Genomic DNA, 54592 nt, shown 5'->3' on the forward strand with positions numbered 1-54592 from the left:
AAAAAAATGGGTGCGGGCGAGCCGCATCAAGGTCTTCTCCTAAGGGCAGCGCAGGATCGGCAGGGCGGCGTGCATCTAAAACGATGTGTCGCTCCTTCGGATAATTCGGCCCCGCCTCGCGTTTGTTTGCTCGTTCACACTGGCACTCCAGATCCTGCTCATCGCAGGATGCGGCGGGTCCGCCTCCATGGCCCCCAGCACGGCCGCCGACAGCGGGTCGGGTAGCGGCGGAGGGTCCGGCAGCGGCGGCTCGGGTGGCAGCGGCGGGTCCGGCGGCAGTGGTGGCGGCGGGACCGGGCCGACGGATGTTGCGGCGTGCGGCGGGTCGGGACACGGATACAACAACCAGAACGGAACCATCAGCGGCGTCTGGTTGCAAAGCCCCGAGCCGGGTCAGAATGCTGGCCATGTCCAGTTGAATGCGATCGCGTACAGTTCCAGCGCGATCACGCAATGGACGGTCTGCCTCGACGATCAACCTGTGTACCAGGCGGCGAACGCGGCGAGTTCCATCTCCCAGGGGATCGATATGGCACCTGGGCAGCACCTGCTCTACGCACGTGTGCAGGACGCAGCTGGCGATACGAACAGATCGGAAGTCAAGCTGATCCAGGTTGGGCCGCCGCCGCCCAGCAGCACGGTGCTGCCGACGCCGCCTGCGAATGCAGAGGTGTTGACGCAGATGCAGAACGACAAAACGTGGACGATCTGCAGTCTGTGTGCGCAGGGCACGAACACGACCGGCAACTACGCGTTGAGACCCTCGCAGAGCGAGCCCGCGCTGAGTGGCAGCAGCCTTGAGATGAGTGCCAACGGACCGTCGTGGACCAACGTGCTGTTTATGGACACGCTGCTGGGCACTCGTTCCGCGACTCACTTCCTGTGGGACTTCTCGGTCTACCACGACCCTGCGGCGGAAGCGCACTTCTGGGCTTCGGAGTTCGACGTGTGGCAGGTCCTCGGGGGCAAGGAGTTCATGATCGGCAGCCAGTGCGACTTTGGCGACGGCTACTGGTCGACGTGGGATAGCGAGGGCAATCGCTGGGTGCTGAATGGCATCCCGTGCGCACACTGGACGCCGGGCTGGCACCACATTCAGTGGTACGTGGAGCGCATCAGTCCCACGCAGTATCGCTATGACACGCTGGTCGTCGACGGAACAGCTTACGGACTCAACCAGACGTGGAAGGTAAACGATACGACGTGGCCGGACATGGTCGGCATTCAGTACCAGTTGGATCAGGATCCGACGGGCACGCCACTGCGCGAATGGGTGGATAACGTCACCTTGACGATGTGGTAGAGCGAGCGGTTGCTATGCCGCGCTCTGGTGCCTGCTGATAGGGTCGCCCGTCATGCCGCTGCGCATTGAAGGTCACGGCTGATCTGACGGTCGCATGATGCGCAGCACCGGGTGGCCGCCGATATCTTCGAGCGGAAGATAGACCAGGTTGCGAGGCGGGATCAACCGACACTGTGTGCGCGTGCGGCATGTTGAAGGTGCCGAGAACCTTTAGCGCGCGGCCGGACTCTTCGAGTACAGTCACGCTTCGAGATTCCGCGGAGACGTAGAGGTGCTTGAGCCCGGGGTCGGAAGCGAGAGAACGTCCGGGTCCCCACGGGGTAGACGGCGAGCAGCTTTCCCGCTTGCAGATCAAAGAACGCCGCGATTGGCTTTCCTCACCCGGCAATGTAGGGCAGCTTGTGTCCGAGACTTGCGCCATTCATGAGAGCCGTTGTGCGAACGGCATGGAGTGGAGCGGCGGCGGGAAAGAACGTAGGACTTCCTAGCATCCCCTCGACGCAGCCGACCGGAACGACTTCTGCTGCGCTTTTCAGTTGCGGAGTATCTGGCAGATATATATCGTGCAGATATGCCAGCAGCGAAGCTGAGTCCGACGCGCTCTGCGTTCCCCAGCAAAGCTCGAGGACCGTCCAAGGTGCGCCCAGCGGGTGAGAGCAGCAGCCGCACGACCACGGCCGACTCGCTCCTGGGTCTTCTCAGCCTCGGACCCATGAGCGGGTATGAGATCCGGCAGCTCATCGACCGATCGATTGTAAATTTCTGGACGGAAAGCTATGGGCAGATCTATCCGGCCCTGAAGAGTCTAGTGCAACGAGGTTTCGCAGAGCAGGACAGGCCGGAGCAGGGTCGCTCGGGGCGTCCCGCGCGAAAGCTCTATCGGCTGACCGATAAAGGGCGTGACCGCCTTGTGCACTGGCTGGCTGCTCCGGCCCGGGAGCAGGTGCCGCGCAATGAGCTATTGCTGAAGGTGTTCTTCGGTTTCCAGCAAGCGCCGGAACGTACTGCGGACCACATCCGTACTTTCCTGAGCGAGCAACGACGGCTGCACGAGCGGTTTGGCGCAATCGAGAGCACGCTCAGGCGAGAACAGGCGAACGACCCCGGGCTGCCCTACTGGTTGCTGACGCTTCGCTACGGTCTCTACGGAACAGAAGCACTGATTCGATGGGCGGAAGAGAGCCTCAACCAACTGGAAGCACTTCAAGCGAACACAACGAACTAGGACGGAGACCCGGCATGCATCACGATCCGTTGTGGATGAAGTCGCTGTTGGTTCTGCATATCGCCGCGGGATGCGGCTCCTTCCTGCTCGCGCCGATTGCGCTGGTCACGGCCAAGGGCGGCCGCGCCCACAAGCGCTGGGGCATGGTCTATCTGTGGTCGATGGGACTGGTCGCGGCGACGGCGTTGTCGATGGCTCTCTATCGACCTGTGCTCTTTCTCGCACTGGTGGCGGTCTTCAGTTTTTACTGTGCCTTCTCCGGCTATCGCGTGCTGAAGTTGAAGCAGCTGCCGCGGGGTGGGCGGGCGGCATGGATCGATTGGGTGGCCGGTGTCCTGGCCTTTGCCGCGGGAGCGTGCCTGGTGCTCACGGCATGGCTGAGGCCGGCTCTAGTGCAGAACATGGGTGTCGTGGCGGTGGTCTTCGGGATACTCAGCATGCGGGTGGCAGGGGGACAGATGTGGTCCTTCATGCGCAAGCCCAAAGAGAAGGTGTTCTGGTGGTACACGCACCTTGGGAACTTCATTGCGAGCTACATCGCGGCCTGGTCGGCGTTCAGCGTGGTTACGCTGCCGCGATTGTTTGGCCCACATCTCTGGCTGTGGCTCTGGCCTACGGCGATCGGCGTTCCCGCCATACTTGTGACAACCGCGTACTACAAGCGAAAGTTCACGCCAAAGCGCGGCCATTCGGAGCCGGCAATAGCGGTTTAGGATACGTTCTCGCGCAGTGCGGCTGCGCCGATTTCTGCCGGACGTGATTTGCTCTGCTCTTGCTTGAACCTGGTGGGCGCTGCAGGATTCGAACCTGCGACTTCCACCGTGTGAAGGTGGCACTCTACCGCTGAGTTAAGCGCCCTGGCCGGAGAGCTGCCTGGCGGGACTCGATCAATTTACCATCCCGGGCGGGGTTGGCCCAACTGGCGGGGCATGGGTGCGCGCAGCACCATCCCGCGGTGTCGGGCCACGCGCTGCCGCCGGCGATGGCTGGCCTGCTCGGGCGATTGCTGGGCCGCTCTGAGGATGGCTGGGCTTGCTTCGTGATGGCTGGCCTGCTCGGGATGGCTGGCCTGCTGCGGGATGGCCCGTCGGTGCACTGCCCTTCGCGCAAAGCGGGCATCTACAATGCGATAGCTCATGCCCTTCCGCCCTCTATCCTCCCGGTTGAAACGGCCGCCGCCTGCCGATCCTGAGTTGCCGGATCCGGAGTTGCCGGAGCGGTTTGCCGGCGGCCTGGACCCTGAACTGGACCCCGCACTGGACCCCGAACTGGGGCGGGAGCTGGGCGGGGTGCCGCATCCGGAAGAGGAGCTCGAGGTGCTGCCCGAGGCGGACGACCCTGACCGCGATGCTGACGACGATGGTGACGGCGGGGGCAAGTCCCATGCCGGACCGCAACGTTTTGCTGAGGACGGGGTTGAGGAGGACATGGCGACCTCTGGGTTCCATCCTCAGGCACAAACCGGAGCACGGGCCGGCGCGGCTGCTGGCGTGGCGGCTGATGGTCTGGCGCCGCTCGGCGCGGGCGGCTGGAGCGCGCTGACGGATGCCGAGATCATGCTGCGCGTGGCGGCCGGCGATGAGGCGGGCTATGGGCTGCTGGTGGAGAAGTATCGCCGGCAGATGGTGCACTTCATGTACCGCATGGTGCACAACCAGGCCGTGGCCGAGGAGCTGGCGCAGGAGGTGTTCCTGCGGGTGTACCGGGCGCGGGCGACCTACCGGGCGGATGCGAAGTTCAGCACGTGGATCTACCGGATCGCGACCAACCTGGGCGTGAACCATGCGCGCGACACGCGGCACGAGCGGGGCGCGCAGGCCGTCTACCTGGATCAGCCGGATGCGGAGACGGGCACGCGGCCGGATGTGGCCGATTCGCGGATGAACGTGGAGCAGGACATGCTGCGCGAGGCGCGTATGGCGGCGATCCGCAAGCACGTGATGGCGCTGCCCGAGCGGCAGCGGCAGGCCGTGCTGATGCACAAGTATCAGGACCTGGATTACAAACAGATAGGCGCGATTTTGAAGCTCAGCGAGTCGGCGACGAAGTCACTGCTCTTCCGCGCTTACCAGACATTGCGTGAGCGGCTTCAGGAGTTTGTGTGATGCGCACTCCCAGGCGGACACCAGCATCGGAATTGGATAGCAACACCATGAACTGCAAAGCGACACGGATGGAATTGGCGGACCTGCTGCTGGACCCGGCGGCTGCGTCGGCGGGTGCGCGCGAGCACGTGGCCGAATGTGCAGGCTGCCAGGAGGAGCTGGCGGCGCTGCAGACGACCATGCACACGATGGATGCGTGGGAGGCGCCGGAGCCTTCGCCGTACTTCGACACACGGCTGGCCGCGCGGCTGCGCGAGGAGCAGGCGCGGCCACCGGCGGGCGTGTGGGAGCGGCTGAAGGCGCGGTTCACCTATGGCTCGAACCTGCAGATGAAGCCGATTGCGGCGGGCGCGCTGGCGCTGCTACTGATGGCGGGCGGCGGCACGGCGCTGGTGCTGGATCATGCGCGGCCGGCGGTGACGCAGGAGTCGGCGACGGTGCATGACCTGCAGGTGATGGACGGCAATGCGCAGGTGTATCAGCAACTGAACTCGGTGGACAACGACGGCGACGACGGTTCAGCAACGAACTGAACGGACGAACTGAGCGGACGCGCTGAGCGGGTGGTGAGCGCGGCGCTGGCGAGCGGCGCGGGACGGCAACGGGAAGACAGCCGGGCAACACGGCACAGACGATGACCAGCGGGGGCACAACTCGGACGGGCAGGACAGGCCAAGTGCGGAGCTTCGCGTCGATGTTGCGGCGTGCGTGTGGAAGCCGGCTGCTGCTCGCCACGTTGCTGCTGGCTGGACCTGCTGCGTTTGCGCAGCACGCGACTCCGAATCACGAAGCAGCGCGGCCGGCACCGCAGCCGCACCATGCGCCGGCGCGGCCTTCCTACGGTGGCGGAGGTGCCCCGGCGCCCAGGCCTTCCGCGCCACCGAGGCCCGGCTATCCGGCACCGAACTATGCGCGGCCCAATGCCCCCGCACCCAACTACGCGCGGCCCAACTACCCTGCCCCGAACTATGCGGCGCCGAATGGCTTCACCGCGGGACACACGCCCACGACGGGCCGCATGCCTTATGTGCCGTACGGACCGACGGGGCGGACTACGCCGTCGACCGGGCCGCGGCTGACGGGGCCGCACCTGGGCAACTGGCTGCAGAACCACCAGGGACAGTCATTCAACAGCCAGGCGGACTCACTGCGGCAGGAGCGCGGCTTCAGCCAGCTTCCGCAACAGCAGCAGCAGCGGCTGATCGACCGGCTGCACCAGATCGACAGCATGCCGCCGCCGCAACGGCAGCGCACGCTGGGGCGGATCGAGAACATGGAGCGGCTGGCGCCGGAGCGGCGACAGGAAGTACGCGCGTCCGCGCAGGAGCTGGGCGCGATGGAGCCGGGCCGCAAGCAGCAGGTGCGCGGCGCCTTCCGGTCGCTGCGCGAGCTGCCGCCGGAGCAGCGCGAGCAGGTGCTGAACTCACCGGAGTACCGCTCGCAGTATTCGGAACGCGAGCGGCAGGTTCTTGGAAATTTGCTGTCGGTCGAACCGTATCAGCCGCAGTGACGTTCTGCAGCGGCGGTTTCGGACTGTGGAGATGGGGGCGCTGTTGCGCCATCCGGCCAGGGTTGATGGGAAGATTCGCCAAGAGCTTCTGCTTGCGCAGAGCTGCGCGTCGTGCGTAAACGGTTGGGAGTGGCGTCGTGCGAGGCACTCCCAACCGTCGCGAGTCAAACGGCTGACTCCTTACTTGTCCGTTGAGAAGGCGAGAGCCTTCTGGGACTCGAGCGCGGACAGCCGTTCCTGAAAGGCCGCACGGAGCAGAGTGTAGGTGTCGCTTCCCAGGGAGAGCCGCCTTGGCGCAGGCGAGACATCGACGCAATCGATCATCGCCTGCGCGACCTTGTCCGCATCGCCAGGAATCGGAAACTCGTTGTTGGCGAGTGCGCGGCGTATGTCTCCGGACGGTGTCTTGTCATAGGCCGGCATAGCGGGCGGGCTGACGATGCCGGTCTTGAAGTTTGTTCCTGTCGCCCCCGGTTCGACGATGGTGAACTCGATAGAGAAGGGCGCCACTTCCTGAAGGACCGCTTCCACGAACCCTTCGATCCCCCATTTGGTTGCGTGATACAGACTGAAGTTCGGAAACGCATACTGTCCGCCCGTGGACGACACCTGCAGCACGCGACCGCCACCCTGCGATCGCAAGTGCGGGAGTGCGGCACGGATGACCTGAATCGAGCCGACAAGGTTTGTATCAATCTGGTGACGAATTTGATCGTCGGTCACTTCCTCTGCGGCTCCAGAGAGACCGTACCCGGCGTTGCTGACGACCACATCCACGCGACCGAAGTGAGTGAAGGCTCCGTTGACTACCCGGCGAACCGCGGGTGTGTCGGTGACATCCAGCTTCCCGAGCCACAGGGCTTCGCGGTACTGCTCCTGCAGCCCGGCTAGATCGTTCAGCTTGCGAGCGGTGCCGGCGACTCTGTCTCCCCGTTGCAATAACTTCTCGGCCATCGAGCGTCCCAGGCCGCTATTCACTCCAGTGATGAACCATGTTCTCTGTGCCATGACCGTCTCCCCTTCGACTGCTATGGCCAACGTTAGATCGCACGGAGGGAGGGGCGGTAGACGAAAGCTCTCCCGTTCTTGCACGATCCTCTCAGCCCGTGAGGCACGCCCCGGGTCGCGGCGAATCAAGCGACGGGCATGCCACATCCAAAGCGCATGACCGCCCTCGACGAACTCCGGGACCTCATCAAGCGTCACAGCACCAAGGCACTCACGCCGACGGCGGTGCCCGGTCTGGTGGTGATGCGCAGGGATCGAGTCTCCACCTGCGAGGTGCAGGGCGTTTACGTTCCCATGGTGTGTGTTGTGGCGCAGGGCGCGAAACAGGTGATCGTCGGTAGTTCGACGCTGCGGTATGACAGCTCGAATTATCTGATCAGCTCGGTCGATCTGCCAGTGTCCGGACGGATTACGAAGGCGAGCCCGCAAAGCCCGTACCTGGCGTTGGGGCTGGAGCTGGATCTCCATACGGTGGCATCGGTTCTGGCGACATTGCCGCCACGGCAGGCGGAACCATCGACGCCGCGCGCGATCGCTGTCCACCCCCAGACGCGTGAGTTGCTAGAGGTCTTTGCACGATTGCTGCGACTGCTCGATCACCCCGAGGACATCGCTCCGCTTGCGCCACTGATCGTCAGAGAGATCTTCTACCGTCTGCTCACCGCTGAGCACGGCGCCATGCTGCGCCAAATCGTGCTTGAAGAGAGTCGCAGCGCGCAGATTCTGCGTGTGATCCAGTGGATTCGACAGAACTATGCGTTGCCATTGCAGATCGACAAACTGGCGCGACTGGCGAACATGAGTGCCGCCTCGCTCCATCGTCACTTCAAAGCCGTCACCGCGATGAGCCCACTGCAGTACCAGAAGAGGGTGCGGTTGCAGGAAGCGCGCAACCTTCTGATCTCAAGCACGAGAGATGCGGCTTCCGCGGGGTTCGACGTAGGTTACGGATCTCCCTCTCAGTTCAGCCGCGAGTACCACCGCCTGTTTGGTGCTCCACCGCATCAGGACCGGGAGCGGTTGCGCTCGTTGTCGGTGGATGCACCGGGCTCCTATGCCTGAGCTGCCTGGATGCCGCGGATGCGTGCGTCCCCGAGGCTGGGCAGAAAATTTGCCACGTTTGCAGTGACGTTACGTCGCTTGCGGCAGCGGCTGTGGCGATTCCAACAGTACTGCTCAGGTTCGCTTCGGCAGTGTCTTGCGAGGCGTCGGGATCGAGCAGCCTTCCACTTCCTCTGCCTTGAACCCTGCCGGCGCGGATGCTTGGTCCCGGGTGGGCTTCTCCTCGGCGGCGCCCTTCAGCACGGCGGTGAGAAGCCCCGGATAGAGCTGTTCTATCTCGGCGAGCCGGAGATGCATGAGCCGCCACGTGCCCTGCTTTTCTGTGCGAGTGAGGCCGGCGTGGCGCAGCTCGGCGAAGTGGTAGCTCAGCTTCGTCTTCGAGCCAAGATCTCCAAATGAGTTGCACAGGCCGGGCTCCCGCGACAGGCGGTAGACGATTTGCCGGCGCGTCGGGTCACTCAGCGCATTCAGGATGGCGCTGAATGAAGGCGGGTACTCGATGTCGGAATCAGCCTGCTTCGCCATGTGGAAATTATAGTTCAAGAAAACTTGAATCAGACGAGGCCTGCTCACGATCTATGTGTTCAAGATTAGTTGAACTATGCGAAGCCTGGTTGCGACAGGCCCGCATCGCTCAGCCCCATTCGAGGAGAGAACACTTATGAAATTGACAGGCAATACGGTCTTCATTACGGGCGGCGGGTCCGGCATCGGGCGCGGCGTTGCGGAAGCCTTCCACGCACGCGGCAACAAGGTCATCATCGCCGGCCGGCGCAAGGCAGCGCTCGAGGAAGTCACGAAGGCGAACCCCGGCATCGACGCCCTGGTCCTCGACGTGGAGGATGCATCGAGCATCGCCTCTGTATCGCAGACCCTGATCGCTCGCTACCCCGACCTGAATGTGCTGTTCAACAATGCGGGCATCATGCAGTTCGACGATGCGGCCGGAGCGGTCGACGAGACGGTGTTGACGTCCACGATTACCACCAACCTGCTTGGACCGATACGCCTGAGCTCTGCGCTGCTCGAGCACCTGAAGAAGCAGAAGGAAGCAGCGATTCTCTACAACACCTCTGTGCTGGCCTTCACGCCGTTCGCTCTCACCTCCGTGTATTCGTCCACGAAGGCCGCGCTCCACTCGTATGCACTGTCGCAACGCTACAAGCTGCGGGGCACCTCTGTTCGGGTGATCGAGATTGCGCCGCCATGGACGCAGACCGACCTGTTGAACAGCAAGGAAGAGCCGCGTGCCATGCCGCTCGGAGCATTCATCGAAGAGACGATGCAGGTTCTCGGCACAGGCGTGGACGAGGTCCTGGTCGAGCGGGCGAAGAAGCTGCGCAACAACGCGGGACCAGACGAACACCCCTACGTCACCGAGTTCAATAACTGGCTGCTGGGCGTCGCCTAACCGGCTCCTGGCGTGGTTTTACACACAAGCAGACGCTGTCGCCGCCGCTGGCAACGATAACGCACAGCGTCTGATACATGTTCGGTTCACTGAGCATCGAGAAAGGGCCCCGCGAAGAGAAGGAACCCGCGGAGCCCTTTCGGCATGGTGGTCGCGATGCAGCAGGCGGCCGCTAGAAGTACTTCATGTTCCGCAGGTCTTCGATCAGCCCGGGTCCGGTCGGCTCCCAGCCCAGCGCTTGGCGTGTCCACTTGCTGGACGCCGGCATATCCAATCCGGCGAAGTGCGCGAAGGGCCCGAAGTGCTCGGCCGCCTTCTCCGCATCGATCGACACCACGGGCACGTTCAGCCCCTTGCCGATCGTCTCGGCGATCTCGCGCAGCGTGACACCTTCTTCCTGCACTGCGTGGTACACGGTCACGCCCGGTCCTGTCTTCTCGACCGCCAGCCGGTACAGGTGCGCGACGTCCTTCCGCGGCGCCGCCGCCCAGCGATGTGCGCCATCGCCGACATAGACCGAAACACCCTTCTGGCGTGCGGCCTGCGTCAGCATCGGCACGAGTCCCTGCTTGTGCGTGTCATGCACCTGCGGCAGCCGCACGATGGCCACCCGAATGCCACGCTCTGCCGCGGCTTTCGCAGCCGCTTCAGGATTGCGAGGGATTCCTGGTGTACTCAAGGGCGCATCGTGCTCGGTACGGACATGCCCAGGTCCGCCGCTCGCCAGTCCCGTCGCGGACGTCACGAGGAGCAGCGCTCCTGGTGCGAGCACAGAACTCAGAGCCTCGATGGCTTTGCGCTCGTCTTCGCCGTTCTGCGCAAACTTCGAGAAGTCGTGGTCGAACGCGAGGTTCACGACAGCATCGACGCCTGTGGCTCCGCTGCGCAGGCTGTCCAGGTCCTTCAGATCGCCGCGATGCACCTCGGCGCCCGCTGCCTTCAACTGCTCCGCGCCCGCATCGCTGCGTGCCAGCCCGCGCACCTGGTGCCCTGCCGCGATGAGTTCCTTCACCAGTGGCGTCCCGATAAAGCCTGTCGCTCCCGTTACAAAGATCCGCATAGACCCTTCCTCCTGCTGTGAGCTGGACCGCTCCGCCCATTCATAAGCGGAGCCTGTCTCCGCTTTATGAGATAAGCGGAGACAGGCTCCGGTTGCAGAAGTTTCTGAGAAACTGACGTATGCCGAAAAAGCTGGCCACACCGCCTCCGGCTGCTCGCAGGCTGCGCGCCGATGCGCAGCGCAACCGCGAGCGCATTCTCGAGGTCGCCCAGCTCGTCTTCCGCCGCGATGGAGCCGACGCGTCGCTCGACGACATTGCCCGCCAGGCAGGCATTGGCCCCGGCACGCTCTATCGACACTTTCCCACACGCGATGCCTTGATCGAAGCCGTCTACCGCAGCGAGGTTGAAAAGCTCACTGCCGCCGGTCAGCGCTTCGCCGCGACCATGCCACCGCTCGAAGCCCTGCGCACCTGGATGCTTGTCTTCATCGACCACGTCGCGGACAAAACACTCATCATCCCGGCGATGGACACGGTCGCGGGTGGCTCCACGCGCCTCATCGAAGGCGCGCGCGGGGATATCCATGGCGCGTTTCTCGCCCTGGTCAAACGTGCCATTCGCAGTGGCGATCTGCGGTCCGACACGGAACCGAACGACTTCGTGCGCGCACTGGTCGGCGTCTTCTACACGACGGCCAATCCAGGTTGGGAGGCGAGCGCCCGCCGCATCGTGGACATCCTCATCGAGGGTTCGCGTCCGAAGGCTCGTAACTCCCGATCGAAACCTGCTGAATAGGTGGAGCGATACGGCTGGCCGGCTGCACTTCTCAGCGACCCCGTTGTCCTCACCAGCTAGTGCTTTGCAAACGCGGCCGATGGACTCGACCCTGCGTTCTCAGCGCTCTCCTTGAGGTCCATACGCTCGATCCGGCCACCAGCGATGGTGTAGATGTGCCACACCTCAGTGTCGGAAAGAACGTCCCCGTCCAGACTCTTCACGAGTTGACGAACTCTGACGTCGACTCTCCCATCGCCACGGTCGATGATGTCGATCGGCTCGACGTGCGGGTCGAATTGATTCCACTGGCGAGTCCAGTAGGCACGGATCTCGTCTTTCCCCACCACCTGGCCACCCTCGGACGCCTTCGGCCAACTGACGGTTTCACTCATCAACGCAAACACACCGTCGATGTCTCTCGCGTTGAAGGCTGCATACGCTCTTGTGATCAGTTCGTGAGTGTTCACGATCGCTCCCATTGTTCTCTAGCTGTTGACCTGCCTCGAAGAGACCAAACCCGAGCAGTTACGACAGGTACGGCTCCGGGGACGACGCTTCGCCTTCAACCACGTTACGCTCAAGCTCCGCTACAACGTGGCCCTTCTCTCCCGTGATTGGCGCGATGCGGTGGCCAGGCTTCCTCCAGCCACCGCCGATCGCTCTCGCGCGTCGCCACGGCGGTTACTTGAGCAGGTTCTTCGCCAGGAAGAGCAGGTTGGCGGGGCGTTCGGCGAGGCGGCGCATGAAGTAGGGGTACCACTCGGTGCCGAAGGGAACGTAGACGCGCACGTTGTAGCCCTCCGCCACGAGCGAGCGCTGCAGGTCGCGGCGCACGCCGTAGAGCATCTGGAACTCGAAGGCGGACTTGGCGATTCCCTGCTGCTCGACGTAGGCGCGGGTGGCCGCGATCATCTTCTCGTCATGGGTCGCGATGCCGTGATATACGCCGCTGCCGACCAGCATCTGGGCGAGGCGGACGAAGTTCTCATCAACGCGCTCCTTCTCCGGGAAAGCGCGATCAGCGGGCTCCTGGTAGGCGCCTTTGCAGAGACGGATCCGGATGCCCTCTTTCAGCAACTGGCCGATGTCGGCCTGGCTGCGGTAGAGGTAGGCCTGTATGACGACACCGATGCGGCCCTGCTTGCCCGCCTCGGCGTGGATGCGACGCACCAGCTCGAGGGTGGGGGTGGTCAGTTCGCTGCCCTCCATGTCGATGCGGACGAAGCTGTGGGTGGCACAGGCATGCTCGGTCAGCTTGCGGACGATCTGCTCGGCGATGGCGGGATCGAGCTCCATGCCGACCTGGGTGAGCTTGACGCTGACATTGGCATTGAGCTGGCGCTGCTGGATGGAGTCGAGCAGGCCGTGGTAGATGGCGGCGGCGCGCTCGGCCTCTTCGGCGGAGTGGACGTTCTCGCCCAGGCTGTCGAGGGTGACGGCCATGCCCTGCTGATTGAGGGCGGCGGCGGCGTCAAGCACCTCGTCGGCGCGGAGTCCGGCGACGAAGCGGGACGAGAGCCGGCGTCCCAGGGCGGAGGCCTCAGAAAAGCGGCGGAGCGGACGATTGCGAGAGAGAGAAATGAACGTACTGCGGAGCAGGGCCATAGGAGGTAACTCGTGATCCTCGCATACTTTGCAGCCCGGTGCAAAAACCTGCCTCAGGAACACATGCGTACTCTATCGCTGTCGCCTAGGGAATGTTCCAATCCCACGTTGGCATTTGAACAGGTAGTCACAAATTTTGTGACGCAACCCAAAATGGGAAGGTGCATCCTATCTCTGTTCGCAGCTTCCCGTACGTCTGGTCCCTCCAGGCGCGCCTCACCTCAACCGCCTACCCGAAATTACGAAAACAGCAGAGCGGGCGGACTGATCTCCCCTGACTCTGACGAGGGTCCCCATGGTGAATCATTGCGCGAATCCGCAATGCTGCAAGCCACTCCACTATCTGCGTGAAGGCCGGGTGTACGTATTTGACGTAACCACCCCAAGCCCTGGCGAGCGCGGCGCCCGGCGAATGGAACACTTCTGGCTCTGTGGAACCTGCAGTGAGATGTTCCTGCTGGAGCAGGTTGAGGATAAGAGCGTTCGGATTGCACCGCGGACGCAGCGCAATTCTCCTGCCATGGTGCCCTACCGGGCGCCGCTCGCCTCCTGAATCCGGCCAGCCAGCACTGAGCTTCAAACACGAAGCAAGCCCGCTTCCTGATATCGCAAAGGCCACCAACTCTGAGAGTTGGTGGCCTTTGTCTTATGCGTCCTGTTGTTGGGGTTGTGTGTGGCGGGCTAGTCGCGCTGCCCGGCGACGGCCGCTTCGGGGGCGCGCAGCGGCTCCCGGTTGTATTGACCTGTCAGTGAGCTCCAGCGGATAAAGACCAACTCGGCCAGCATCTGCAGGCCATCGCGCAGGTAGCTGATGCGGCTGCGCTCATCGTGGCCCCAGGTGACGGAGACCTCGGCCACGCGCAGGCCGCGATGCAGGGCGATGAAGAGTATCTCCGGATCGAAGCCCCAGCGCTCGATGCGCTGCAGCCCGAAGACAAGCTGGGCGGCTGGGCGGCGGAAGGCCTTGAAGCCGCACTGGGTGTCGGCGAAGGGCAGCCGCATGATGGACCGGGTGAGCGCGTTGAAGCAGCGGCCGAAGAAGCGCCGGTAGAGCGGCTGCTTGTGCACGATGCGCTTGCCTTCGAGCCAGCGCGAACCGATGGCGACGTCGGCCCCGTCGGCGATGGCGGCGAAGAGCCGTTCCGCCTCATCGATGGGTGAGGAGAGGTCGGCGTCGGTGAACATGACGATCTCACCACTGGCGCGCAGCATGCCGTTGCGGACGCTGTAGCCCTTGCCGCGGTTGCGCGGATTGCGGATCAGCCGGATCTCGGGGCGCTCGGTGGCCCAGCGCTCGACGATGGCGGCCGTGGTGTCGGTGGAGCCGTCGTCGACCACCAGCAGCTCCGCATTCCAGCCGCGCGACCGGATGCAATCGGTCACGGCGCGGAGTGCGGACTCAATCCGGGCAGCCTCGTTGTAGGCCGGAATGATGATGCTGTACTGCACGTCCTGATCGGGCTGGTTCACAACGGGCGGCGCTCCATGGCTATTGTGTTCGATGATAAGCCACGCTCCGCCGTGCCGTGCAGGTGGTCACCAATATGGATTGCGCAGCAATGGGTTGGGTAGTTTCCGCGACCCTTACCCCTCTGGAGACGTCTTATGTTTTGTAGTGCGGTGCGGTAAACCGGCATCTATATTGAGTTTGCAGCGTTGTGTGACTTTGCAGAGGGGCAAGCGGACGATGACGAAGGCCGACCTGGTTGAAGAAGTGACCCGTCTTGGAGACCTGACCCGCCGGGATGGCGAGGTGGTGGTCGACACGGTCTTCGACGCTGTGATCCAGGCGCTGCAATCCGGCGACAAGATCGAGATTCGTGGGTTTGGCAGCTTCCGCATCCGGCAGCGCAAGCCGCGGACCGGGCGCAACCCGAAGACCGGGGACAAGGTCGAGGTGCCGGCGAAGCGGGTGCCGTATTTCAAGCCGAGCAAGGAGCTGCGCGACCTGGTGAATCCGCGCGCAGCCGGCGCCAAGGGCGAGCCGCCCACCGCGGAGCCGGCTGAAGGCTAGCGCCGGACCCGCTCACAAATCTCTACTTCGGGCCGATGACGGCCATCATGCGGCCGCAGAAGCCGTGCTCCGCGCGGTAGGAGTAGAAGGTCCGCGACTCGCACTGCGTGCAGCGGTAGCCGACGCGGATGGCCGCCTCGCTCAGGCCGGCATCGAGCAGCTGGCGACGGTTGGCTTCGATCAGGTCCAGGTGCAGGCTGGGGCCGATGTTGCTGTGACCGGGGGCGCGGGCGGTCAAAAACAGCAGCGGGTACTTCTCCTTGACCGGATCCGAGTCGTAGATCTCCGTAAACAGGGCCGGGGCGTAGGCGAACTGCGAGTGGAACTCGGTCGCGACCTCGTCGCCGACGGCATAGCAGCATTGGCCGATCGCCGGACCGATGGCGGCTTCGAGATCCTCGGGTCGGCTGCCGAACTCCAGCCGCATCTTGCCGATGCCACCCTCGACGATGCGCTTCAGCGTGCCGCGCCATCCGGCATGGAAGCCGGCGACGGCGTTCGTGCGCTTGTCGCGCACCAGGATGGGGACGCAGTCGGCGGTCTGGATGCCGATCATCACGGCGGGGTCGTCGGTCATGAGGCCGTCGGCACGGAAGGTAGTCCCGTTCTCCTTTTTGGTGACCCGGCGCGTGAGCCCGGAGTGGATCTGGCGCAGCGTGACCAGGCTGCGGCCTTGGGCATGCGCCGCAGCGAGCAGACGGCGGCGATTCTCTTCGACATGCGGGCGTTCGTCGCTGTCGGTGAAGCCGAGGTTCATCTCACCGGGGGCGCCGGGCTGCTGCGCGTAAACGGTCGAAACGCCACCCAGACGCGTGCTGAAGGCGTGGGGCACGCCGTCGCTGAGCCAGCGCTTCGAGACGAGCACCTCGACGTCGCCGGCACGCTCGGTCTCGAGCTGGGTGGCTGGGGTCTCCTGCAGCTCGGTTGGAGTCTGGCGGCGGTAGCGGGGGCTGTCGCGATGGATGGCGCGGCGGCCATGGGTCAGGCCAACGCCGGCCAGGAGCTGGTCGATCTTGCTGACATCTTCCGGATCAAGGGGTTGAGGGGCGGGCGCGTGAGCGCGGCTGGCCTGCTTCGCTGCCATGGCTTGATTGTACGGGGCGCGGTGGAGTGAGATGCGTCCCCAGAAAGAGCGATGGGCCCGCTTGCTGGCGGGCCCGCTCTAGAGGCTGAAGGAAGATGTCAGGATGACTTCAGGAGGAGGGCGGATGCCCTCGGTATGGGGGTGTACTACGGGGTGGTAGTGACAGCCGGGGTAGCCTCTGTTCGTGCTCTGTAGGAGTGAGGGTGCGGAGAAAAGGTTGCTGGCCGTGTGACGAATTATCCGCCAAGATTTCCACAGCCGATGGAAAGCTCAGGAGGCGGTGAGTACGCCGCCAAGCAGGCCCTTGAGCGAGGCGACGTATTCATCAAGGGCGATGCGGCCGGTGTTGGTCATGCGGTAGAGCGTGACCGGCTTGCGGGCGACGAACTTCTTCTCAACCGCGATGTAGCCGGCCTCCTCGAGCTTGAGCAGATGCGCGCCGAGGTTGCCGTCGGTTGAGCCGGTGCGCTCGCGGAGCCAGGTGAACTCGGCCTGATCGACGCCGTAGAGCAGAGACAGGATGGCCAGACGCATCTTCCCGTGGACGACCGGGTTGAGGTCCGGCAGCTCAGGCATGCTGCACCGCCGTGGCCGGCCGCTGCGTGTTGCCGCGGCTCTCGCGGATCATGAGGTAGACGCCGAAGCCGATCATGCCGACGAGAGTCGCGCCGAGGAACAGGTAGGCGACGCCGTTCGCGGTGGCGAAGGCGCTGGCAGCGGCGGCGGCCCACCAGAGTCCGCCAACACCGATCTGCACTTTCCAGCGCAGCATCAGGCCAGAGGCGATGTTGGCGACGCCGAGCAGTGTCTCGATGCCGCCCATCAGGGTCTGCGCGGTGGCGTGCCCGCTCCACGCCTGCGAGAAGGCAAAGACGAAGATGCCGAAGCCGACGGCGCTCCAGGCGGCCTGGATGTGGCGGGACTTGTCTGTCCGGGGCTGGAGGCGGGTGCGGCGGCGGGCGATGACGGCGGTCAGCGCTGCGGTGAAGACCATGGTGACGGGCCAGGCCAGAGTGCGGCCGCCGGCCTGCGGGAGCAGGCTGGCCCAGGCGGTGGCCACATAGTAGGCCAAGCCCCAGACAACAAAGGTCCAGCCCCAGCGTTCGGTGCTCTTGCGACCGGCCTGCAGCATGGATTCAATGAGGTTGATACGGTCGGTAATCTCTGGGTCAGGTGCGCTGTAATGGGCCATTTGGGGCCTCCTGGGTAGGGCTAAAGGGCTCACTCTGCAATGCAGAGTAATGAATATGACTACTCTGCGCCGCAGAGCGCTCCGCGTCAAGTGAAATCTGCACAGCGAAAAGCCCCCGCGATCTGGCCGGGGGCTTTCCGCTGTGCTCTCGTTCTGTGCTCTTGTTCCCGACACTCCCTGTTCCCCGCTCACTCGCCCAGCCCTCAGGCGGAGGTCAGGGCTTCGCCGATCCAGAGCTCGAAGGCTTCCATGCTTTCATCCCGGCCTAGGAAGTCGCGGACCAAGGTGCGGCCGGGGGCGGAGCCGCCGCGGTCGAGGACCGTGCTGCGGTAGCGCAGGGTGGCCGGGTCTTCGAGCAGGGCGGCGCGGTCGAACTGGTTGAAGAAGTCGATCGCGATGACCTTGTCGTAGAGGTAGGTGTAGTAGTTCGACGAGTAGCCGCAGAGGTGGGTGAAGCTCGAGTACATGCGGTTGCCGTCGATCCAGAGGTAGGGGAGGAAGCGCTCGTAGTCGGCCTTGAGCAGGGCGTCGAGGTCGAGCGGATGGCCCGGCTCGTCCGGGTCCCGGTCGTGCACGTCGAGCGAGTAGTTGGTGTAGAAGAGCTGGGTCCGGACCCAGTCCGCGCGGCCGAAGGCGCCGGCCTGGTTCATCAGCGCGACCAGCTCGGCGGGGATGGCTTCGCCGGTCTGGTAGTGGCGGGCGAAGGTGCCGAGCAGGCGGTGGTCGCGGAAGAACTCTTCGAGCATCTGCGAAGGCACTTCGACGAAGTCGCCTTCGGTGGCGATGCCGCTGATGCCGGCCCAGGGCTGCTGGCCGCCGAGGATGGCGTGCATGAGGTGGCCGAACTCGTGGAAGTAGGTGACGACGTCGGAGTGCTGCATGAGGCCGGGGTCGTCGTTGGCAACGTCGTGGGGGCCGGGGTCACCGCCCGGAAAGTTACAAATGAGGGCGGCTTCGGGGACCTGGCGGCCGGCGATGCCGGGCACCAGCGGCGCGGCGCTGAACCACTTGTCCTTGCCTTCCCGGGGGTGCATATCGAGGTAGAAGCGGCCAGAGTGCTTGCCGCCGTCGTAGACATCCCAGGCCGAGACGGAGGGGTGCCAGACGGGGGCGTCCGAGGGGCGGAACTCGACGTGGAAGAGGCGCGCCGCGGTGGCGAGCACGCCGGCCTCGACCTGCTTGTACGGGAAGTAGGGGCGCACCTGCTGCGAGTCGAAGGCGAAGGCGTGGCGGCGGTACTGCTCGAGCCAGTAGCCACGGCTGGCGGCATCGAGGCGGCGGATGTCCGGCCGCTCTGACTGAGCGAAGCTGAGCAGGATGCTGTACTCCTGCTCGGCGCCGGTGCGCGTCGAGACCTCGAGGCGATCAAGGAACTGCTTCATGTTGGCGGCGGAGCCGATCATCTGGTCGGCGGTGGCGAGGTCGGCCCAGGTGGCGAAGCCGAGCAGGTTGGCGATGGCATGCCGGGTGCGGAAGAGATCGAGCAGCAGCTCGCGGTTCGCGGGAAAGGCGCGCGTGTTGTAGGCGAGGAACATGCGGCGGCGCAGGGCGTCGCTGGCGGCGAAGGTCATGACGGGCAGGTAGTCCGGGAAGTCGGTGGTGAGGATGACCTTGCCGGTTTCGTCGGGCGCGTGGTGCTGGCGGAAGTCCTCGGGCAGGCCGTCGAGTTCGGAGAGGTCGGTGATCTCGACGGTGTTGGCGCCCTCCTGGACGTTGCGGCCGATGGTCAGGCTGAGGACGGTGGCCTTGTCCTGCAGCTCGCGCAGGCGGGTGCGGGTGGCCTCATCCTTATCGACGCCGGCGAGGCGGTACTGGAGCAGCGTGCGGTCAACGTAATGGCGGGTGCCAGGGTCCGCATCGGCGTCGGGTGTGGCAGCGGCGAGCGCGCGGTAGACCTCCTGGTTGAGCGAGAGCGCGGTGGCGGCTTCGGCGACCTTTTGTGCCATCGCCTGTGCCATATCGCGGACGGGCTTGCTGGGGTGGACGCTGTCGAGCAGGCCGCACTCGGAGCCGGCCTGGCTGAGGCGGGCGACGGCGTCGTCGTAGGCACGCCAGGCGGAGCGGAAGTCGGCGGCATGGTGGAGCTGGTCGAGGCTGGCCTGGTGGGCGGCGAGTGCGGCATCGACCCAGGCGGTGAGCGATGCGGGACTGAGTTCCGGACCAAGTCCGGGGGTCAGTTCAGCGTCAGCTTCGGTCTTGGTGGCGGCGGTCCACGCATGCTGCTGCAAATTCGTTGTATCCATCACGATCCTTGAGAATCCCTTAGCTCGATGTTCCCTGGGTTGAGGCTACACGGTGCGAAGTTCTTGCAACGAGGTACCACCTATGGTTACTATTTCGCAGCTCGTGCGTGACCTGGCATGACAGCTTCGACGACTCCGGCAATCGCAGTGCACCAGTTGCGAGCACGTCTGCCACGCGTGTGCGTTGCCGTGAGCGGCGCGAGCGCGAACGAGCTGCTGAGCCGCGCTGAGCGCATTGCGGCCGAGCATAGTTTTCTCGAGCTGCGGCTGGACACGCTGCACAAGCCACAGGCGGCGATGGCGAAGATCAAAGCCTTCCTCACCGAGCACCGGAATGTTACCGCGATTGCGACATGTCGGCGGACGGAGGGCGGCGGCCACTTTGTCGGCGAACTGTTTGAAGAGGCGGAGATCCTGGAGAGCGCGGCGCGCGCCGGCTGCCAGATGATCGATGTGGAGATGGAGTCGGCGGAGGCGATGCGGCCGGCCGACTGGAAGCGCCTGCGCGCGAGCGGAGCGGCGCTGATCCTGAGTTACCACGACTTCAGCCACACGCGGAACCTGCCGAAGGTGTTCGAGCGGATGCAGCAGTTCGAGCCGGAGTTTTACAAGATCGTCTCGACGGCGCGGACGCTGACCGACAACCTGGCGGTGCTGGACCTGGTGGCGAAGTACGGCGACGAGCACAACCTGGTGGCGATGGCGATGGGCGAGGCGGGCATCGTGAGCCGGCTGCTGGCGCCGCGACTGGGGTCGGCGTTCACCTTCGCCTCGGCTGCAGAGGGCGAGGAGACGGCGCCGGGGCAGATGTCGCTCGACCGGCTGAAGAACCTGTACCGGTTCGACGAGATCGACGCGGCGACGCGGATTTACGGCGTGGTGGGTCATCCGATCGCGCATTCGCTGTCGCCCCTGATGCTGAATCTGGCGTTTCGCCGGGAGCGGATCAATGCGGTGTTTGTGCCGCTCGAGACGGCGAAGCTGGATGACCTGCTGACCATGGTGGAGCGGCTGCCGCTGGCCGGGCTCGCGGTGACGATGCCGATGAAGCAGGAGATTCTGCCGGCGCTGTCGCGGATGGATGAGTTGTCGACGCGGATCGGCGCGTGCAACACGGTGGTGCGCGGGCCGGAGGGGCGGCTGTTCGGCTTCAATACCGATGCGGGCGCGGTGATCGGGCCGCTGGAGCGGCGGCTGTCGCTCAAGGGCGCGCGTGTGCTGGTGCTGGGCGCGGGCGGCGCGGCGCGCGCGGCGGTCTTCGGGCTGAAGGAGAAGGGCGCGGACGTCCACATCCTGAACCGGACGCCGGAGACGGCCAAGCAGTTGGCTCAGCAGGCGAAGGTGAAGGTGTTCAAGCGCGAACTGCTGGCGAAGACCGACTTCGATGTGGTGATCAACGCGACGCCGGCGGGCATGCACGGTGCGAAGGCATTCGAGCTGTTGGAGCCGGAGGAGCTGCGGGCTCGGCTGGCGTTCGACATGGTCTACAACCCGGTCGAGACGCCGCTGATCCGGCTGGCGCAGCAGAAGGGCATCCCGGTGATCCCGGGGGTGGAGATGTTCGTCTACCAGGGGGCGCGGCAGTTCGAGATCTGGACGGGCAAGCCGGCGCCGGAGGCGGATATGCGGCGCGTGGTGCTGCATGCGCTGCAGCAACGGCAAGGGACACCCGCCACGGTCTGAAGACAGGGCTGGGGGTGATAGCCTGCGGCTGCCGGTTGCGGTCGCGTCATTTTTTTCCAGAGCGAATGCGGGACCGTAGTTCAGACCGGCGAGGGGAAGCTGCCTGTGCCTGGTCTGTCGGCTCTTTTGCAGTTGCGCGAGCTGTTGCCGCTGGTCGATCGGCTGCTGCCGCTGGTGACCCGGGCGGCGGGCAAGGCTGCGCATGCCGAGGCGGTCGGACTGAGCCAGCAGATCGAGCAGGTACAGGCCGAGAGCCGCGGGCTGCGGACGCAGGCGGGGGAGCAGGGAGCGCGGCTGGAGTCGGTCGAACGCAGCGTGGCGCAGCTGACGGCTGAGCTGCGAGCTGCGGAGGAACGGCGGCAGACCGACCATCGCGAGCTGGTCGCGGCAGTGGGCAGGCAGCGCGGGATGGCAGTCGTGATGCTGGTTACGGTGGTCCTGGTTGCCTTGATCGCGCTTGTTTTGCTGGTACTTATGCTGCGCGGCCATGCCGGATGAGGGTTGAGGGCCGGTGAGCAGATTCGGGAAGACCCGGGTGCCTAGCGCTTCCCCTTTGTAGTTGCCAGCCGTGTAAATAGAGGACTAGGATGTGCCGTGAGTTCGGTGCAGCCCTTCCTGAAGGCGCGCGCCAGAGCGCAGCTGTTCCGCTACAACGCTTTGGTCAATCAACTGGCGGAGTTTCGCCAGCGTCAATGGAGTGAGCCCCTCTATGGCGTGGTACGCCTACTGCATCAGTGAAAAACAATCTTTTCCGGAATTAGCCCGTCACCGCAAACCAGTCCCGATGCAAGCCTTGACCGGCATATCGGGCAACCAGCTCTTCCTCTACCCTGCCAGCGACCTCGCCGTTATCGTCTCCGAACACAACCCTGACGAATCGTTCGATCAGCAGGCTGCCCGCGACCATGCACGCGTGGTGGGTGACTGCTTCAAGATGTCGACCGTGCTTCCCTTCCGCTTTGGCACTGTGTTTGCCGACGATGAAGCGCTGCGCCGGTCGATCCGCTCCAACCAGCGCCAGTATGCGACCAATGTCGAGCGGTTACGCGGCAAGGCCGAGATGCACCTGCGCGTGAGTGTGGACGACTGCTGCATGCCCCTGCCGCTGCGTGCGTTTCCTGTGAAGGAGACGGTGGGCAAGGAGTACCTGTCGAACCTGCGCGAGACGGCATCGCGCCAGCGCGAGCGCCAGACCAAGGGTCGGGCGATCTCGATCCAGATGCAGCGGTTGTTTGCGCCGCTCGATGAAGAGGTGTCCTGCCGGACGATGGAAAACGGCAAGATGCTGCTCGACATCTCGCACCTGATCGATGCGAAGTGCGTGGAGCGTTACCTGAACAAATTTGCCAGCACCCGCGAGCTCCTGAAGGACTGCACGATGCAGCTTTCCGGGCCGTGGCCACCGTACCACTTTGTGCAGCGCCTGACCCGGCCACATGTCGCCGCGCCTGGCATCCCTGCCTGATCCTTCTTGCCAAGTGAGATGCGTTTTGCGAGGCCCGCTTTCGAGCGGGCCTTTCGCTTTGTGGGCATGCGATGCGGCGGACTAGTGGGCGAGCGCGAGCTGGTGGGGACCGCTGGCGAAGCAGGGCATCGAGTCTTCCCAGTGGCTCTCGGTGAGCTGGTGCTTGTTGCTGCCGTCGGCGTTCATCATCCAGTTGGAGCCGTAGGGCTGGAATGAGTTGTCGTAGAGGGCGGCCTCGTCGCGGAAGCCGTACTCACCGCTGTTCCAGAGGATGTATTTGCCGTCACCACTCCAGACGGCGTGCGCGTCGTTGGCGGGGAAGGTGGTCATGCGCTGGAGGCCGGTGCCGTCGGGCCTGATGGTGTAGATGTCGAAGTTGTTGTCGACCGCGCGGGTGAACAGGATGCGCGAACCGTCGGGCGACCAGTAGGGCAGGTTGTCGGTGCCATCGGTGAGCGGATGCGAGGTGTGCGTGCCGAGATCGAAGATGCGCAGGCCCCGCTCGTTTGCCGCGAAGGAGCGATAGACGATCTGCTTGCCGTCGGCCGACCAGCTGGGAAAGCCGGCGTTCGGGATGTCGGCGGTGAGTTCTTCGAGGCCGGTGCCGTCGCGGTTGACGAGCATGAGTTTTGCGCCGGCGGTGCGGCGGCCCTGCAGGAAGCCGCCGTAACCGAAGGCGATCCGCTTGCCGTCGGGAGACCAACTGGGCGCGAAGGCCGCGCCCTGCTCCGTCTGGAAGATGGTCTTGCGGTTGGTGCCGTCGGCGTTCATGGTGACGATCGAGGAGTCGAGGTCCTTGCTCGTGACCAGAAGGGTGCCGTCCTTCGAGAAGCTGGGGAAGACGTCTGTGTAGCGGTATTCGTAGTTGGGGTCCCAGCTATAGAGGAGCTGATTCTGCGGGCGCGGGGTGTAGTCGACCTTCTCGTAGATGACCTTGCTGCCGTCGGGGGACCAGGCGGGCGAGCGCAGACTGCCGGGGAAGGTGCCCTTCGCCCTGGTGTACCCGACGCCCTCGGTCTTGCCCGACTTGGTGGCGTAGGCCACGGTGCCATCGGGGAGGAACTGAGGCTGCAGCTTGAGCCCGGGACCGGAGGTCTGCTCCGTGCGCTTGCCGGTGGCGATGTCGATCGAGACGATCTGCGAGGTGGCGCGTGCCGAGAGGCCGAAGACGCGGGCGTTCCAGGTGCTTTCGACGGGGATCTCGTAGTAGACGATCTGTTTGGAATCAGCGGACCACTTCGGGGAGCCGGAACAGATGCCCGGCTGGGTGATGCGGCGCAGACCCGTGCCGTCGGGGTGGACGATGTAGACGCTCAGCTCCTGCACGTGCTCCCATCCACTGCCGTTGCCGTGCCCTTTCCATTCGGTGTTGCGGTCGGAGGTGAAGGCGATCCACTGGCCGTCCGGCGACCAGGAGGGGCGATAGAAGCCGTCCGGCTTCATGGGATCGCCCTGGATGTCGGCGCTGCCGGTGAGGTTGCGGAGGCGCTGGCTCTTCAGGTCGAGGATCCAGATGTTGGCGCGGTGCGCCGGTCCGCGCGTGGACAGGAAGGCGATCTGCTTTCCGTCGGCAGAGAAGGCGGCCTGGTCGTCGAGCGCGGGATCCGTCGTGAGCTGCTCGAGCGCTGTGCCATCGGCGTGAACGCGATAGATGTCCGCCTGACCATAACCGACACGCTCGGAGGTGAAGACGATCCACTGGCCATCGCTCGAGTAGGAGGCGTGGTAGTCAAAGCCGTTCGAGGAGAGGAGTTTGTGCTCGCCGGTGCCGTCTGCGTTGGCGACGTAGAGCTCCGACACGGAAGGGCCGATGCGATTCATCAGCATGACGTCTTTCCCGAAGGCGGGCAGAGTGGACAGGAGTGCAAGGATGAGCCCCGGGAACGCGCGTGCTGTCATGGCCGTCATGCTCGCACGGACGAGGATTCGCGAAGAGGTGTTTCAGAAAAGATGTTGGTGCGGTGCTAATTCGTGGCGGGTGCGTTTTTCTTATCGCGGGTGAGGACGCGGGTGGCCTTGCGGCGGTCGGCGGAGGCGTGGTCGATCTTGCTCCAGAAGGCCTGGAAGTAGTCGACGGCCGAGATGATGGAGACGAGCACCATGAAGTAGATGGAGACGTAGGCGGTCCAGCGGACGGGCAGGATGTACCAGCCCCACTGCCACTGGTACCAGCGGTGCGCAAGGATTGTAGCAACGACGGCGACGATCTGGACGATGGTCTTGAGCTTGCCGAGGTTGCTGGCCTGGATGGTGAAGCCTTCGACGCTGGCGATGGAGCGCAGGCCGCTGACGAGGAACTCGCGTCCGATGACGACGATGGCGATCCAGGGCTTCATGATCGAGGGAGTGAACTCGACGAGCGAGATGAAGGCTGCGGAGATCATCAGCTTGTCGGCAAGCGGATCGAGCAGCATGCCCATGGTGGTGATCTGACCGCGGCGGCGGGCGAGGTAGCCGTCGACGCCATCGGTGATGGCCAGCAGGATGAAGACGAGGGAGGCGATCAGCTCCTGCTCGCCCCAGCTATCGCGGAACGGGAAGCTGGCAGCCAGCATCCAGATGAGCAGGGGCACACCCACAATGCGGCTCATCGTGATGGAGTTGGGCAGATTCATGGGCCACCGAACGTGCCACGTCCATTATGCCTGAGGCTGCAAGCCGAATCGGGAATGCCAGCCGGGGGGAGGTCCCGAGGCGGGAATCGTGCGGCAGACTGGCGCCATCCAAACGGTAAATTGACCCAGACCAGCCGGCCCCTCCTGCTAAGTTGAAGCCTGACAAGCAGCAACGGGCCACCCGAATGAGTTGAGATCATGAGCGCCCTGCGCAAGATGCCCCATATTCGCGTTCTGGATGGCTGGCGCGGCATCAGCATCCTGCTGGTGATGATGGGGCATCTGCTGCCGCTCGGTCCGAAGCGATGGGACCTGAATGCGACCACCGCAAACGCAGGCATGGCGGTCTTCTTCTGCCTGTCGGGGTTCCTGATCACGAGCACGTTGCTCTACCGGCCGAACCTGCGGGAGTTCCTCATCCGGCGGCTGTGCCGGATCGTGCCGCTGTCGTGGGCGTACATGATCGTCGTTCTCACGGTAACGCATGCGGGCTGGAAGACGCTGCTGGCACAGATGCTGTTCCGCGCGAACTATCCGCCATTCTTCCTGACCCACCTGACGGGCCACCTGTGGAGCCTGTGCGTGGAGGTGCAGTTCTACCTGACGGTGGCGCTCTTGTTTGCGCTGTTGCGACGGCGCGGGCTGCTGCTGCTGCCGGTGCTGTGCCTTATCGTGACGGGGCTGCGCGTGGCGACCCACACGCCGATCTCGATCGTGACGCACCTGCGAGTGGACGAGATCCTGTCCGGCGCGTGCCTGGCGCTGGCGCTCGAGACGGATCGCTTTGCGCGCGTGAAGCGGGCGCTTGAGCGACGCTGGCTGCCGTGGGCCCTGATGCCGCTGGCGTATGCCTCCGCTGCGGCCGCGAGCGGGCCGCTGCAGTACCTGCGGCCGTACCTGGTGATGCTGATGGTGGGGCAGACGATGTTGCTGGCGCCGGGCCGGCTGGGGCAGGTGCTCCGCTCGAAGCCGCTGGCGTACCTGGCGGAGATTTCGTACGCGCTCTACGTGCTGCACGAGCTCGCGATGGCGCACTGGCTGGAGAGCGGACCGAAGCTGCTGAAGTATGCGAAGCGCGTGCCGGTGGTGATCGCGATCTTTGCCGGGGCAACGCTGTCGACCCGGTACTACGAGGCGTGGTGGATCGGGCAGGGCAAGCGCTGGGCCCGGCACTTTGCACCGGCCGCTGGTGCGCCAGCATCGACGATCGAGCACGTGGCCTGACCGCGCCTAGGCGGACGAGTATGAATACGTAACAGAAAGGGGAGCCCGATGGCTCCCCTTTTGCTGTGTTGTCCGCGCAGCGGATCAGGCGTAGATGCCGCGCTGCTTGATGGTGAAGGACACGCGATCGATGGCCAGCATGTAGGCGGCGATGCGGTTGTTGACGCCGTGTGCTTCGGAGTAGCGGACGACGTCGTCGAAGCTCTCGGCGAGGATGCTCTCGAGCTGCTCATTGACGACGGCCTCCTTCCAGAAGTAGCCCTGGCGATCCTGCACCCACTCGAAGTAGGAGGCAGTGACGCCGCCGGCGTTGGCGAGAATGTCGGGGATGACGAAGACCTTCTTATCGGCGAGGATTTCATCGGCGACGGCCGTGGTGGGACCGTTCGCGCCTTCGCAGACGATCTTTGCCTTGAGGCGCTCGACGTTGCGGCTGGTGAGGACGTTTTCGGTCGCGGCGGGGATGAAGATCTCGCAGTCTTCGAGGATGAGCTCCTGCGAGTCGGCGGCCTCGGCGCCCTTGAAGCCGAGCACGGTGCCGTTGCGCTGGCGGTATTCGATGAGCTGGTGGATGTCGATGCCGTGAGGGTTGAAGAGGCCGCCATCGTACTCGGCGATGCCGATGATCTTGTAGCCCTTCTCCATCATGAGCTTGGCGGCGTTGGAGCCGACGTTGCCGAAGCCCTGGATGATGACGCGGCAGCCATCGCGCTGCATGTTGAGGTACTTGAGAGCCTCATCGCAGACGATGCCGATGCCGCGGCCGGTGGCCTCGCGGCGCCCGCGGGAGCCGCCGATGTTGAGCGGCTTGCCGGTGACGACGGCGGTGACGGTCTGGCGCATGTGCATGGAGTAGGTGTCCATGATCCAGGCCATGACCTGCTCGTTGGTGTTGATGTCCGGGGCGGGCACGTCCTTCTCGGGGCCGATGAACTCGACGAGTTCGGCGGTGTAGCGGCGCGTCATGCGCTCGAGCTCACCGATGGACATCTTCTTGGGGTCGCAGATCACGCCGCCCTTGGCGCCGCCGAAGGGGATGTTGACCACGGCGCACTTCCAGGTCATCCAGCTGGCCAGGGCGCGGACCTCGTCGAGCGTGACGTCTGGGGAGTAGCGGATGCCACCCTTGGCCGGGCCGCGCGCGATGGAGTGTTGGACGCGGTAGCCGGTGAAGACTTCGATCGAACCATCATCCATGCTGACCGGGATGTGCACGATGATCTCGCGTGCGGGGTAGCGCAGGACCTTCCAGAGTCCTTCATCGAGGTTGAGCTTCTGCGCCGCGAAATCGAACCGAGCAGCCTGGGCTTCCCAGGGGTTGATCTCCTGCTCGAGGGTGAGTGTCTGCATTGCCATGTCTCCAGTGTTGCTGTGGACGTCGTGCCGCTCTCTGCGAACAAACCAGCTTCCCCCACGCAGAGCAGGGCGGGAAATGCTACGAATGGGTGGCCTCGGTGCCCCGGGCAGTCCACAGAAAGCCCTCCGGACGTCGGCCAAACCCACGAGTATAGGCCCGGCAGAGAACGGGTCACAACCGGCGGCGGCCTGGGGAGGTGACGAGCCGGGCACGTACTCTGCTGGCCGGACTGCAAGTTAGCCGCGGGATGCCCTATCGTGACCGCGATCCGCTGATCCGGGTCGCGATTCGCTGATCCGGGATTTGGTGAGGCCACCGCCACTGAACCTCGCTCGTGGACCCAGTTGATGAGACGCATTCTGGGACAACGGCGTGTATCCGAGCCCTGCAGTCGCGGCGGAGGAGCGGCCGAGGCCGCGTATACCATGAGCACTGCATGGCTCGTCCTTTTACGTCGTCGACTGCTGCGGATCCTGAGGCGCTGTTCCCTTCCCTTCCCGAGTTTCTGAGGCTGGCGCGGGAGCATACGCTGGTGCCGGTGTGCCGGCGGCTGCTGGCGGATCTGGAGACGCCGGTGTCGACCTTTCTGCGGCTGGCGGCCGATGAACCGGAGTGCTTCCTGCTGGAGTCGGTCGAGGGTGGGGACCGGCTGGGGCGCTACACGTTCATGGGGGTGCGGCCGGCGGGCAAGCTGGTGGCGCGCGGCGGTCAGGTCACGACATGGCAGGGTGACAAGCAGCAGCGCACGGAGGCGGGCGACATCTTTGCCGTGCTGAAGGCGGCGCTGGCCAGCCACACGCCGGCGCAGGTGCCGGGACTGCCACCGTTTACGGCGGGGGCGATCGGCTTCTTTGCCTACGATGTGGTGCGCCAGATCGAGCATCTGCCGACGAAGGCCGAGGACGATCTACAACTGCCCGACGCGTGCCTCGCCTTCTTCCATGAAGTGATCGCCTTCGATCACGTGAAGAAGGAGCTGCTGCTGATCGTGAATGCGGATGTGCGGCAGCAGCCGGCGAAGGCAGCGTATGCGGAGGCGACGAAGCGGCTGCGTGCGCTTGAGGCGCTGCTGGCCAAACCGCTGCCATCGCGCAAGCGGCGCCGCGCGAAGACGGCCAAGGTCGAGGTGAAGTACGGCACGCGCAAGGCGGACTTTTTACGCGCCGTGGAGCGCACGCGCGAGTACATTGCGGCCGGCGACATCTTCCAGGCGGTCCTGTCACAGCGCTTCGAGGTCGATCCCGGGGACGATCCGTTTGCGGTCTACCGCGCGCTGCGCGTGGTGAATCCGTCACCGTACATGTACTTTCTGCGGCTGAACGTGGAAGGCAAGCGGAAGAGTGAGCCGCTGCACATTGTGGGCTCGTCGCCGGAGCTGCTGGTGCGCGTGCATGGCCGCGATGTGGAGTACCGGCCGATCGCGGGCACGCGGCCGCGCGGGGCGGATGAGGCGGAGGATCGGCGCCGCGCCGAGGAGTTGCTGGCCGATGCGAAGGAAGTGGCCGAGCACGTGATGCTGGTCGACCTGGGCCGCAACGATGTGGGCCGGGTGAGCGAGTACGGCACCGTGAAGGTGCGCGACCTGATGCTGGTGGAGCGCTACTCGCACGTGATGCACATCGTGAGCTCGATCGAAGGCAAGCTGCGGGGAGAGCTGTCCGCGGTGGACGCGCTGCGGTCGTGCTTCCCTGCGGGCACGCTGTCGGGAGCGCCGAAGGTGCGCGCGATGGAGATCATCGAGGAGCTGGAGCCGACGCGGCGCGGCGTGTACGGCGGCGGCGTCTGCTATGCGGATTACTCGGGCAACCTCGATTCCTGCATCGCGATTCGCTCCATGCTGGTGAAGGACGGCAAGGGCTACATCCAGGCCGGGGCGGGGATTGTCGCCGACTCGGTGGCGGAGCGGGAGTATGAGGAATGCCTGAATAAGGCACAGGCGGTGTTGCGTGCCGTCGAGCGGTCGCGGCATATCTGAGCTTTCGCTGACGCTTGAATTTCGGCGTATCTGACCGGTCGCGCCCCATCCGGGGAATGCAGGCTACAGGCGCCCCTCGAGCTGCTTTTGGTGAGATTTCCGTCGTCTGGCTAGAGCGGGCGAGGCATTGGGCTTGCTGACCGTTGCGCCGGTTTTGTTCATCGTGCAGTGACAAACGGTTGATCAGCCAGCGCGGGTCTGCACGGAAGTAAGTACCCCGGCTTACCAATGTGCTCTGCCCCAGCCAGCCGCCGCCGGATACACTCCAGCCAGAACATCCCCCACAACCTATAAGCCATGCCACTAAGCTTTGTGTCGCCGCGACTGAAGATGAAGGTGAGGTACGGCCTCGAGTTTCCGTTGCGGTCCGGGATCAACGTGGTCCGGGTCCGAATGCGGTTCGGGCCGAAGATGCTGCGCGTGCTGGTTGCGAGCGACCTGCAGGCCAGCACCAGCGAACAACAGTTCGCTCCGCTGTTTCGCGATAGCCGCCGTCTGCGCGATGAGGACGGCATCGTGTTCGAGCGGATGCGGATGGCCGATGCGCTGCGTGTGCGGCAGCCCGAGCGGTACGACGTCGTTCTTGCGAAGCTGGGGTACCAGACGCCCGAGCGGCAGGCGGTCGCGACGATGACCGAACTGCGCGAGCGATTCCCGGCGGCACGGCTGCTGTACTTCGACGGGGATGACGACTCGTGCGTGCAGTGGCCGGCGCTGCTGCCGATTGTCGATCTCTATGTAAAGAAGCACATGTTCGCGGACGCCGATATGTACCAGCGGCAGTTCCGTGGCAAGAACAACCTGACCGAGTACGTGGCGGAGCATCACGGGCGCTCATTCACCAGCGATCCGATCCCGTTGTCGGGCATCGTGCCGCCGCAGTTTGCCGACAAGCTGGTGCTGGGCTGGAATATTGCGCTCGACGACATCCTGCTCGGGCTGTATCGCGACACGCGACCTGCTACGGAGTCCGAGAAGACGGTGGATGTGATGTGTCGCGCGGCGTGCACGCCGGACAAGTGGATTCATCCGCTGCGTGGTCCGGTGCAGGAGGCGCTGACGCCGCTGCGCGCGCTGGGCTACTCGGTGGTGCTGCCGGACACGCGCGTCGACGCAGCGACGTACTACCGCGAGATGCGCTCCAGCCGGATCTGTGTCAGCCCGTTCGGGTATGGCGAGTTGTGCTGGCGCGATTTCGAGACGATCGTGATGGGGTCGCTGCTGGTGAAGCCGGACATGGCGCACATCCGCACGGAGCCCGATCTGTTTGAGGCGGGGGTCACCTATGCGCCGGTTCGCTGGGACTTCAGCGACCTGGCGGAGGTGTGCGCTCACTACCTGGCGGACACGGAGGCGCGGCTGCGGATCACGCGCAACGCGTACGAGCGGCTGGTGAAGTACTACCGGTCCAACGCCGTGCTTGACCGGTTTCGCGCTCTGCTGACGCAGTCGGGCGTGCCGCTGCCTGTGGCCTAGGAGGCCTTTTCGGATGATGTACGACTACCTGGTGGTCGGCGCCGGCTTCTTCGGCACCGTGTTTGCGCAGCAGGCTCGCGAGGCGGGCAAGCGCGTGCTCGTGATCGACCGCCGGCCGCACATTGGCGGCAATTGCTACTCCTACGAGTACGAAGACACCGGCATCCTGGTGCACAAGTACGGCACGCATATTTTTCACTGCTCGGATGAGGCGACGTGGCGGTACATCAACCGCTTTACCAGCTTCAACCGGCACCAGCATCGCGTGCTGACGACGCATCGGGGGCAGGTGTACTCGATGCCGATCAACCTGGGGACGATCAACAGCTTCTTCGGCACGAACTGCCGGCCGCACGAAGTGGCGGGGTTCCTGGACCAGCAGCGCGGCAACGGCAAGGTGCCGGCGAACCTCGAAGAGCAGGCCATTCACCTGATCGGCAGGCCGCTGTACGAAGCGTTCATCCAGGGCTACACGCGCAAGCAGTGGGGCTGCGACCCGGCGCTGCTGCCCGCGAGCATCATCACGCGGCTGCCGGTGCGGAATTCGTATCACGACGCGTACTTTAACGATCCGTACCAGGGTGTGCCGCTGGAGGGCTACACGCCCGTGTTCGAACGCATGCTGGAGGGTGTCGATGTGGAGCTGAATGTCGACTTCTTCGATCAGCGCGAGGCGTTCGAGGCGAAGGCGAAGAAGGTGGTCTACACGGGGCCGATCGATCGCTACTTCGACTACTGCTACGGCCGGCTGAACTGGCGGTCGGTGCGCTTCGAAGTGGAGCGGCTGGAGATGGACGACTACCAGGGCGTGTCGGTGATGAACTACGCCGACGAGGACGTGGCGCACACGCGTATCCACGAGCCGAAGCACCTGCACCTCGAGCGGTCGTGGAACAAGCAGTCGACCGTGATCATGCGGGAGTACTCGCAGATTGACCCGAAGGCCCCGTACTACCCGGTCAACTTCGACGAAGACCGTGCGATGTACGCGAAGTACGCGGCGCTGCAGGGCGAGCAGGGGAATGTGATCTTTGGGGGGAGGCTCGCGCGGTACAAGTACTACGACATGCACCAGGTGATCGCGGGGGCGCTGGCGACGGCGCGACGCGAACTCCGGAACGAACCGGTGCTGCGGGACGAGCCAATCATGCGGGAGGAGCCGGCCCTGCGACTGGATGCAACGATTACCAGAGTTCCCTGCGTTGTCGGCTGATGCATTCATTGCGGGGGAGTAGGGTAGCCGGGCGGGTGCGGAATTGCATCCAGCATAGAAACGCATCGAGGTAAACAGATGGGTCTTCTTGGCAATCTCGGCTCCATGTTCGGCGGCGGCGCCTCGAGCGAGGCACACGCGTCGGTCGCGACAGAGCTCGTCAATGCAGCGCAGCAGCATCCCGGCGGTCTGGGCGGGATGCTTGAAAACTTCAAGCACAACGGGATGGCGGGCCACGTCGATTCGTGGCAGCAGCCGGATCAGCAGAATGCGCCGATCTCGGGCGACCAGGCGGAGCAGGGCCTGGGCTCGGGCATGATCAACCAGATCGCGCAACGGACGGGCCTGTCGCCGACGATGGTGAAGGGGGCCGCCGCGGTGATTCTGCCGATGATGGTCGCCCACTTCTCACAGAACGGCGCTCTGAACCAGTCCGGCAGCGGGCTGGGCGGCATCGCGTCCGGCTTTCTCGGCAAGCTGCTTTAGAAAGCAGGCTGCTCCAGACGCGACAAGAGCATCGTCGGTGGGCTGCGCTCGGGCTGCTTCGAAGCGGGCCCACCTCCATGTCGCGCTGCTCCGCATCAGGATGGGGCACCCTGCATCCGAACCCGTGTGTGCCGGCAACCTACTTGCCACGCACACCCTCGCGGTTTCTTCGCGTCCCGACACAATCACGTAGACAACACAGGAGTGAGCCCACATGGCAGATCTGAATCAGCTTAAGCAGAAGTACGCGCCCGTTATTGAAACCATCGAGAGCTTCAGCGCGCAGGGTGCGCAGGTACAGGATGTCTCGCTCGATGGCGACAAGCTGCTACTGAAGGCGAGCGTGCCTTCGCAGGTGGTGGCGAACCGGGTGTGGGATGCAATCAAGCAGGTGGATCCGAGCTACAGCGACCTGCACCACGAGATCACGACCACGGGCAGCGACCAGACGTATACGATCCAGTCGGGCGACAACCTGTCGAAGATCAGCAAGCACTTCTACGGCTCGGCCAATCACTATCAGAAGATCGCGGAGGCGAACGGGCTGGACAATCCGGACCTGATCCGCGCGGGTCAGACGCTGAAGATCCCGACGCTCTAAGCGCCACGCCGGTACACTCAAAGGGAGGGCGGGCGCTGTCGCTCGCTCCCCTGAGAGCTTCCAGAGACCGGCATGATTTTTGTCCTCGATAACTACGACTCGTTCACCTACAACCTGGTGCAGTACATGGGCGAGCTCGGCGCCGAGATGGTGGTGCGCCGGAACGACGAGTTGACGCCGGAGGCGGTTGAGGCGCTTCAGCCGGAGCGCATCCTGCTATCGCCCGGCCCATGCACACCGCAGGAGGCGGGCATCAGCATCCCGCTGATTCGCCACTTTGCCAAGTCCACCCGACGCGTGCCGATCCTGGGTGTGTGCCTGGGACACCAGGCGATCGGGGCTGCGTTCGGCGGGCAGGTGGTGCGCGCGCCGCACCTGATGCACGGCAAGACGAGTCCGGTGACGCACGATGGCAGGACGCTGTACACGGGGATCGCGAGCCCGATGACGTGCACTCGCTATCACTCGCTGATTGTGGCGGACGAGAGTCTGCCGGCGGAGCTTGAAGTGTCGGCGCGGGCCGAAGACGGCATCATCATGGGTCTGCGCCATCGCGAGCTGCCGATTGAAGGTGTGCAGTTTCATCCGGAGAGTGTGCTGACGCAGGATGGCAAGCGGCTGATCCAGAATTTTCTCGACTTATAGCGCTCTATCGGCAAAAAGCGACGCGACGCCTTCTCGGACGGGTAACTCGATGCGAGTAAGTCTCCTCGGATGAATAGTTAACTGGGTAAGGAGCTGAGTTAGGGCGGTGCTCGCCCTGAACCCCTAACTCCACATGGTCTGTAATTATTGCCCTACTTACTCGTAAGTAGTTCGAGCACTCACAGTGCAGCGCTTCCGACACCTACCACGGTGCGCGCGCGTGCGCCATTGTGTGGACTTATCGGCTCGCTAGAGATATCCCCAGCCTGCATCATGGCTGGGATTCCGTTGGAGACTACCACCTTCAACAAAAGTTTCAGGGTAGTTGTAGTCAGCTGGAGCAAGTTATGCAAACACCGGATGATGGAATTCTTGCGCGATAGTGAAGATATGAACTGGTAGCTCACGTGATCGCTACGCGCTATCAGTTGTGAAAACGAAAAACTTGCATCTAGAGGCAACCTCCCTCATGATCGGGTCAACTTCCCAATTCGGGACTGAGGTTATGAGCTTGATATCCCCCAAATCCTGCTTTGCCCTGCTGCTTTTACTGTCAGGGTCCGCTGCTCTTGATGCACAGAACATTTCTTATAACTCCGGATTTAATTCCAGTGAATTAGCAATCGTCGGCTCGGCGAAGCTGAATGGTTCATCGTTGCAGTTGACCGACGGCGGCGGCTTCGAAGTAGGTGGCGCGATGTATGCGACGCCGGTCAACGTGCAAGGCTTCACAAACGACTTCACCTTCCGGCTGAGCAATCCCGGTGCGGATGGCTTCACGTTTGTGGTTCAGAATGCCGGCGCCACGGCGCTGGGCGCGGTAGGTGGTGGCCTGGGATATCAGGGTCTCCCGAAGAGCGTTGGCATCAAGTTCGACCTGTACAACAACAGCGGCGAGGGAGTGAACTCGACGGGTCTCTACCAGTACGGCGCGTTTCCGGGCGGGTCTGCGGTTGACCTGACCAACAGCGGCATCAACCTGCACTCCGGCGATCTGTTCCAGGTGCACATGGTGTACGACGGCGCAACGCTGATCGTATCCATTGCCGATACGAATACCGGAGCGGTGACCACCCAGAGCTACAGCGTGAATATCCCGGCGGCTGTGGGCGGCAGCACGGCCTATGTCGGCTTCACGGGAGGCACCGGAGGGCTGACAGCAACGCAGAACATCCTGAACTGGACTTATGCTTCGACCACGCCTGGCGCGAGCGCCTGTGCGTCGCCGATGGGTCCGGTCTATACGGGCGGCAATGGCAATGTGGTGGGCAACGGCAGCCCGGCAAGCTGCACCGAGGGCGCGTTGAACAATGCGCTGGCCGCGGGTGGCACGGTGACCTTCAATTGCGGTCCGACACCAGTCCGCATTCCGCTGAGCTCCACGAAATCGATTTCGCGGAACACGGTGATCGATGGCGGCAATCTCGTCACACTCGATGGCGGCGGACGAGTGCGGCAACTGCTGATCAACACGCACAACTATGAGGCGACGAGCCCCACGGTGACGGTGCAGAACGTCACGTTTGCGAATGGCTACGCAAACGACAACGGGGGCACTGGCTCGCCGACCGGCGGTGGCGCGATCCTTCGCTACGGCGGAACCCTGAACGTGATCAACAGCCGGTTCATCAACAACGTCGGACCGAATGGTGGGCAGGATTCAGCGGGGGGCGCAATCTACTCTGTCGGCGTGGGCACGACGACGGTGGTGGGCAGTGTGTTCGAAGGCAACCGGGCGAGCAACGGCGGCGCGATCGGTCACCTGGGCGGCACGCTGGTTGCGGTGAACGACACGATGCAGGGCAACCAGGCGACCGGGACCGGCGGCAACCCGGGCAATGGTGGCAATGGCGGCGGTATCTACATCGACGGTGTGCACGTCGGCGTGCAGATGTGCGGCACGCATACGGATCGCAATCACGCGAATGCCTACGGCGGCGGCTTCTTCTTTGTCGAAGACGCGTCGGGCGGCAAGACCGCGATCGATCGGTCGACGTTCAACGGCAATGCAGGAGCGTTTGCGGGTGGCATGTATCTGCAGAGCGCGAATGGATACTTCACCAATTCGTCAATCACGGGTAACTCGGTGCAGGGTATTGCTGGTGTGGGGCCGTATGCTCCTGGCAACTTCTTCTACCTCGACTCAATCGGCAACCTGGGCAGCGACACGATCCAGTAGCGGATGTTTCCCTGTAACTGCAACAAGAAGGGCCCTCGCGCTGAGGGCCCTTTTCTTTGTTGAGTCATCCCTCCGAATTAGTCGGCGACGGGCTGCAGTTGTTCGCGACGGCCGCGGGCCGCGACGACCTGCGGGTGGCGGATGCGGCTGAACTGCCGCGGTGAACAGCCCATGATGCGTTTGAACGCGGTGCTGAAGGCGCTCTCCGATTCGTAACCGAGCGAGAGCGCAATGGTGGAGATGGGATCAGTGGTCGTCTCGAGCCGGTCTTCGGCGAGCAGCATGCGCCAGCGTGCCAGGTAATCCATCGGGGACGAGCCGACCGTCTCCTTGAATTTGAGCGCGAAGCTCGAACGCGACATGCCGACGCGCTCCGCGAGCTCCTGGATGGACCAGCGATGCGCGGGATCGGCGTGCAGGGCCTGCATGGCGGTGCTCATCTGCGGGTCGGCGAGCGCGAAGAGCCAGCCGACGCCGCCGCGAGCGCCCTCGGCGAGATGGAGGCGCAGTGTCTGGACGAGGATGATGTGCGCGAGGTGTTGCGCGATGAGCGAGCTGCCGGCCTGCCGGTCGCGCCCTTCTTCCATCATGCGATCGAGCGTCCAGCGCAGTGCTGCCCTGTCCGACTCCTGGCGGATATGCACGATGGGCGGCAGCACGCTGACGAGCACGGGCGCCTGGCTGCTGGCGAGAGTGAACAGGCTGCCGACGATCAGGAAGTCACCACCGCCGTTGAAGGAGACCATGCCGCCTCGTTGCGCCGGCGGGAAGATGGTCTTTGCGTCGGTAGGTGCGAGGCTTGTATCGCTCGAGAGCCCAAAGGGGCGGCCCTGCGTAAGCAGGAAGCAATCGCCGGGCTGGAGCCGCACAGGCTCGGTGATGCCTTCGACGGTGAGCCAGCACTCACCCGAGATCACGGCCTGGAACTTCATGGCATTGTGCCGCGGGAAGTGGAGCGACCAGTCTCCGCCGGCAGTGAGCGCGGCAGTGACAAAGCTGCGCGGTTTGAGCAGCGACAACACTTCGGAGAGCGGGTCGGGCAGCGAGTCCATAAGTATTTCCGGACGATGGCGAAGGTACGACGGACACCCTAGCATAGCCGTTTGGCTGCAGCTTCCCTAGGCTGGGGTCAGGCCGCTTTTGTGGCTACCAAACAGGATGACAAGGGGAGAGATCACGATGCGGGTATTTGTCACAGGTGCTTCGGGCTTTGTCGGATCCGCGGTTCTCGAGGAGCTGGTGCGTGCGGGGCATGCAGTGGTCGGACTGGCGCGCTCCGAGGCATCGGCAAAGACGGTGGCTGCCGCGGGAGCGGAAGTGCTGCGCGGCGACCTGGACGATCTCGACAGCCTGCGCAGGGGCGCAGCGCAGGCAGATGGCGTGATTCACACTGGCTTCAATCACGACTTCTCAAAGTTCAAGGAGAGCTGCGAGCAGGACAAGCGCGCGATCGAAACGCTGGGCGCGGCGCTTGCCGGATCGGAGCGGCCGCTGCTGGTGACCGCGGGGCTTGCGCTGCAGGCGGCGGGACGCCTGGGAACCGAAGATGATGCGGCGGTTCCGGTCAGTGACGCGTATCCGCGCAGCTCGGAGCACACGGGGCTTTCGCTGGCAGAGCGTGGTGTGAATGCTTCGGTGATGCGGCTGCCACCCTCGGTCCACGGAGAGGGCGATCATGGTTTTGTCCCGATGCTGATCGGCATCGCGCGGCAGAAGGGCGTGGCGGCGTACATCGGGGACGGGCAGAATCGCTGGCCCGCGGTGCACCGCCTGGATGCAGCGCGTGCGTTTCGGCTGGCGCTCGAGAAGGGCGTACGCGGCGCGCGTTACAACGCGATCGGCGACGAAGGTGTGCCGATGCGAGAGATCGCGGCGGTCATCGGCCGACGGCTGGGTGTACCGGTGGCGTCGAAGTCTGCGGAAGAAGCGGCTGAGCACTTCGGCTTCTTCGCACACTTTGTCGGCGCGGACACTCCGGCCTCGAGCGCGAAGACGCAGCAGGAATTGGGATGGCAGCCATTGCAGCCAGGGCTGCTGGCGGATGTCGACCACGCGCGGTACTTCAGCGAGTAGGCGAGGTCGTGATTCGCGTGATCCGCTGCTTCAGCGGATTACGGGCGCGCCGTAGTCGGGGACTTCCCACATTTGACGCGGGTGGGATTAATCCTGAATCGCTGGGCTGCATGACGCCGGTGTCTGTGCTAATCCTAGTGATCAGGATGGCACAGTACACCACCTCCATCATTTCGTACTTTGATGTCCTGGGCTTCAGAGCTTTGATCGCTAGCGATCAAAACGCGGAGAGCGTCGCGCAAAAGCTTCGCGCATTGAGACGGCACTCAGAGACAGATGCGGACATCGCGCAGATGCAAGGGTCCACTTTCACCAACTTTTCAGACTTGGTGCTTCGCACGATTCCTTTGCACCAGCGCAACGGCTCGACGCAGGAACACCTGCTGTTCATGGAGCTTCTTGACTTGGTGCATATACAAGCAGATCTCATCCGGAGCGAGGTTCTGCTTCGCGGAGCGCTGACCATAGGACAAATTTATGCAAGCGGTGACGTCACATTCGGACCAGGTCTGGTTAGAGCCTACGAGTTGGAGTCCACAGTTGCGCTGTATCCGCGGGTGATTATAGATCCAGAAGTTTTCGAGACACTAAGGGACAATCCGGCTCTTCGCACCCAGTCGTATGAGAACGAAGTCAGAGACATGTTGCAGCTGATCTCACAGGGCAGTGATGGGGTTTGGTTCATAGACTACTTGAGGGCCATTGAGTCTGAACTAGACCATCCCGCGGATTACCTGGAGTTGTTGAAGGAACACCGTGATCTCATCACATCGAAGATTTCGGACGTCTCAGGGCTGGATTCGGTAGCTTCGAAATTTGGCTGGCTGCGCAGCTACCACAACTCCCATATCGGTACCCTTGACGATAAGCGGCTGCGCAGCTCTGGATGTGAAAAGAAAGATCTCCTTGTTAGCACCGAATCGGAAGCACTCCCAATGCTTTCAGCTGATCAGACCTAGTCACTGAGCTAATGCAAACTCTGCCGGGCGCCGTACGTGAGAGTCAGCGGATTACGGGCGCGCCGTAGTCGGGGACTTCCCAGCCGTTGTAGGCGGTCATGACGGTGGTTTTGCCAATGGGGCTGGGTGCGGTCTCTTCGCCGAGCTTGGGGAAGGCACGGTGCAGGTTTTCATCCTGCGCCCACTGCGGCGAGTCGACCAGGCGGTAGTGATAGGTGACGTCGGAGGCTTCGCGGCCTTCCACCTTGCGCGGCGGCGTGTAGCTCTCGACGGAGGTGACGTCACGGTGGCCGTAGCAGAAGCGGCCGGTGGCGCGCGTGCCGAGCGGTGTGAGCGAGTAGCGCACCAGCTTGAAGGCGCCATCTTCGACACGCTGGAGCAGGCCGGCCTTGGCGAGCGCGTCCATCTGGCGCATCTCGTCCTTCTCGGTGATCTTCACTTCATTCGGAAACTTGACGGCGGCGGTGTAGAGGCAGTCGTCGTGGCCGTTGTAGAAGTAGGCGTTGATGGCGCGCTGGAAGTTGGTGTTGCTGGGCCGACGGCGGCGCGACAGACATCCGGTGAGGGCGAGCAGCGCGAGCGCGAGGGCCGCAAGACGGATCGAGCGCGGCGTCCGTCTCGATAAGCGTTTCGGGGCTGTGTGCGTGGGAACGAGGTCGCGTGCGGGCATGACGCAACAGATTCCAACTGGCGCGGGTGCGTTGCTTGGGCGTGACTTAGCCGGGGCGGCGGCACTGCATGCCGAGGCAGTCCTGCCATCGGCCAATGTCCTCGACGTCGGCGAAGTGCGGGTCGGGGTTGTCGCCCATCTGCGCGCGCCGGATGTCGGTAAAGCCGGCGGCCGCGAGCTCGCGGCTCATGTTCTTCTCGTCCCACATCCAGAGGTGGGCGCTGCGGCCGAAGAGCAGGCGGAGCAGGCGCGAGGCGCCGCGGCCGTGCGAGTCCATGCCGAGATAGGAGTCGCGCATGAAGCGGCTGGCCGCCTCGGGGTCGGGCGAACTGGTGTAGGTGCGGATGAGCGACTCGAGGTCGGGGAGCACGAAGCGGAAGACGCCGCCGGGGCGCAGGTAGGTGAAGACGTTGCGCAGCGTGGCACGGAACTCGTCGAGCGCGAGGTGCTCGAGCACATGCGAGCAGTAGACGGCCTCGGCCAGACCGGCAGGGACGGGGAGGCCGCGGGTGACGTCGCCGTACTCGATGTTGGCGGGGTAGTCCGGGAAGCCGCGCTTGAGCAGCATGGGCTTGAGGAAGGGCAGGTTGCGCTCCATCCAGAAGGCGGGGCCGGCGTCGAAGTTGCGCCACGAAGCAGGCGCGCAGAGGCCGCAGCCGAACTGGATGTAGCGGGCGGGGTCCTGCGGGGAGCCGGCGGCGAACGGGACAAAGTCGCTGGCGGGCGTCGCGGGCGGGGTCTGTGACGTCGGGGTCTGTGATGTCGGATTAGGGGACGTCGGGGTGTTGGGTGACGCGGTCGGTTCGGTGCTCAAATGCGGGCTGCCCTCCACAACGGTCGTACGCAGGCTGCGTCCTCTTACAATGGTAGTGGAAACCAATCCCCTGACCCAGACTATGCAGAATTTGTGGCAGACCGTGGTTGCCGGCCCGCTGCTGCTGGCGGCCGCAGTGCTCGCGCCGGCAGCGCAGGCGCAGGCACCGGCGTCGCCGTACATCGGCCGCACCCGGGCGCAGATGGTGGACGCCACCGGCGTGCAGATCGCCGGGGACGTACGCGTCGCGAATGGCGAGATGCAGCTCGGCAATGGCAGCACGATCACGGCAGGTACGGAGACGGTGCCGATCACGCTGACGCGTGGCGGCGAGCTGCGGCTGTGCGCGACGACCAGCGTCCACCTGTCGCGGGATCGCTCGATCGAAGCGGCGGATGCGTCTGGGCTGATGCTGGGGCTGGACCGTGGCGCGATCGAGGCGCGGTATCCCACGAGCAAGTACTCCGACGTGCTGCTGACGCCGGACCTGCGCATCCTGATCTCGGGGCCGGGCGAGGCGGATGTGAGCATCCGGGTAAGCCAGCAGGGCGATACATGTATCGACAACCGCGGCGCGAATGCACCGTACATTACGGTGACCAGTCCGCTCGAAGGCGGCCTCTACCGGGTACAGCCGGGGCAGCATGTCAGCTTCCAGCACGGCAGCCTGAAGGAAGTGGTGGATACGGAGAAGGAGCCCTGCGGGTGTCCGCCGGCCGCACCGCCGATCTCCGTGGCGACGGCAGGCACGGGCGGAGCGCCGACGCCTGCGGCGGCAGGTCATCCGGTGGGCGGGCCGTCGTCGACGCCGGCCGATACGACGTTTCCTCTGGCGGTGAGTGAGGGGCTGACGAAGCCGCCGCTGCCGCCGACCGAGCCGGTGGCTGCGCCGGGAGAGGTGCACGCGCAGGTGGTGGTGCCGCTGCACTATGACGGCTCGCTGCCCGCGGTGGGGGACGGCTCGCTGCCCGCGGTGGGCGCGAGTGCGCCGGCTCCGGATACCTCAGCGCCTGAGAGTGCGGCTCCGGCTGTGCCCCGCGTTCCCGTTGTGCCGCCAGCACCGGCGCGCACGCGGACGACGCCTGCGGTCCCGGTGACGCAGCCAATCACGCAGCCAGCCGCGCCAGCGGCGGCTCCGGCAAGTTCCGCGGTGGCGACGACAGAAGCGCCGCAACCTCCGCGGCCAGTGGTGAGCCGCTTCTTCCGACGTGTGGGCCGCTTCTTTGCCCGCGTGTTCGGCGCAGAAGACCAGGGCAGCGCGCAGCCCTAGAGCCGCAGCGGGCAGTCCAAGACGGTGGTCGCGCGCTAGCTGGTGGCGGTGGTCAGGTTGGTGTTGTCTGTGACCTTGACCTTGTCCGTGCAATCGATCAGGACGATGTGCGCGTCGTTGGCCGCCTCGTTCTGGGTCAGCGTGCTCTCGTCGACATTGCGCAGCACGATGGCGGCGGGAGTCGTGCCCTCGGCGTGCAGCAGGTCGCAGTCGCGGAAGCGATTCGATTCCACATCGAGCCAGTTGGCGCCAGCGCAGTAGATGGCCGGGCCGCCGAGCTGCGTGAACGTGTTGCGCTGCAGCGTGATGCCCGAGTTGATGCGGGCGGGCGGGGTGACCGGCTCGCTGCGCTCGGCAGAGGTGTCGATGGTGATGGTGCCGCGCGGACCACGCACCGAGGTGGCGCATTTCTCGAAGGTGCAGTCGTTGACGTGGATGCTCTGCACCACTGGTCCGCGCATGCGCTCCGGATCGGGTGCGAGCAGGATGGCCGCGCCGTTGTAGCCACTGAAGCTGCTGCCACTGATGCGCAGACGCGACTGCGCGACCAGGCCATGCTGCGCGCCGCCGCGGAAGTGGCAGTCGTCGAGCTTGAGCTGCGGCTGATTGATGGCGCTGAGGCAGAGCAGCGCGCCCTTGCCGACGGAGGGCGAGAGCGTTTCGTCGAAGCTGAGCTTCATGCCGCCAGGGGCCGACTCTGCCTTGGTGAGGACGATCTCACCGAGCAGCTTGAGTGTGCCGCTTTCGTTGATTTGCAGGTAGGTGCTCTGCCGGGGCAGCAGCCAGGCGGGCACAGGCTTGCCGTCGGGGCTGGCGACCATGGCGATCTGCGGGTCGACGACCTCGGTGATCCGCCACAGGGACTGTTGCACTTCCATGCCGGCGCGCGCCGTGCTGTCGAAGATGGCATGCTGCGCGGTGACGCTGCCTGCGCAGTCGAGCAGAGAGAGTCCCGTGCCGGCGGAGGAGAGCAGGCGTCCGCTGCCCGGGTGGGGGAGTACGCGCACCGTGTCAAAGGTGAGATCGCGGCAGCCATGCATGCGCACCGCGGCGCCGGGCGCACTGTGCAGCATCACGGTTTCGAGCAGCACCTGCTCGCAACCTTCGAGTTCGATGGCAGCCTGGCCCGCGCCGGGATGCAGCAGGGCGACCGATGTTCCCTCGGGAAAGGTCGCTGGCTCTTCAAGCGTGAGCACCACGGTCTCCGCGCCACGGCTCTGCGTGCTGACGACACGATGCGAGCCGGGCGTGCCGTTCTTGCCGTGCGCCTCGACGCTGAGGACGGTGGTGATCGGATCGGTGCCCTCGAGCGGAAAGTCGGCGTCGACGGCGACGGTGACCTCGCGGCCAGAGACGCTGCGCACCTTGCCCTGCGAGAACGGCGGGCGGGTCCAGTCGATGATGATGTCGTGGATCTCGAGATCCTGGCAGCGATTGAGCAAGAGCGGGCGGGTTGCGCCCGCGAAGGAGAGCTCGGCGCCGTTGCCGAAGATTTCGAGGCCTTCGTATTCGCGGAACTCCATGAGGACGCCATCGGACGCGGCGAAGGTGTATTTGCCGGCTGGGAAGACGAGCCGGGCATTGCGGCGCGCCAGCGAGGCGATGGCTTTCTGCACGGCGGCGGTGGAGTCCCGCTCGCCGGTCGGGTCGGCGCCGAAGTCGGTGACCGAGGCGCGACGCGAGGTACCGACGGATTTCGTGGACGGGGCGGACTGGCCGAAGCCGGCGCGCCGGGCGAGAGCCGCGCCGGCTCCGATGGCAGCCGTGCGGACGGTGTGGCCGAGAAACTCGCGTCGCTTCATCAGATCGCTCTCCTGGTCGGGTGCCCCGCTGCCGGTTCGCCTGCGGCCTGCACACACGAGTGCGAGCCTTTGCTTGCGTGCGTCTGCAGAGGGGGTGCCGGCTCACCATAGCAGTCCGTCCCCTGCGCTACAATTCAACTTTAGGTGCGGCCCCCCTCTGTGGCCGTGGTGAGCGGTCGTATTGTGCCCTTTGCGGCGTCACAATCTGCAGCGTTCTCCAGAGTGACTTTTCTTCGAACAAGGAGCTTTCCCCGTTATGGCGATCCCCGCCACCCAGATGCGTCCGGGCATGATCATCAAGCACAACAATGAGCTACACGCGGTGTTCAGCGTGGAGCACCGCACCCCCGGCAACCTGCGCGCCTTTATCCAGGCCAAGCTGCGCAACCTGCGCACCGGCGCCATGTTCGAGCATCGCTTCCGCTCCCCTGACCCGATCGAGCGCGTGATCGTCGATGAAATTCCGATGGAGTTTCTGTACTCCGACGGTGACGACTACTACTTCATGAACACCGAAAACTATGAGCAAACCCACCTGAAGCGCGACACGCTGGGCGATTCGGTCGAGTACCTGATCCCGAACCTGCAGATTCGCGTCTCGCAGTTCGACGGTGTTCCCGTCGGCATCGAGCTGCCGCAGACGGTGGAGATGACGGTGATCCAGACGGAGCCGGGGCTGAAGTCGGCGACTGCGTCGAGTGTGACGAAGCCGGCCACGCTCGAGACCGGGCTGGTGGTGCAGGTGCCGCCGTTCATCAACGAGGGCGAGAAGATTCGGGTCGACACGGCCGAGGGCGCGTACCTGTCCCGGGCGTAAGGAGCCGCAGCAAAAGGAAGAGGGAGCGACCATGTCGCTCCCTCTTCCTTTGTGGGCTACGTCTTCACGTGACGGTGTGGCTTGCTCACGCCGGTGCGGTCTCACTCTCCTGGCTGACCATCCAGGCGACACCGAACTTGTCCATACACATGCCAAAGAGTGGCGACCAGAAGGTCGGAGCGAGTGGCATCTGCGTCGAGCCGCCGTTGCTGAGAGCTGCGTAGATGCGCCGGACCTCCGCTTCGTCGCGACTCTCGACACAGACCTGGAAGCCGGCTTGCGGGCTCGACGAGCCTGGGGGCGCATCGCAGCCCATCAGCAGTGCGCCGCCGATCGGGACCGATGCATGCATGACCTTGTCCCGCCAGTTTGCGGGAATCGGAGCTGCCTCCGGAGCCGCGCTGTACGGCATCTGAAACGGGCTGCCGGCCTGGAATACATCTGCGTAGAATGCGAAGGCTTCGGCGCAGTTTCCCTGGAAGTTCAAGTGCACGTTCATGCGCATGAGTGGTGCCCTCCTCGAGCTGTCGTATTACCTTGCGACGCGACAGCGGGTTGAGTGTACGCCGTCACGAGGCACCTCGCGGCAGCCATCTTCTCCGGCTGAACGAGGATTGCAGGCAGACGCGCCTTACTCGGCGCGCAGGATCTCGGTCGGATCGGTACGCAGCGCGCGAAGCACGGCAGGCAGGGTGGCGAAGAGCGCTGCGAGGAGAATGGCACACGTCGGCAGAGCGATGATGTCGGCGTCGGTCGCCCTGACCTGGTAGAAGAGCGACTCGACATAGCGCGCCGCGCCCAGTCCGAGGGCGACGCCCGTGCAACCGCCGAGCGCGATCATCAGGAACACGTCGCGAGTCAGGATATGCACGATGCCGGCGCGCGTCGAGCCGATCGCGATGCGGATTCCGATCTCGCGTCGACGCTGGAGCACGGAGTAGTTGAGGACCGCGTAGAGTCCGATGCCCGCGAGGAGCAGCGCGACAGCGGCAAAGAACGCGGCGAGAGTGGCGATCATGCGCTCGCGAACCGTCTGGTCTCGGACAAGATCAAGCTGGGTGGTGATGTTCGAAACGCGCAGACCATTGTGGCGCTCTGCGATGAACTGGCGAAGCGAGCCGGCGAGGGCGAGCGGGTTCTGCGTGTCGGTATGAATCAGGAATGTGGCGAAGCCGACAGCTGTGGGCATGGCCCTGCTGTCGACTCCATCGAACGGGACATAGAAGACGGGGCGGTTCGGCTCGCGCAAGTCGCGGTAAGGCACGTCGGGGGTGACGGCGACGATCTTGTTGACGGGCTCACCGGCACCGCGTTCAAAGGTGCGGCCAAGGGGGTCCTGGCCTGGGAAGTAGGTCCTGGCGAAGGTTTCGTTGACGATGGCGGCTCCCGGCGACGTGTCCTGAGGGCGGAAATCGTGGCCGGAGAGGATAGGGATCTTCATCGTGGCGAGCCAGCCCGGGGAAACACTCAGAAACCAGGCGGGAGTCGGACTGGGAGGCGCGCCGTTGAGCGAGACGTCGCTGTTGATCATGATGCGCCCGAGCAGGGGCCAGCCGGAGATGGCAACCGAGTTCACGCCCGGGACCGCACGAAGCGCTTCGGCAGTTTGGTTCCAGACGACGGGAAGCTGGCCTTTGCCGGCGACCGTCTCGAGCAGGAGGATGCGGTCCGTGGAGAAGCCAAGAGGGCGGTTCTGCAGCCGCTGCAAGGATACGACGAAGAGCGAGGCGAGAAAGAGGACGAGAAAACAGAAGGCGACCTGAACAGCGATGGCTCCGCGCATGAGGCGGCGCCGCGAGTGCGGATCGTCACTACCTTTGAGAACGGCGACCGGCCGCACAGCAGAGGCACGGAGAGCAGGCAGGAGACCAAGCAGGAGCACGACGAGCAGGATCAGCCCCAGGCCGAAGAGAAGCACACGCCAGTCAGCGGGGAGGGCGAGTCGCGCAGGGTTGTCGGGCGGACTGATCAGGCTGAGCACAAACGGCGCCGACCACGCAGCAAAGATCGCGCCGAGGGCGGAAGCGAACAGGGCGAGCAGCGCGCTCTGGCACAGGATGAGCTGAACGAGGCGACGACGGCCGGCGCCGATCGAAATGCGAAGAGCCATCTCATGCGCGCGGGCTGCGGCCTGGGCGGTCATCATGTTGGCGACATTGACGCACGCGATGAGCAGGACGAGTGCGGCGAGCAAGCCGAGGGCGCTCAGCAAACGGATATAGGCTCGCTGGAGCTCAGAGATGCCGGCTCCGGCCGGATAGAAGACAAGTCTCCGGTTGAGCACGCGATCGATCGCTTCCTGGGTCATGCCGCGGAAGCACTTGGAGCAATGCATCTCGAATGCACGGCTGACGGCGGAGAGGTGATCGCGCAGCGGCTGGAGGGCAGTCGCTGGGTTAACGCCGGGCTTCAACATCAGGAACGTGCGCTGCCAGGTGACGCTGTCCTCGGTGGCCAGGCTGTTCATGCTGAGAGGCAGGAAGATATCAGTGACAGTTCCCTTTTCGACGCCGGTGAACTCGCGAGGGCCGACGCCGATGATTTCGAAGGCCTGGTCACCAATGTGGAGCGACCGGCCGAGGACGTGAGGGTCGCGGCCCAAGCGGTGATTCCAGTAGTCCCACGAGAGGACTGCGTAAGGTTCGAGCCCGGGGCCGCGGTCATCGGCAGGAGTGAGAAGGCGGCCGAGCGCCGGCTCGAGGCCGAAGACGGGGAACATGTTGCCAGAGACATACGCGACGTGAGCCTTCTCCATCGCGTCGTCGGTTGACCAGGTGAGGTCTGTGCGATCCGCGTCGCTGACCGCGATGAGGTCCGCCTGATCCTTGACGGCGTCGCGCATGAGTCTGAAGTCCGGTGTGGCCCAGTGGTCATCCTCGGCAGGCTTGTCGTACAGGCCGGTGATCTTCTGGGAGAGGACGTAGAGCCTGTCGGCATGTGCGATGGGCAGCGGGCGCCAGAGCAGCGCGTCCAGAAGCCGAAACGCGGCGACGCAGGAGCCGATGCCGAGCGCGAGAGAGAGCACAGCGGCGACGGACATGACCTTGTTGCGGCAGAGCTGCCGCCAGCCGAAACGAAAATCGGCGAGAAGCGATTCGAGCCATCCGGCGACACGAATGCTGTGGCTTGCCTCGCCAGCCCGCAGTGCGGAGCCGAAAGCGCGCTGCGCTTCCTGCGGATCACGGCCCGAAGCAATGGCCTCGTCCATGTGTGAGCGCAATTCTTCGTCGATGTCGCGATTCAGGCGCTCGCCCTGCACGGTATTGGTGATGCGCGACCACAGAGACATATCAGGCCTCTCGAAGAACGCGGTTGATGGCAAGGCTGACGGATTGCCAGCGCGACTCTTCAACACCTAACTGCTTCTTGCCTGCGGCCGTCAGTTCGTAGACGCGGGCCCGCCGACCGGTGTCTTTCCTGACCCACTCGGCGCGGATCCAGCCCGACTCCTCCATCCGGTGCAAGGCGGGGTAGAGCGAACCCTCCTCGGCGCGCAGCACGTCCCCGGAGGTTCCGGCGATGGCAGCCATGATGGCGTACCCGTGAAGGCGAGGGCGGCGGGACAGGATCTTGAGCACGAGCAGATCGAGCGAGCCTTGCAGTGAGTCAGTCCTGGGCATACTCAGACGTCTTTGTATAGATGTCTCGGTATACGGTCAAGCTGAATCGTCCTTGGGCGGTGGTTCGTTCTTCCGGCTGTGTGCGGGCGCCGACATTTCATCATCGATCCCCGCTCGCGACGCGCAATTGCTCCGGCTTGCCTGAGTCACTCGCTGCTCCGCAAACCAGCGATGGGCTCCTCGCCTTGCACTCGCCTGCCGCCTCTGCAACACTGAACGCGCTGATCCGTATGGTTCGTTACTACCTCGTGAAGGGTCGCGTGCAGGGTGTTGGCTTCCGGTGGTTTGTGCACCGGGAGGCGGCGGCGCTGGATCTGCGTGGCTGGGTGCGCAATACCGAGAGCGGGCATGTCGAGGTGGTTGCGGCGGGCGAGGCCGCGCAGCTCGATGAGCTGAGCACGGCGCTACGCAGGGGTTCGCGCGGCAGCCGGGTGGACGCGATCGACACGCGAGAGCTCGCGGCGAGCGAAGGCGAGGGCCTGGGTCCGTTTCAGATCGAAGGAGCGTGGTGACGTTGGCTATGGGGAGACACGAAGGGATGCCGGTGGACGAGATGAACCTGGAACCGATCAACTGCGAGCCCCTGAAGCGGCTGGTGCGCACTGTGCCCGACTTTCCCAAGCCCGGCATCCTGTTCTACGACATCACGACGCTGCTGAAGGACCGGCTCGGATTCGCCATGCTGATCGACGCGCTGGCGGCGCATTATCTGGAGCGCGACGTGGACCTGGTGCTCGGCATCGAGGCGCGCGGGTTCATCTTCGGCCCGGCGCTGGCGTACCGGTTGAATGCGGGGTTTGTGCCGGTGCGCAAGCCACGCAAGCTGCCAGCGCCGACAGCGAAGGTGACCTACGACCTGGAGTACGGCAGCGATTCGCTCGAAATACACATGGACGCGATCGAGCCGGGGCAGAACGTGGTGATCGTCGACGACCTGCTGGCGACCGGCGGCACGATGGAAGCCACGGTGAAGCTGGTACGCCAGTTGGGGGGACGTATTGCGGGGCTGGGCTTCGCGGTTGAGCTCGACTTCCTGAAGGGCCGCGAGCGCTTCCCTGACTTCGACGTGTTCAGCCTCCTCCACTACGACGAGTAACAGCATCTGATCTAACCGGTGGAGAGTCTGCACGAGTGCCACCGCGATCAGGAGCGGGCGAGTGGCGGATGGCTCCCCGAAGTCGTCGGCTGGTGCAGGGCAGACGTCTCACGCTGCTCATCCACTGATTGCGCGCACGCGCGATGTGCTGCATCGGGTGTTTGCCGGCGCCGGCGTGACGGGCGTGTACGCGACGTATGAAGCTGCCGTGGCCGCCGCGCCGAAGGGCAGCCCCATCGGGTACGACCACACCGAGACCAGCAACCTCTACAGTTACCTGCTCGACTACACCAAGATCAGCGACTACGCTGCCCTGTTCTACCTGAGCCGGTTGCTCCAGCCGGGGTCGCGGCTGTTCGACTTCGGGGGCAACACGGGCGTGCTGTATTACAGCTACCAGCGGCGCTGGGCGCTGCCGCCGGGCGCCCACTGGACGGTGTGCGATGTGCCTGCAGTCGTTCGCGCGGGCGAAGAGTTTGCCCGCAACCGGCCGAGCGAAGGGCTGGCATTCACCAGCCGCTTCGAAGATGCGGCCGGGGCAGACCTGCTGTTCACCTCCGGCACGCTGCAGTATGTGCCGAAGACGCTGCCTGCGCTGCTGGCTCCGCTCGGCGATGCGATGCCGCGGCGCGTCCTGGTGAACCGGACAGCCTTGTGGCCTGGCGAGACGTTCTACACGCTGCAGCCAGTCTTCGCCGCGCACTGCCCGTACAGGGTGCAGAACCGGGTGGAGTTCGTCAGCGGCATGGAGGCGTTAGGCTACCGCATCTGTGACGAATGGGAGTGCCCGGAGAGCGCCATCCACGTGCGCTGGCATCCGCGGCACCGCATCGACCGGTATCTCGGCATGCTGCTCGAGCGGACCGCTGCCTGACAGACGGCCAGAGATGACCGGCCTTCAGCGCGTGGGGTGCGGACCGGCGGCCTTGACCTCGGCAGGCGCGTCGAACTTCGCGAAGTTCTCTTCAAAGCGCTTCGCCAGGGCCTTCGCCTGCTGGTCGTAGGCGTTCTTGTCGGGCCACGCATTGCGCGGGTTGAGAATCTCTGCGGGCACGCCCGGGCAGGTGGTCGGGATGTGCAGGCCGAAGGCGCTCTCGGTGACGAACTCCGCACCGGAGAGCTTGCCGTCGAGCACAGCGGTGACCATGGCGCGGGTGTGAGGCAGGCTCATGCGCTTGCCGACACCGAAGACGCCGCCGGTCCACCCGGTATTCACCAGCCAGCACTGCGCGCCGTACTGGCGCAGCCGCTCACCCAGCATGGCCGCGTAGACCTTGGGCGCGAGCGGGATGAAGGGCGAGGCGAAGCAGGTGGAGAATTCCGGCACTGGCTCGGAGCCGAGACCAGCCTCCGTGCCGGCGAGCTTCGCGGTGTAGCCGGAGAGGAAGTGGTACATCGCCTGCTCCGGCGTGAGCTTCGCGATTGGGGGCAGCACACCAAAGGCGTCCGCGGCCAGGAAGAGCACGTTCGCGGGCTGACCACCGATGCCGGGGACGACTGCGTTCTCGATGAAGTCGACCGGGTAGGCGGCGCGGGTGTTCTCGGTGTAGCGGATGTCTTCGTAGTTCGGGTCGCCGGTGCGCGGGTTGAGAACGACATTCTCGAGCACGCAGCCGAAGCGGATGGCGCGGTAGATCTGCGGCTCCTTCTCTTCGGTGAGGTCGACACACTTGGCGTAGCAGCCGCCTTCGAAGTTGAAGACGCCGCGCTCGCCCCAGCCGTGTTCGTCGTCGCCGATGAGGCGGCGCTCGGGATCGGCGGAGAGTGTCGTCTTGCCGGTGCCGGAGAGTCCGAAGAAGAGAGCGGTGCGACCGTCGCGGCCGACGTTGGCCGAGCAGTGCATGGGGAAGACATCGCGCTCGGGCAGGAGGAAGTTCATCACGCCGAAGATGGACTTCTTCATCTCGCCGGCATATTTTGTGCCGCCGATGAGCACAATCTTGCGCGTGAAATCCGTAATGATGAAGGTCGAAGACGTGGTGCCGTCACGCGCGGGCACGGCTTCGAACTCGGGAGCCGCGATCACGGTGAACTGTGCCATGTGGTTGGCCAGCTCCTGCGCTGTGGGGCGGACGAAGAGCTGCTTTACGAACAGAGCGTGCCAGGCGTACTCCGTCACGATGGTGATGGGCAGCTGGTAGTGCGGATCGGCCCCGGCGTAGAGGTCGACGACGTAGCGGTCGCGCTCCTGCATGTGCCGTTCGACACGCTCGAGCAGCGCAGAGAAGCGTTCGGCGGAGAAGGGCTGGTTGACCTTGCCCCAGTCGACGCGCTCTTCGGTGATGGCGTCCTTGACCAGGAACTTGTCCTTGGGAGAGCGGCCGGTGCGCGCGCCGGTCAGGGCGACCACTGCGCCATTCGACGCGAGCCGCGCCTCGCCGCGCGCGATGGCTGCTTCGACCAGTTGCGGCGTGGACAGGTTGCGGTGAACGTGCGGCCCATCCAACAGGGTCTTCGACACAGTGCTCGCAATGGCGGCGCCCATACCCCTCCCAATCCCCAAAGCTGCTTCGAGCCAAATCTAAAACCAATCATTGTGCCATCGGGAGTGGAGTCCGGCCAAGATGGGGTGGCCGGGCCTGACCGTAGCGGGCACGCGGATGGAGCCCAGCCTACAAAGCTGGCTCACGATTCACCGGATATTCAAGGGGTTGGAACCCAACTGGCGAACAGGGTTGCTATGACGCCAGAGGAGGTTCTTCCAATGAAATACATGGCACTATTGCTGGCGGGCACGGCTGCGCTGGCGCTTACGGGAGCCGCGGCGCACGCGGATGATGATGACGATCGTGGCGGTGAGGGGCGCATCAAGCACGTGCTGCTGATCAGCATCGATGGCATGCATGCAGTCGATTACAGGAATTGCGTGCAGGGTGTGTCGACCATCAACAACGGTGCGTCGTTCTGTCCTCACCTTGCGGAGTTGGGCCGGACCGGCGTGAACTACACCGCGGCGAGCACCTCGCGGCCGTCGGACTCCTTCCCCGGGCTGACGGCGATCGTCAGCGGCGGTACGCCGAAGAGCTTCGGCGTGTACTACGACGTGGGGTATGACCGCTCGCTCGATGCGCCGACGATCACGACCGGCAATGGCGTCGCTGGCGGTCCCTGCACCCCGGGCGCTGCGCCGACGGGCACGACGGCCGAATACGAGGAGGGCATCGACCTGGACCAGAGCAAGCTGAACGGCGGCACGCCGGGCGCGGGCCTGGTGGAAGGCGACGTCCGGGCGATCGACCCGAAGAAGCTGCCGCGTGATCCCAAGGCAGGCTGCGCCCCGGTCTATCCGTGGGACTTCGTTCGCACCAATACAATCTTTGGCGTCGTCCGCAAGGCGGGCGGCTACACATCATGGTTTGACAAGCATCCGGCCTATGCCTCGGTCGCCGGCCCGGGCGGGACGGGGCTGAGCGAGTTCTTCGCGCCCGAGATCAACTCCAACGTCGTGGGCATTCCGTACGCCACGCCCGAGGGTGTCTCCTGCTCGACCGTACCCGACCCGTCGCAGGTAGGTGCCTGGACGGACAGCTTCGCGAACATTCAGTGCTACGACACGATCAAAGTGAAGGGCATCCTCAATCAGATCCAGGGCAAGACGCACGATGGCAAGTCCAGCGTCTACCCGACCCTGTTCGGGATGAACTTTCAGGCCGTCAGCGTGGGTCAGAAGCTGATCGAGAAGAACGTCGGCAAGGGCGGCTACCTCGATGCGGCGGCCACACCTAGCGAGCTCCTGATGAGCGAGATCAAGTTCGTCGACGATTCCATCGGCGAGATGGTGCAGGGACTCAAGGACACCGGCCGGTACGACTCGACGCTGATCGTGATCACCGCGAAGCATGGCCAGGGTCCGATCGATCCCAACCGCTTCGTGCCGCAGTTGAAGCAGGACGGCGGCTCTTCGCCAGCCACACTGCTGGACAATGCCGGGCTGCTTCCCCTCTCCGAGGCTCCGTCCAACCCAACGGGCATCGGGCCGACAGAGGATGACGTCTCGCTGATCTGGCTGAAGGACAAGTACAAGGTCGATGACGCCGTGGCGCTGCTCGAGAAGAATGCCTCGGCGATCGGTCTGGGGACCATCTACTACGGTGCGACGCTGGCGCTCAACTACAACGCTCCAGGCCTGCCGCCAAAGAACGATCCGCGCACACCAGACATCATCGTGGCGCCGAACCCGGGTGTGATCTACACGGGCAGCAGCAAGAAGCAGGAAGAGCATGGTGGCTTCTCGCATGACGACACCAATGTCATGCTGATGCTGTCGAACCCCTCGATCAAGGCGCACACGGTGAACGCTGACGTGTCCACTGCGCAGGTCGCTCCGACCGTCCTGAAGGCACTTGGTCTGAACCCGGCCAGCCTCCAGGCGGTCCAGCTTGAGGGCACGGGCGTGCTGCCGGATGTCAAGCTGTCGGTCTCCTACTAACCCTGTTCTGCAGGCGCAGACGCACCAAGGCCCAGCTCAGGAGCTGGGCCTTGTTGTTTGTCTCAGACGTTCGCGCGAAGGACGAAGTTCAGGGTATGAAGCTCACGGGACGAAAGTCTCGTGGATGACGGGCAGCATGGGCAGATTCGCGGTGTTCCTGGCCTCGCGCATCACTGCATCGAGATGGGCGAGCACTTCGTCGACGGTCATGGTGTACATCTCGCGACCGTTGTCGTAGCCCTCTTCGACGGCCTGCTTGAGGTAGTGGCCGGCGATCTGCGCGGTGAGCCGGTCGGTGATCACGTTGCCGGTGCGGCGCTTGAACTCGACCCAGGCCACGGCGGGGAGAGCGATCCAGACGGGGCGGCCACTCACCTCGAAGCGGACGTCGATGGCGTCAGCATGGCGTGTGGCGATGGCCACGATGTTGGCGCGCCAGAGGCAGTGCAGGGTTTCGCCGGTCCAGCGGTCGGTGACGTCGAACTCTTCGTACATGATGGATTCAGCGTATCGGGATCATGCGGAAGCGGCAACAGGGAGCAGCGGCGGATACACACCGAATCGAGCGCTCGCAACAAAAAA

At 64.4% G+C, this 54592-nt stretch carries 53 protein-coding genes and 1 tRNA gene; 30 read left to right on the forward strand and 24 right to left on the reverse strand.

The features are described 5' to 3' along the window. Positions 1-187: 187 nt before the first annotated feature. The 3 genes from AC5IJH_RS12515 (at position 188) to AC5IJH_RS12525 (ending at position 3241) form a co-directional block, all read left to right on the forward strand. Positions 188-1303 (forward strand): hypothetical protein, encoded by a 1116-nt coding sequence (locus AC5IJH_RS12515; protein ID WP_491903161.1) that lies wholly within the window; start codon positions 188-190, stop codon positions 1301-1303. A gap of 571 nt (positions 1304-1874) precedes the next feature. Next, a complete protein-coding gene (locus tag AC5IJH_RS12520; RefSeq protein WP_491903162.1) occupies positions 1875-2528 on the forward strand; it encodes a PadR family transcriptional regulator in 654 nt (217 codons plus the stop codon). A 14-nt stretch (positions 2529-2542) separates the two neighbouring features. Further along, positions 2543-3241 carry a DUF2306 domain-containing protein gene (locus tag AC5IJH_RS12525; protein ID WP_491903163.1) on the forward strand — a complete coding sequence of 233 codons (699 nt, stop codon included), beginning with the start codon at positions 2543-2545 and terminating at the stop codon, positions 3239-3241. 70 nt (positions 3242-3311) lie between these two features. Here AC5IJH_RS12525 and AC5IJH_RS12530 read toward each other — a convergent pair. Together AC5IJH_RS12530 and AC5IJH_RS12535 are read right to left on the reverse strand one after the other, a co-directional pair. Next, positions 3312-3386: transfer RNA gene (locus AC5IJH_RS12530), tRNA-Val, on the reverse strand. Between the two features lie 34 nt (positions 3387-3420). Beyond that, complete coding sequence (locus AC5IJH_RS12535) at positions 3421-3666, reverse strand: hypothetical protein (protein WP_491903164.1); 246 nt, start codon at positions 3664-3666, stop codon at positions 3421-3423. Here AC5IJH_RS12535 and AC5IJH_RS12540 point away from each other — a divergent pair. The 3 genes from AC5IJH_RS12540 (at position 3665) to AC5IJH_RS12550 (ending at position 6143) form a co-directional block, all read left to right on the forward strand. Next, positions 3665-4633 (forward strand): RNA polymerase sigma factor, encoded by a 969-nt coding sequence (locus AC5IJH_RS12540; protein ID WP_491903165.1) that lies wholly within the window; start codon positions 3665-3667, stop codon positions 4631-4633. The genes AC5IJH_RS12535 and AC5IJH_RS12540 overlap by 2 nt on opposite strands. Positions 4634-4680: 47 nt before the next feature. Then, complete coding sequence (locus tag AC5IJH_RS12545; RefSeq protein ID WP_491903166.1) at positions 4681-5166, forward strand: anti-sigma factor family protein; 486 nt, start codon at positions 4681-4683, stop codon at positions 5164-5166. Positions 5167-5309: 143 nt separating this feature from the next. Next, complete coding sequence (locus tag AC5IJH_RS12550) at positions 5310-6143, forward strand: DUF3106 domain-containing protein (protein ID WP_491903167.1); 834 nt, start codon at positions 5310-5312, stop codon at positions 6141-6143. Positions 6144-6323: 180 nt separating this feature from the next. On the opposite strand, the gene AC5IJH_RS12555 is transcribed toward AC5IJH_RS12550, so the two are convergent. Beyond that, positions 6324-7151 (reverse strand): SDR family oxidoreductase, encoded by an 828-nt coding sequence (locus AC5IJH_RS12555; protein ID WP_491903168.1) that lies wholly within the window; start codon positions 7149-7151, stop codon positions 6324-6326. Between the two features lie 156 nt (positions 7152-7307). On the opposite strand from AC5IJH_RS12555, the gene AC5IJH_RS12560 reads away from it, so the two are divergent. After that, positions 7308-8213 (forward strand): AraC family transcriptional regulator, encoded by a 906-nt coding sequence (locus AC5IJH_RS12560; protein WP_491903169.1) that lies wholly within the window; start codon positions 7308-7310, stop codon positions 8211-8213. A 114-nt stretch (positions 8214-8327) separates the two neighbouring features. Here the strand turns inward: AC5IJH_RS12560 and AC5IJH_RS12565 are convergent, their stop codons facing one another. Continuing rightward, complete coding sequence (locus tag AC5IJH_RS12565) at positions 8328-8738, reverse strand: ArsR/SmtB family transcription factor (RefSeq protein WP_491903170.1); 411 nt, start codon at positions 8736-8738, stop codon at positions 8328-8330. 136 nt (positions 8739-8874) lie between these two features. On the opposite strand from AC5IJH_RS12565, the gene AC5IJH_RS12570 reads away from it, so the two are divergent. Beyond that, entirely contained in the window at positions 8875-9624 is a 750-nt protein-coding gene (locus AC5IJH_RS12570; protein ID WP_491903171.1) for an SDR family oxidoreductase, read from the forward strand. Between the two features lie 172 nt (positions 9625-9796). Here the strand turns inward: AC5IJH_RS12570 and AC5IJH_RS12575 are convergent, their stop codons facing one another. After that, on the reverse strand, positions 9797-10684 hold the full coding sequence (locus AC5IJH_RS12575) for an SDR family oxidoreductase (protein ID WP_491903172.1): 888 nt from the start codon (positions 10682-10684) through the stop codon (positions 9797-9799). Between the two features lie 119 nt (positions 10685-10803). Here AC5IJH_RS12575 and AC5IJH_RS12580 point away from each other — a divergent pair, with 119 nt between their 5' ends. Continuing rightward, positions 10804-11421 carry a TetR/AcrR family transcriptional regulator gene (locus AC5IJH_RS12580; protein ID WP_491903173.1) on the forward strand — a complete coding sequence of 206 codons (618 nt, stop codon included), beginning with the start codon at positions 10804-10806 and terminating at the stop codon, positions 11419-11421. Between the two features lie 56 nt (positions 11422-11477). On the opposite strand, the gene AC5IJH_RS12585 is transcribed toward AC5IJH_RS12580, so the two are convergent. The 3 genes from AC5IJH_RS12585 to AC5IJH_RS12595 all read right to left on the reverse strand — a co-directional run bounded on the left by AC5IJH_RS12585 (position 11478) and on the right by AC5IJH_RS12595 (position 14478). Beyond that, on the reverse strand, positions 11478-11870 hold the full coding sequence (locus AC5IJH_RS12585; protein ID WP_491903174.1) for a nuclear transport factor 2 family protein: 393 nt from the start codon (positions 11868-11870) through the stop codon (positions 11478-11480). A gap of 214 nt (positions 11871-12084) precedes the next feature. Further along, a complete protein-coding gene (locus tag AC5IJH_RS12590) occupies positions 12085-13008 on the reverse strand; it encodes a proline dehydrogenase family protein (RefSeq protein ID WP_491903175.1) in 924 nt (307 codons plus the stop codon). A gap of 681 nt (positions 13009-13689) precedes the next feature. Then, on the reverse strand, positions 13690-14478 hold the full coding sequence (locus tag AC5IJH_RS12595) for a dolichyl-phosphate beta-glucosyltransferase (RefSeq protein WP_491903176.1): 789 nt from the start codon (positions 14476-14478) through the stop codon (positions 13690-13692). A 217-nt stretch (positions 14479-14695) separates the two neighbouring features. On the opposite strand from AC5IJH_RS12595, the gene AC5IJH_RS12600 reads away from it, so the two are divergent. Next, positions 14696-15022, forward strand: a complete 327-nt coding sequence (locus AC5IJH_RS12600; RefSeq protein WP_491903177.1) for an integration host factor subunit beta — start codon at positions 14696-14698, stop codon at positions 15020-15022. A gap of 22 nt (positions 15023-15044) precedes the next feature. On the opposite strand, the gene pgeF is transcribed toward AC5IJH_RS12600, so the two are convergent. The 4 genes from pgeF to AC5IJH_RS12620 all read right to left on the reverse strand — a co-directional run bounded on the left by pgeF (position 15045) and on the right by AC5IJH_RS12620 (position 19541). Further along, positions 15045-16106, reverse strand: a complete 1062-nt coding sequence (pgeF, locus tag AC5IJH_RS12605; protein WP_491903178.1) for a peptidoglycan editing factor PgeF — start codon at positions 16104-16106, stop codon at positions 15045-15047. 270 nt (positions 16107-16376) lie between these two features. Next, positions 16377-16682 carry a winged helix-turn-helix domain-containing protein gene (locus AC5IJH_RS12610; RefSeq protein ID WP_491903179.1) on the reverse strand — a complete coding sequence of 102 codons (306 nt, stop codon included), beginning with the start codon at positions 16680-16682 and terminating at the stop codon, positions 16377-16379. Then, a complete protein-coding gene (locus AC5IJH_RS12615; protein WP_491903180.1) occupies positions 16675-17298 on the reverse strand; it encodes a hypothetical protein in 624 nt (207 codons plus the stop codon). The genes AC5IJH_RS12610 and AC5IJH_RS12615 overlap by 8 nt, the downstream gene beginning before the upstream one ends. Before the next feature lie 203 nt (positions 17299-17501). Further along, positions 17502-19541: a M3 family metallopeptidase gene (locus tag AC5IJH_RS12620; RefSeq protein WP_491903181.1), complete on the reverse strand. Its 2040-nt coding sequence runs from the start codon at positions 19539-19541 to the stop codon at positions 17502-17504. Between the two features lie 117 nt (positions 19542-19658). Here AC5IJH_RS12620 and aroE point away from each other — a divergent pair, with 117 nt between their 5' ends. The 4 genes from aroE (at position 19659) to AC5IJH_RS12640 (ending at position 22689) form a co-directional block, all read left to right on the forward strand. Further along, entirely contained in the window at positions 19659-21224 is a 1566-nt protein-coding gene (gene aroE / locus AC5IJH_RS12625; protein ID WP_491903182.1) for a shikimate dehydrogenase, read from the forward strand. A 105-nt stretch (positions 21225-21329) separates the two neighbouring features. After that, positions 21330-21722: a hypothetical protein gene (locus tag AC5IJH_RS12630; protein WP_491903183.1), complete on the forward strand. Its 393-nt coding sequence runs from the start codon at positions 21330-21332 to the stop codon at positions 21720-21722. A 96-nt stretch (positions 21723-21818) separates the two neighbouring features. Then, a complete protein-coding gene (locus AC5IJH_RS12635; protein ID WP_491903213.1) occupies positions 21819-21962 on the forward strand; it encodes a hypothetical protein in 144 nt (47 codons plus the stop codon). After that, positions 21934-22689 (forward strand): GvpL/GvpF family gas vesicle protein, encoded by a 756-nt coding sequence (locus AC5IJH_RS12640; protein ID WP_491903184.1) that lies wholly within the window; start codon positions 21934-21936, stop codon positions 22687-22689. The genes AC5IJH_RS12635 and AC5IJH_RS12640 overlap by 29 nt, the downstream gene beginning before the upstream one ends. A gap of 81 nt (positions 22690-22770) precedes the next feature. Here AC5IJH_RS12640 and AC5IJH_RS12645 read toward each other — a convergent pair whose 3' ends face one another. Together AC5IJH_RS12645 and pgsA are read right to left on the reverse strand one after the other, a co-directional pair. Next, positions 22771-24588 (reverse strand): hypothetical protein, encoded by a 1818-nt coding sequence (locus AC5IJH_RS12645; protein ID WP_491903185.1) that lies wholly within the window; start codon positions 24586-24588, stop codon positions 22771-22773. 65 nt (positions 24589-24653) lie between these two features. Next, the gene (gene pgsA / locus AC5IJH_RS12650; protein WP_491903186.1) at positions 24654-25304 is read right to left on the reverse strand and encodes a CDP-diacylglycerol--glycerol-3-phosphate 3-phosphatidyltransferase; all 651 of its coding nucleotides are present in this window, start codon (positions 25302-25304) and stop codon (positions 24654-24656) included. Between the two features lie 198 nt (positions 25305-25502). Here pgsA and AC5IJH_RS12655 point away from each other — a divergent pair, with 198 nt between their 5' ends. Next, entirely contained in the window at positions 25503-26528 is a 1026-nt protein-coding gene (locus tag AC5IJH_RS12655; RefSeq protein ID WP_491903187.1) for an acyltransferase family protein, read from the forward strand. An 84-nt stretch (positions 26529-26612) separates the two neighbouring features. Here AC5IJH_RS12655 and AC5IJH_RS12660 read toward each other — a convergent pair whose 3' ends face one another. Further along, positions 26613-27878 carry a Glu/Leu/Phe/Val family dehydrogenase gene (locus AC5IJH_RS12660; protein WP_491903212.1) on the reverse strand — a complete coding sequence of 422 codons (1266 nt, stop codon included), beginning with the start codon at positions 27876-27878 and terminating at the stop codon, positions 26613-26615. Positions 27879-28321: 443 nt separating this feature from the next. Between AC5IJH_RS12660 and trpE the strand changes: the two genes are divergently transcribed. From trpE to AC5IJH_RS12695, 7 genes are all read left to right on the forward strand, one after another. After that, positions 28322-29860, forward strand: a complete 1539-nt coding sequence (trpE, locus tag AC5IJH_RS12665; RefSeq protein WP_491903188.1) for an anthranilate synthase component I — start codon at positions 28322-28324, stop codon at positions 29858-29860. A gap of 297 nt (positions 29861-30157) precedes the next feature. Then, positions 30158-31336 (forward strand): glycosyltransferase, encoded by a 1179-nt coding sequence (locus tag AC5IJH_RS12670; protein WP_491903189.1) that lies wholly within the window; start codon positions 30158-30160, stop codon positions 31334-31336. A 13-nt stretch (positions 31337-31349) separates the two neighbouring features. Continuing rightward, the gene (gene glf, locus AC5IJH_RS12675) at positions 31350-32549 is read left to right on the forward strand and encodes a UDP-galactopyranose mutase (RefSeq protein WP_491903190.1); all 1200 of its coding nucleotides are present in this window, start codon (positions 31350-31352) and stop codon (positions 32547-32549) included. Between the two features lie 78 nt (positions 32550-32627). Then, positions 32628-33035, forward strand: a complete 408-nt coding sequence (locus tag AC5IJH_RS12680; RefSeq protein ID WP_491903191.1) for a YidB family protein — start codon at positions 32628-32630, stop codon at positions 33033-33035. Positions 33036-33249: 214 nt separating this feature from the next. Further along, positions 33250-33636, forward strand: coding sequence for a LysM peptidoglycan-binding domain-containing protein (locus AC5IJH_RS12685; protein WP_491903192.1), 387 nt, complete (start codon positions 33250-33252; stop codon positions 33634-33636). Positions 33637-33708: 72 nt separating this feature from the next. Next, a complete protein-coding gene (locus tag AC5IJH_RS12690; protein WP_491903193.1) occupies positions 33709-34281 on the forward strand; it encodes an anthranilate synthase component II in 573 nt (190 codons plus the stop codon). A gap of 505 nt (positions 34282-34786) precedes the next feature. Next, entirely contained in the window at positions 34787-36460 is a 1674-nt protein-coding gene (locus AC5IJH_RS12695) for an L-type lectin family protein (protein WP_491903194.1), read from the forward strand. A 77-nt stretch (positions 36461-36537) separates the two neighbouring features. On the opposite strand, the gene AC5IJH_RS12700 is transcribed toward AC5IJH_RS12695, so the two are convergent. Further along, positions 36538-37512 (reverse strand): AraC family transcriptional regulator, encoded by a 975-nt coding sequence (locus AC5IJH_RS12700; RefSeq protein ID WP_491903195.1) that lies wholly within the window; start codon positions 37510-37512, stop codon positions 36538-36540. A gap of 127 nt (positions 37513-37639) precedes the next feature. On the opposite strand from AC5IJH_RS12700, the gene AC5IJH_RS12705 reads away from it, so the two are divergent. Further along, positions 37640-38533, forward strand: coding sequence for an SDR family oxidoreductase (locus AC5IJH_RS12705; RefSeq protein WP_491903196.1), 894 nt, complete (start codon positions 37640-37642; stop codon positions 38531-38533). Then, on the forward strand, positions 38470-39492 hold the full coding sequence (locus AC5IJH_RS12710; RefSeq protein ID WP_491903197.1) for a hypothetical protein: 1023 nt from the start codon (positions 38470-38472) through the stop codon (positions 39490-39492). The genes AC5IJH_RS12705 and AC5IJH_RS12710 overlap by 64 nt, the downstream gene beginning before the upstream one ends. A gap of 43 nt (positions 39493-39535) precedes the next feature. Here AC5IJH_RS12710 and AC5IJH_RS12715 read toward each other — a convergent pair whose 3' ends face one another. Both AC5IJH_RS12715 and AC5IJH_RS12720 read right to left on the reverse strand, forming a co-directional pair. Continuing rightward, entirely contained in the window at positions 39536-40162 is a 627-nt protein-coding gene (locus tag AC5IJH_RS12715; RefSeq protein WP_491903198.1) for a hypothetical protein, read from the reverse strand. 46 nt (positions 40163-40208) lie between these two features. Beyond that, positions 40209-40976, reverse strand: coding sequence for a class I SAM-dependent methyltransferase (locus AC5IJH_RS12720; protein WP_491903199.1), 768 nt, complete (start codon positions 40974-40976; stop codon positions 40209-40211). Between the two features lie 55 nt (positions 40977-41031). On the opposite strand from AC5IJH_RS12720, the gene AC5IJH_RS12725 reads away from it, so the two are divergent. Then, a complete protein-coding gene (locus tag AC5IJH_RS12725) occupies positions 41032-42246 on the forward strand; it encodes a hypothetical protein (RefSeq protein WP_491903200.1) in 1215 nt (404 codons plus the stop codon). A 35-nt stretch (positions 42247-42281) separates the two neighbouring features. Here the strand turns inward: AC5IJH_RS12725 and AC5IJH_RS12730 are convergent, their stop codons facing one another. After that, a complete protein-coding gene (locus tag AC5IJH_RS12730; protein WP_491903201.1) occupies positions 42282-44048 on the reverse strand; it encodes a right-handed parallel beta-helix repeat-containing protein in 1767 nt (588 codons plus the stop codon). Positions 44049-44304: 256 nt separating this feature from the next. On the opposite strand from AC5IJH_RS12730, the gene efp reads away from it, so the two are divergent. Further along, positions 44305-44865, forward strand: coding sequence for an elongation factor P (gene efp, locus AC5IJH_RS12735; RefSeq protein WP_491903202.1), 561 nt, complete (start codon positions 44305-44307; stop codon positions 44863-44865). A gap of 85 nt (positions 44866-44950) precedes the next feature. Here efp and AC5IJH_RS12740 read toward each other — a convergent pair whose 3' ends face one another. From AC5IJH_RS12740 to AC5IJH_RS12750, 3 genes are all read right to left on the reverse strand, one after another. Then, the gene (locus AC5IJH_RS12740; protein ID WP_491903203.1) at positions 44951-45370 is read right to left on the reverse strand and encodes a VOC family protein; all 420 of its coding nucleotides are present in this window, start codon (positions 45368-45370) and stop codon (positions 44951-44953) included. A 126-nt stretch (positions 45371-45496) separates the two neighbouring features. Further along, complete coding sequence (locus tag AC5IJH_RS12745) at positions 45497-48154, reverse strand: ADOP family duplicated permease (RefSeq protein WP_491903204.1); 2658 nt, start codon at positions 48152-48154, stop codon at positions 45497-45499. 1 nt (position 48155) lies between these two features. Beyond that, positions 48156-48485, reverse strand: coding sequence for a PadR family transcriptional regulator (locus AC5IJH_RS12750; RefSeq protein ID WP_491903205.1), 330 nt, complete (start codon positions 48483-48485; stop codon positions 48156-48158). A gap of 230 nt (positions 48486-48715) precedes the next feature. Here AC5IJH_RS12750 and AC5IJH_RS12755 point away from each other — a divergent pair, with 230 nt between their 5' ends. The 3 genes from AC5IJH_RS12755 (at position 48716) to AC5IJH_RS12765 (ending at position 50455) form a co-directional block, all read left to right on the forward strand. After that, on the forward strand, positions 48716-48997 hold the full coding sequence (locus AC5IJH_RS12755) for an acylphosphatase (protein ID WP_491903206.1): 282 nt from the start codon (positions 48716-48718) through the stop codon (positions 48995-48997). 8 nt (positions 48998-49005) lie between these two features. Beyond that, positions 49006-49581 (forward strand): adenine phosphoribosyltransferase, encoded by a 576-nt coding sequence (locus AC5IJH_RS12760; protein ID WP_491903207.1) that lies wholly within the window; start codon positions 49006-49008, stop codon positions 49579-49581. Between the two features lie 61 nt (positions 49582-49642). After that, the gene (locus AC5IJH_RS12765; RefSeq protein WP_491903208.1) at positions 49643-50455 is read left to right on the forward strand and encodes a methyltransferase, TIGR04325 family; all 813 of its coding nucleotides are present in this window, start codon (positions 49643-49645) and stop codon (positions 50453-50455) included. Positions 50456-50479: 24 nt separating this feature from the next. On the opposite strand, the gene pckA is transcribed toward AC5IJH_RS12765, so the two are convergent. Beyond that, positions 50480-52066, reverse strand: coding sequence for a phosphoenolpyruvate carboxykinase (ATP) (pckA, locus tag AC5IJH_RS12770; protein WP_491903209.1), 1587 nt, complete (start codon positions 52064-52066; stop codon positions 50480-50482). 219 nt (positions 52067-52285) lie between these two features. Between pckA and AC5IJH_RS12775 the strand changes: the two genes are divergently transcribed. Further along, on the forward strand, positions 52286-54010 hold the full coding sequence (locus AC5IJH_RS12775; protein ID WP_491903210.1) for an alkaline phosphatase family protein: 1725 nt from the start codon (positions 52286-52288) through the stop codon (positions 54008-54010). A 102-nt stretch (positions 54011-54112) separates the two neighbouring features. Here the strand turns inward: AC5IJH_RS12775 and AC5IJH_RS12780 are convergent, their stop codons facing one another. Beyond that, positions 54113-54505 carry a hypothetical protein gene (locus AC5IJH_RS12780; RefSeq protein ID WP_491903211.1) on the reverse strand — a complete coding sequence of 131 codons (393 nt, stop codon included), beginning with the start codon at positions 54503-54505 and terminating at the stop codon, positions 54113-54115. Positions 54506-54592: the final 87 nt, after the last annotated feature.

It is taken from the genome of Candidatus Dedyshia acidiphila, from assembly GCF_051025295.1.
Classification (GTDB): Bacteria; Acidobacteriota; Terriglobia; order Terriglobales; family Acidobacteriaceae; genus KBS-83.

Coding starts and splice junctions, on each gene's coding strand:
- AC5IJH_RS12515 (WP_491903161.1), top strand. CDS start 188: ATGGCCCCCAGCACGGCCGCCGACAGCGGGTCGGGTAGCGGCGGAGGG.
- AC5IJH_RS12520 (WP_491903162.1), top strand. CDS start 1,875: ATGCCAGCAGCGAAGCTGAGTCCGACGCGCTCTGCGTTCCCCAGCAAA.
- AC5IJH_RS12525 (WP_491903163.1), top strand. CDS start 2,543: ATGCATCACGATCCGTTGTGGATGAAGTCGCTGTTGGTTCTGCATATC.
- AC5IJH_RS12540 (WP_491903165.1), top strand. CDS start 3,665: ATGCCCTTCCGCCCTCTATCCTCCCGGTTGAAACGGCCGCCGCCTGCC.
- AC5IJH_RS12535 (WP_491903164.1), bottom strand. CDS start 3,666: ATGAGCTATCGCATTGTAGATGCCCGCTTTGCGCGAAGGGCAGTGCAC.
- AC5IJH_RS12545 (WP_491903166.1), top strand. CDS start 4,681: ATGAACTGCAAAGCGACACGGATGGAATTGGCGGACCTGCTGCTGGAC.
- AC5IJH_RS12555 (WP_491903168.1), bottom strand. CDS start 7,151: ATGGCACAGAGAACATGGTTCATCACTGGAGTGAATAGCGGCCTGGGA.
- AC5IJH_RS12560 (WP_491903169.1), top strand. CDS start 7,308: ATGACCGCCCTCGACGAACTCCGGGACCTCATCAAGCGTCACAGCACC.
- AC5IJH_RS12565 (WP_491903170.1), bottom strand. CDS start 8,738: ATGGCGAAGCAGGCTGATTCCGACATCGAGTACCCGCCTTCATTCAGC.
- AC5IJH_RS12570 (WP_491903171.1), top strand. CDS start 8,875: ATGAAATTGACAGGCAATACGGTCTTCATTACGGGCGGCGGGTCCGGC.
- AC5IJH_RS12575 (WP_491903172.1), bottom strand. CDS start 10,684: ATGCGGATCTTTGTAACGGGAGCGACAGGCTTTATCGGGACGCCACTG.
- AC5IJH_RS12580 (WP_491903173.1), top strand. CDS start 10,804: ATGCCGAAAAAGCTGGCCACACCGCCTCCGGCTGCTCGCAGGCTGCGC.
- AC5IJH_RS12590 (WP_491903175.1), bottom strand. CDS start 13,008: ATGGCCCTGCTCCGCAGTACGTTCATTTCTCTCTCTCGCAATCGTCCG.
- AC5IJH_RS12600 (WP_491903177.1), top strand. CDS start 14,696: ATGACGAAGGCCGACCTGGTTGAAGAAGTGACCCGTCTTGGAGACCTG.
- pgeF (WP_491903178.1), bottom strand. CDS start 16,106: ATGGCAGCGAAGCAGGCCAGCCGCGCTCACGCGCCCGCCCCTCAACCC.
- AC5IJH_RS12610 (WP_491903179.1), bottom strand. CDS start 16,682: ATGCCTGAGCTGCCGGACCTCAACCCGGTCGTCCACGGGAAGATGCGT.
- AC5IJH_RS12615 (WP_491903180.1), bottom strand. CDS start 17,298: ATGGCCCATTACAGCGCACCTGACCCAGAGATTACCGACCGTATCAAC.
- AC5IJH_RS12620 (WP_491903181.1), bottom strand. CDS start 19,541: ATGGATACAACGAATTTGCAGCAGCATGCGTGGACCGCCGCCACCAAG.
- aroE (WP_491903182.1), top strand. CDS start 19,659: ATGACAGCTTCGACGACTCCGGCAATCGCAGTGCACCAGTTGCGAGCA.
- AC5IJH_RS12640 (WP_491903184.1), top strand. CDS start 21,934: ATGGCGTGGTACGCCTACTGCATCAGTGAAAAACAATCTTTTCCGGAA.
- AC5IJH_RS12645 (WP_491903185.1), bottom strand. CDS start 24,588: ATGACAGCACGCGCGTTCCCGGGGCTCATCCTTGCACTCCTGTCCACT.
- pgsA (WP_491903186.1), bottom strand. CDS start 25,304: ATGAATCTGCCCAACTCCATCACGATGAGCCGCATTGTGGGTGTGCCC.
- AC5IJH_RS12655 (WP_491903187.1), top strand. CDS start 25,503: ATGAGCGCCCTGCGCAAGATGCCCCATATTCGCGTTCTGGATGGCTGG.
- AC5IJH_RS12660 (WP_491903212.1), bottom strand. CDS start 27,878: ATGCAGACACTCACCCTCGAGCAGGAGATCAACCCCTGGGAAGCCCAG.
- trpE (WP_491903188.1), top strand. CDS start 28,322: ATGGCTCGTCCTTTTACGTCGTCGACTGCTGCGGATCCTGAGGCGCTG.
- AC5IJH_RS12670 (WP_491903189.1), top strand. CDS start 30,158: ATGCCACTAAGCTTTGTGTCGCCGCGACTGAAGATGAAGGTGAGGTAC.
- glf (WP_491903190.1), top strand. CDS start 31,350: ATGATGTACGACTACCTGGTGGTCGGCGCCGGCTTCTTCGGCACCGTG.
- AC5IJH_RS12680 (WP_491903191.1), top strand. CDS start 32,628: ATGGGTCTTCTTGGCAATCTCGGCTCCATGTTCGGCGGCGGCGCCTCG.
- AC5IJH_RS12685 (WP_491903192.1), top strand. CDS start 33,250: ATGGCAGATCTGAATCAGCTTAAGCAGAAGTACGCGCCCGTTATTGAA.
- AC5IJH_RS12690 (WP_491903193.1), top strand. CDS start 33,709: ATGATTTTTGTCCTCGATAACTACGACTCGTTCACCTACAACCTGGTG.
- AC5IJH_RS12695 (WP_491903194.1), top strand. CDS start 34,787: ATGAGCTTGATATCCCCCAAATCCTGCTTTGCCCTGCTGCTTTTACTG.
- AC5IJH_RS12700 (WP_491903195.1), bottom strand. CDS start 37,512: ATGGACTCGCTGCCCGACCCGCTCTCCGAAGTGTTGTCGCTGCTCAAA.
- AC5IJH_RS12705 (WP_491903196.1), top strand. CDS start 37,640: ATGCGGGTATTTGTCACAGGTGCTTCGGGCTTTGTCGGATCCGCGGTT.
- AC5IJH_RS12710 (WP_491903197.1), top strand. CDS start 38,470: ATGGCAGCCATTGCAGCCAGGGCTGCTGGCGGATGTCGACCACGCGCG.
- AC5IJH_RS12715 (WP_491903198.1), bottom strand. CDS start 40,162: ATGCCCGCACGCGACCTCGTTCCCACGCACACAGCCCCGAAACGCTTA.
- AC5IJH_RS12730 (WP_491903201.1), bottom strand. CDS start 44,048: ATGAAGCGACGCGAGTTTCTCGGCCACACCGTCCGCACGGCTGCCATC.
- efp (WP_491903202.1), top strand. CDS start 44,305: ATGGCGATCCCCGCCACCCAGATGCGTCCGGGCATGATCATCAAGCAC.
- AC5IJH_RS12740 (WP_491903203.1), bottom strand. CDS start 45,370: ATGCGCATGAACGTGCACTTGAACTTCCAGGGAAACTGCGCCGAAGCC.
- AC5IJH_RS12745 (WP_491903204.1), bottom strand. CDS start 48,154: ATGTCTCTGTGGTCGCGCATCACCAATACCGTGCAGGGCGAGCGCCTG.
- AC5IJH_RS12750 (WP_491903205.1), bottom strand. CDS start 48,485: ATGCCCAGGACTGACTCACTGCAAGGCTCGCTCGATCTGCTCGTGCTC.
- AC5IJH_RS12755 (WP_491903206.1), top strand. CDS start 48,716: ATGGTTCGTTACTACCTCGTGAAGGGTCGCGTGCAGGGTGTTGGCTTC.
- AC5IJH_RS12760 (WP_491903207.1), top strand. CDS start 49,006: ATGGGGAGACACGAAGGGATGCCGGTGGACGAGATGAACCTGGAACCG.
- pckA (WP_491903209.1), bottom strand. CDS start 52,066: ATGGGCGCCGCCATTGCGAGCACTGTGTCGAAGACCCTGTTGGATGGG.
- AC5IJH_RS12775 (WP_491903210.1), top strand. CDS start 52,286: ATGAAATACATGGCACTATTGCTGGCGGGCACGGCTGCGCTGGCGCTT.
- AC5IJH_RS12780 (WP_491903211.1), bottom strand. CDS start 54,505: ATGTACGAAGAGTTCGACGTCACCGACCGCTGGACCGGCGAAACCCTG.